The sequence below is a fragment of the Nonomuraea terrae genome (assembly GCF_044465245.1).
GTDB classification, from domain to species: domain Bacteria; phylum Actinomycetota; class Actinomycetes; order Streptosporangiales; family Streptosporangiaceae; genus Nonomuraea; species Nonomuraea terrae.
Genome location: NZ_JBITLL010000007.1, coordinates 336,219 through 393,365, shown reverse-complemented (window position 1 = coordinate 393,365; position 57,147 = coordinate 336,219). Strand labels below are relative to the sequence as shown.

Below are 57,147 nucleotides of genomic sequence, written 5' to 3'. Positions count from 1 at the left end.
GGCGTACCAGGATCTCGAACGCCGGCGGCTGGTCCTGACCGCCTGTGCTGGAACCCACTGCCGTGAGCAGGATCCGGCAAGGACCGAGTGAAAGCCTGGCCATGACGCTGGACGGCGAGGCACGGCCGGTGATCGCCTGGGTGGACGGCAACGAACGGGACGACTGGTCACTCAACGTCACCACGCTGCTCAACGTCGAAGACGTCGTCCCGACGGCACCACCACCGCAACGTTGACCGGGCCCGTCCGCATCACGATCGCCGCCTGCGACGAAAGCGCCCAACTGCTGTGCGGTTGAACCTTTGGCTTCGCGGTTCACGTACCTCCTGACGATTCGTCGTGACGTCATATCGGTCTTGACATGAGATCTCAACGGAGGGCCGGCGCGGGATACGCTGGCCTCGCTGACCGTGTGCGTCCTGCCGTTCGCGCTGGAGGCCCGCATGAGCCACCCCGATCCCCACCCTCAGGTGAGCGGGGATTTTTCCGGCATCGACCCCGGTCTGATGGCGCTGTTCGAGCCTGCACTCGGCCGTACGGGCTCCGCGATCGAGAGCAGCGAGCCACAGATCCGGCGCGTCTTAAACCGGTTCGATCTGAACGCCTCGCAGCTGACCGCGTTCAGGGAAGCGGCGAACTGGATCAGTGCCAAACGGCCGGAGTTACGCCGGCGCAAGGAGACCATCACCGCTGAGAAGTCGGAATGGGGCGCCCCTGGCCAGGCGGTCAACGGGATGGTCGCTTTCGATGAGGCGCTCTACAACAAGGCCTCCAACGACCCGGATGTCTACGCCGCCGCCAGCCATCTGAGCGCCGACGGCGAGATGAGCGAATCGGCTCTCGCCGCACTGGAGAAACGGGCGCAGGAACCGGAGTTCGCCACCAAGCTCATGCACGCCCTGGGCCCGGGGGCCTTTCTCACGCTCATCCGCAGGACGACTTCTGAGGAGGACAAGAATTCTCCGCGTCTGCAGACCGCCCTGAGCAAGGGGCTTGGGGCGGCGAGCAATCGCCTGGGGGCCGACTGGCGAAAGAAGTTGACGGCCGGCCTCGACCGGGAGCAGGCGTTCACGCTGGCGCGAGCGCTCAAGCACGGAACGTTCGACCATGGCTTCCTGCTGGACTTGGCCAGGAAAGTCGACGCTGCCTCGCGCGCCGAGAAGGACCCGTCGTTTGCGGGGCAGCACGTGAGGAGACCCCTGCCTGAGTCCTTCTACCAGCCGGCGATGCTAGACGTGTTCGAGGCGCTCAGCCGCCACCCGAAAGCGGCCCAGGAATTCTTCGCCTACGACGCGACGGCGCTGAAGTACTACGTGACGGAGAAGCCGCTGAAAGACGGCGGTGTGGCGCTGGGCGCGGCACTGGAGGCCGCCACGATGACGTACCGCGATCACGCCGGTACCCCGATGGATCTCTCTCGTGGCTACCTCTCGGCCAAGCTCGCCTCGGAATTCGTTCATCTCCAACATGAACGGCTCACGACGGACAAGAGCCCGAAGTCCCTGGTGGCACCCGACGCCGTCGGCCGAATCCTGGCGGCGTACATCTCCGACGTCAACCGCGTGGCATCCACGCCCGGCTTGGAACAACCCGGCGTGTTCCTCCAGGACTACCCGAACCTTCCAGGACAGGAGGACTGGGGCGCGCGATTCAACAAGACAGAGCTCCGCGCCGTGATGCAGGAGGCGTTCAAGGAGGACGGGAAGGCCTTCGGGGTAGTGACCACCGCCCAAACAGCGTGGGGAAAGCAACTCCTCGACCACAACGCCGGCGAGATGACCACCAAAAGCGGCATCGACAGCATGCGAAGCACCTCGTACGAGGTCGGAGCCGGTTTCGGTCTCATCACCAACGCGGCGGGGCTCGCCGACATCGAAAAAGGGCGCGAGCTCGACGAAAGCCAGAAGCTGACCATGAAGATCCTCATGGCCGCAGTCACCACCGGGCTGTCCTTCCCGCAAACAGGGGCATGGCCCATCGGAGCGGGCGTCGCGAGCTCGTGGACGGGCGTGATCGAAGAGAGCGTCAAGGGCGACGCGGAGAAGGACGCCATCTTCGCCGCCAACAACGCCTCCGAACAGATGCGGTTCTACCTCCATCAAGTTGGCGCTCAGGCCCTGTTCAATTATGGCTTTTTCGGCTCGGCCGAGCCTCCCGCACCATCTCATCCGTGGGCCTCACTCACCGGCCTCCAACCCGGCGGCGACCCACGCAGCTCGCCGAACAACTTCCTGCGGGACGACGGCAAGACGCTGATGACGCCCAAGGAGATGATCGCGGGCAACGGCGACCGCTACGACGCCTACCGGAATTGGCTCTACCACCGTGCCGAGGGCAACCCATGGAAAACACAGAACATCCAGATCAGCTTCGACGACGGCTTCGGCTTCGGCTTCGCCCCTTACCCCTGATCACGGCTGGGCGCGGAACAGCGCTTGCATGCACTCTGGTCATCGCTTCGGCCTGTACGGGAGGCGCCGGTGAGGTCGATAGAACCCCGCTGCCCACCGCGTACGGTCCGCCCTTCGTCTGTGGGCACGTACCCGAGATCGCCGTAGAGCGGATGACGGGAGTCACCGACCCCATCACCACCGGATCGCTCGGCCTTGAGGACAGCCCAGTCGTCGGTGCCTGCATCGCCTACGAGCCGACCGGCGAACGGTGGACAGTGCTTCGCATCGCGCTGGACACCAACGGCTCTCGCGGCCAGGTCGACAACCAGCTCAGCGACGGCGTCTCCAAGCAGTTGCCCGAGATCGTCCCGGGCGGTCATGGCTTCTATACGACCGACCCCAACGAGAAGACCCGGGCGGGCGCGATGTTGGTGAAAGGCAAGGCCCGGCTGTCGATAGAACTGGTGAAAGGCGTGGAGGGCCGTGACAACGCCGCCGACGTGGTGGCGCTGATGAAGCTCATCGCCCCCGAACTCATCACCGCCTCGAACACCGACGAGAACGGCTGACCCGATGCCCGCCATGGTGCCCAACCCGCTCTACGAAGCGTTACGCGAGGCCGAGCAGCAGATCACCCCGCTCATCCAAGACGCGACCCAGGCCATCGAACAGTCCTACAAGGAATTCCACTCCGGCAAGATCTGGGCCGGCCCGACAGCCAAGTTGTTCGACGTCCAGCTCGAACTTCACCGCTCCCGCGTCGTCCGCGCCGGCGAGAACATCCTCGAAGACCTGCGCGAGAAGATGGCTCGCCTGCCGCACGAAGTGGACGAAACGCAAGCCCTGGCACTGAGCAGGCAGTACGACTTGCCTTGACGCGCTCCCCGGCCGAAGGTCCCGAGCCCAAGCCGAAGACGCCGCATCACGAGGCCGGGGCACTCCAACCACCAGTGGCACCACGCCTTCCGGTGATCGAGACGCGATCGTCACGCGCGCCGGTCCCGATGGGGTTGGCGGGTCGCATGTTCAGGCTGGGGAGAGGCGATCGTGTGCTACGCCGTGTCGGGGGCTGAGCTCGTGCGGTCACGGGCCAGGCGGTTCGGATGGTGACATACTCCGGGCATGCGTGTGGGGGTCGCCCATCATTTCGGTTGGGCCGTGGCTGTCACGGCATCGGCCGACCACCGCGTTGTGGACCGCCGGCGCCTCGCGCTGATCGAGCCTGGCATGCCGATGGCGCCCATCCACCACGAAGGCAAGCCTCTCGACGACGCCGGGGCCGCTGAGCTGGTGGCCCGGGTGCGGGCGTCGGCGACCCGGGCGACGTCGGCCTCGCTGGACGGACTCGCCTCCGCGCTGCGCGAACCGATCGTCTCGATCTCGCTCCGCGCCTGGCCCCTCGACTTCCCGGAGGACATCGCCGTCCAGCGACGCGCGCCCTACGAAAGCCACGCGGACTCCGTCATGTACCGCCAGGTGCTGGCCGAGCTCGCACACGCACGCGGGTGGAGCATCCACGTTTATGACGCCAAGGACGTGGAGGACCAGGCGGCCGGAATCCTGGCCGATCGGGCTCACGAGATCCTGTACGGCCCACGCGCGGTGCTCGGGCCGCCCTGGACGAAGGACCATCGCACGGCGCTCGCCGCGACGATCGTCGCCGCCCGATGACGCGAGCCGCCGGGCAGAGCCCGACCTCCACGGCCGAGCCGATCACGAGGTGGTCGGACCGCGCGGTTGTCCGGAGTCGGTGGCGCGGAAGCCACGTCATACCCCGGTCGCACTTCTGTGCGCGGACTACGACGGCAGGGGCGGATCAGGTTCCTCAGCAGTGCCGATGGAAGCGCTCCGACGAGAGATGAGGATGTGAAGCGTTCTTGATCTCTCAAGGAGAGGACTGTGCCCATGCGTGTTCGGTGGAGAGCGGGACTGCTCGCGTGCCTGATGGCGGGCGTGCTGGGGGTGGCGGCGCCGTCCCAGGCCGGCGCGGTGTCGGCGGCGGTGACCGACCAGCGCGCTCTGGTCCAGGAGGCGCTGGACGCGATGGTGGCGGCCGGTGCTCCCGGCGTGCTGGCGCGCGTCGACGACCCGCACGGTCACTGGATCGCCACCAGCGGCGTCGCCGACCTCCGGACGGGCGAGGCCGTGCCGCGCAACGCGCGGTTCCGGGTGGCGAGCCTCACCAAGTCCGTGATCGCCACGATCGTGCTGCAACTCGCCGAAGAGGACCGGCTGAGCCTGGACCGGCCGGTGGGCGCGTGGCTGCCCGGCATCGTCGCGGGAGCCGACCGCATCACCGTACGGCAGTTGCTGAACCACACCAGCGGACTGGCGGACTACGTCGCCCACCCCGAGTTCAAGGACGCCATGGTGTACGGCGGGCGCACGTACCGGCCGGAGCAGCTCATCGGGTACGCCGAGGAACTGGGCCCGGTGAGCGAGCCGGGGCAGAGGTTCGCCTACTCCAACGCCGGTTACATCGTCCTCGGCCTCCTGGTGGAACGGGTCACCGGTGACCGCCTGGAAACCGAGATGTCCCGGCGGGTCCTGCGGCCCGCGGGGATGAGCCACTCGTACCTCCCGCTGACCGAGCCTGCCATCCGGGGGCCGCACGCCACCGGCTACTACCTGCCCGCCGGTGTCGATCCCGGCGCGCCCGGGGCGCTGCGGCCGATCACCGAGCTGAACCCGTCGTTCGCGTGGGCCGCGTACGGGCTGGTGTCCGACGCGCGGGACATCAACCGCTTCTACCACGCGCTGTTCGGCGGACAGCTGGTCGGCGAGGGTTCGCTGCGCCAGATGCGGGAGGGGGTGGGGACGCCGCAGGCGCCCGTCTTTCCGTACTACGGGCTCGGGCTGGAAGCCGCCGGGCTGACCTGCGGTGTGACGTGGGGAGGCACCGGCTCCATCCCCGGGTACCAGACGATGGCGTTCGCCGACCGGTCGGGCACGCGCCGGATGACGCTGTCGATGAACGTGCAGCGCCGTGACCCGGCGGTCGCCCCGCTCCTGATGGCCGGCGTCGACGCGCTCAACCGGTACTTCTGCGGCACCTCCTACTCGGTGCCCCGATGACGCGATCGGCGCCGGCGGCCATTGGGCGGCCAGGTGGTTCGACGCACGCGGCATGTCCGGGGGCGTGAGCTCGATCGTGCGCCTGCGTGGTCCATTTCGCCCCCGCCTGCGGGCCTTGATGATCTATGTTGGTGCCCTGGCAGAGGGACCGACGAGGAGGCTCCGATGGGCGAAGAACCCCAGGAGACAGACGCAGCGGCGCTGGTCGCACGGATCGACACCTCCGTCCCGCACCCGGCTCGGGTGTGGAACTACTGGCTGGGAGGCAAGGACAACTACGCGCCCGACCGCGAGGTCGGCGAAGAGATCGTGAAGGTCATGCCGGACCTGCCGGTCAACGCGCGCGCCGAGCGGGAGTTCATCGGCCGCGCCGTGCGTCACCTGGCCGCCGAATGCGGCATCGACCAGTTCCTGGACGTCGGCACGGGCATCCCGGCGGCCGACAACACCCACGAGGTGGCGCAGCGGGTCAACCCCGGGGCGCGGATCGTCTACGTCGACAACGACCCGATCGTGCTGGCCCACGCGCGGGCGCTGCTGACGAGCACACCCGAGGGGGCCAGCGACTACATCGACGCCGACCTGCGGGAGCCCGCCGCCATCGTGCGGGCGGCCGCGCGGACGCTGGACCTGTCCCGTCCGACCGCGTTGATGCTGATGGGGGTGCTGGAGTTCGTCCCCGGCGCCGAGCAGGCGCACTCCTGCGTGCGTACACTCCTGGACGCGTTGCCGTCCGGCAGCTACCTGGCGATCGCGCACAGCGTGCGGAGTCCTTCGATGGAGGACGCCGCCGCCCAGTGGAACGCCAGCGGCGCCACCCCGCTCACCTTGCGCACCTCCGAGCAGTTGGGGGCCTTCTTCGACGGGCTGGACCTGGTGGAGCCGGGTCTGGTGTCGCTGCCGCGGTGGCGGCCCGAGGCCGGCACCAGCTACCAGGACCGCGAGGTGTTCCAGTACGGCGCCGTGGGCCGCAAGCGGTAGCAGCCCGCGCGTCGGCAGCAGGTCGTCCGTTTTCCCGCCGGACGACCTTTGCAGTTTGTCGAACGGCGAGTCCGGATTTTTCAACATTCGTTCGATGACACTTCACCGCACCCTACCTACGCTCATCGAAACGATCAGAGCGCTTGTGGGTCGGAGGCATTGAATGAGGTTCTCCAGAACGGTCTCTGTCTTATCGGTCACCGCCGTGATAACAGCATTGGGAATGGGCACACCGTCGTCGGCGGAGGTGCAACCGGCCGGCATTTCGGTCGAGAACGGCGTGACGCAACCGGTGTACACCTACTCCGACGCGATTCAGGAAGTCGTCTACGTCGAAACTCCGATGGACAGCGACGGCGACGGAAGCAACGACCTGATCGCCATGGACATCATCCGGCCCCGCGAGACCGAGTCGGGCGTGAAGATCCCCACCATCATGGAGGCGAGCCCCTACTACGGCCGCTCGTCCCAGCCGCCGCCGGACCGCACACGCGGCTTCCCCGGCTGGTGGGACGAGTACTTCGTGCCGCGCGGGTACGCCGTCGCCCAGGTCGAGATGCAGGGCACGGGCCGGTCCTTCGGCTGCCCGACGACCGGCGGCCCCGAGGACACCATCAGCATCAAGGCCGCGGTCGACTGGCTCAACGGCCGGGCGCGCGGCTTCCACGCCGACGGCAGCGCGGCCGTCGCCGACTGGAGCACCGGGAACGTCGGCATGCAGGGCGTCTCCTACGTCGGCACCCTGCCCAACGCCGTCGCCACCGAAGGGGTCCCGGGCCTGCGCACCGTCGTGCCGATCGCGGCGATCTCCAACTGGTACAGCTACGCCAACGACCAGGGCATCGCCTGGGCCAGCTGGGGCACCCGGTACACCGAATACCTGGCCAACTACGTCTCGGTCGGCCGGAGCGCCCCCGGTTCGGCGTCGGCGGAGGCGTGCGAGGCGCGCATCGACGCGCTCGGCGACGCCGAGCAGGCCAGTGACAGCGACTTCACCCCGTTCTGGCAGGAACGCGACTACCTCCCCGCCGCGAACAAGATCAAGACCGGCGACACCTCCGTGTTCATGGTCCACGGCATGACGGACTACAACGTCAAGACCATGCACTTCGCGAACCTCTGGTACGAGGTCGCCAAGCGTCAGATGCCGCGCAAGATCTGGATCCACCGCGGCGCCCACTCCAACCCCACGAGCTTCCGCAACGCCGAATGGCAGAGCGTGATGCACCGGTGGATGGACCACTGGCTGTACGACATCGACAACGGCGTCATGGACGAGCCGATGGCGGACATCCAGCGCCCCGACGGCTCGTGGGAGACGCATTCGAGCTGGCCGGACGCGAGCACGTCCCCGGTGAGCCTGTCGTTCGGCCCGGCCACCGGCGAGGTCGCCGGCACCCTGTCGCCCGACGCGCCCGCCGGTAACCCGACGCAGAGCTTCGTCGACCAGATCGAGTCGCAGGCCGTCAAGGTCGGAGACCCGTCCGAGGCCCGTCCGGGCCGGCTGGTCTACGTCACCCCGCCGCTGACCGAGGAGCTGCGGCTGTCCGGCACACCGAGCCTCGACGTCCGGATGTCCACCAACGCGACGGGCTCGCTGCTGTCGGCGATGGTGGTCGACTACGGCGAGGGCACGTCCGTCACCGTGGCCGGCAAGGAGCCGCTGGAGCTGGTGCAGGAGCCGTGCCAGCCGGAGGACCTGGTCAACCTCACCGGCTGCGCGACGCCCATGGAGGTCACCGAGGCCATCACGCCGCAGCGGGTGCTCGCCTGGGGGCACGTGAACGTGCAGAACATGCCGGACCTGCGGCGGAGCGACGAGCTCACCCCCGGCAAGAAGTACCAGGTGCGGTGGAACACCCTGCCGACCGAGCACGTCATCCCCGCCGGTCACCGCATCGGGCTGGTGCTGACCGGTAACTACAACGCCGACCCGGGCCAGGTGCGCCCGGCCCGCGACCAGGTGTCGGTCGGTAGCGAGATCACGATCGACCTGCACGGCAGCAAGCTCAGCCTCCCCGTCGTCGACGGAACCGACGGCCTGCGCTTCTGACGGAGACGCCCCTGTGCCCCGGCGACCGCACCCGGCCGCCGGGGCCACCCCCTGTGACCGACCCGAAAGCCCTGACCCGCATCCGGACGGCCGCGCCGAAGCTCGCCGGAGACAGGCGCGTCACGGCAGGCCGCGGCGGCGCGGCGCGGAGCCGTCTGACACTCCAGGACCACTTTCGGTTAATAGAGGATTGACGTGCATACGGTATTGCGTATACGAGTGATCAAGCGCATCTCGTAGTCCGAGAATGCCGCTCCTGAGGTCGTTCGACAGAGAGGGAGCCCATGAGGCGCAAGGGCCGATTACTGCCCCTGACCGTCACCCTGCTCGTCCTGCTCGGTGTGAGCCCCGGCCAGGGGCTCGCCCAGCAGCAACCCGGCTCGCCGACCCCGTTCGGCAAACCGAACGCCGCCACCCCCAACCCCGGCGTCGACAACACCGCGGTGCCGGCCACCCGCCCGGTCGGTTACCTGGACCAGACCCGCTCCGAGGTGCTGGCCCGCAACGGCATCGCCGCCACCAGCAACCCGCTCGCCACCGCCGCCGCCGAACGCATCCTGCTCCAGGGCGGGAACGCGATCGACGCCGCCGTCGCCGCGTCGGCGACGCTGGGCGTCGTCGAGCCGATGAGCACGGGCATGGGCGGCGACCTCTTCGCGATCGTCTGGTCGGCGAAGGACAAGAAGCTCTACTCGCTCGCGTCGAGCGGATGGGCGCCCAAGGCCTGGACGGCCGAGTACTTCACCGAGACGCTCGGCGTCGACGAGGTGCCCGGCAGGGGCATCAACTCGGCGGTCGTGCCCGGCACCGTCTCAGGCTGGGACGCGCTGCTGAAGCGCTTCGGCAGCATGGGCTTCAAGGACGTGCTGGAGCCGGCCGCCACGTACGCGGAGCAGGGTTTCCCCATCCATGAGCGAATGCACGGGCAGTGGCGGTCGTCGGTCAACACGCTCCGGCAGGACGCGGACTCGGCGCGGACGTGGCTGCCCGGCGGGCAGGCGCCCGACCTCTACAGCGTCTTCCGCAACCCGGAGATGGCCCACACCCTGAACGTCCTGCGCAAGAAGGGCCGCGACGCCTTCTACAAGGGTGAGATCGCCGAGGCGATCGTGGCGAAGTCGCAGGCGGCCGGTGGCGTGATGGCCCGGGACGACCTGGCGGAGTACCGCTCGGAATGGGTGACGCCGCTGTCCACCGAGTACCACGGCTACGACGTGCACCAGCTGCCTCCGCCGGGTCAGGGGTTCGCGGCCCTGGAGATGCTGAACATCCTCGACGTGTGCGTGCCGCGGCTCGGGTTCGACCTGGCCGGGCTTGGGCCGCGTGACCCGCGGTACTGGCACCTGCTCATCGAGGCGAAGAAGCTCGCCTACTCCGACCTGCACACCCACAACGCCGACCCGAAGTTCGCCGCCCCGCCGCTGGACCGGCTGCTGTCGAAGGAGTACGCGGCGACGCTGTGCTCGAAGATCGACCCGGACCGGGCGACCCCGCTCGAGGTCAACGGCAGTGATCTGGGCGGCACGGTCTACTTCGCCACGGCGGACCGGTGGGGCAACATGGTCTCGCTGGTGAACAGCAACTACTCCGACTTCGGCTCCAAGGTGACCATCCCCCGCTACGGCTTCGTGCTGGCCAACCGCGGATCCGGCTTCACCCTCGACGCGGACCACCCGAACGTGGTGGCACCGCGCAAACGGCCGTTCATCACCATCATCGCCAGCTTCATCACCAAGGACGGCAAGCCGGTGATGGCGTTCGGCAACATGGGCGGCGGCACCCAGCCGCAGGCCCACGCGCAGCACATCATCAACATGATCGATCTCGGCATGAACGTCCAGGCCACGACCGACGTCGCCCGCTTCGACCACAGCCAGTCGAACGACGTCACCAGCTTGGACGCCTACCTGTTCGACCTCGTCGGGCCGCGGCTGCAGGAGATGGGCCACCAGCTCAACCGGGCCAACGGGCACGCGGGAGGCTACCAGGGGATCCTCTTCGAACCTGACCCGCGCCTGCCCGAGCCCATCCTGCCCAGCGGCAGGGGCGAGCGGCGCGGCGAAGCCTACGAACGCCCGGTGAACGGCGTCTACCGGGCCGGCTCCGACCCGCGCAAGGACGGCCACGCCGGAGGCTGGTAACCCGGACGCTACGGACGGCCTGCGCGCCAGGCCGTCCGTAGCGCCGGAAGTTGTCACCACGAGCGTCGGCCGTAGTCGCTCCAGTCGTAGTGACCCACGCGGCCCTCGCCGATACGGAACTTGTAGCCGTCGAAGCCGCCGCCGGCGCTGTAGCTGAACCGGAACTTGCCGTGCCCGCCGGTCACCAGACGGCGGCCCTGGTGCCAGCCGCGGTCGTCGTGGTACCAGAAGTCCACGTAGGTGTTCTCACGGTCGCGGTCACGGTCCCACACGTCCACGTCGAAGTAGTAGCGGCCGTTCGCGGCGTAGTAGAAGCCCTTGTAGTACGAACGGTGACCGCTCGACTCCCCGCGGCCGTAACCGGAGTAACCCTCGAACCAGTGCTTCGTGTACGACGACGCCGTCGTCGCACCGGCGGTGGCCGCCTGGGCGGGAGCAGCCGCGACACCGGCCACCACGGCGCCGGCCAGGACCGTACCGGCGAGAAGGCTACGAAGCTTCGACATGACAATCCATCCCTGGCTGTGAGGAGAACCCCCGGAGCGATCTCTCCGGACGACCCTCAATCTAGGGATGGACGATGTGCCGCTCTGCGTACAAACGCACAGACGGCACAACGACACAGAAGCCGCGGGTCAGCCGCCGCCGTACGGGACGGTGATGATCTCCAGGTTGTGGCCGTTGGGGTCGGACCAGTAGAGGCCGCGACCGCCGTCGTTGGTGTTGATCTGGCCGGGATTCTGGTGGTGCGGATCGGCCCAGTACGTCAGGCCGCGCTCCTTGATCCGCCCCCAGATCTGGTCGAACTCCTCCTCGCTGACCAGGAACGCGTAGTGCTGCGACGGCAGCGTCTCGCCCGCCTGGACGACGTCGAGCGAGACGCCGTTGGAGAGCGTGACGACGCGGAACGGCCCGTAGACCGGCGCGGGCTCCAGCCCGAGCACGTCGACCAGGAACGCGGCGGTTCCGTCTCTGTCCCTGGCCGGCACGATCGTGTGATTCAGCTCGACGGACATGCCTCCAGGCTACGTGAAGCGGCCCAGCCAGTCAGGGCGCCGGTCAGGGCGCCGGTCAGGGGTCGAGGCGGGCCTTGGCGGCGGCGGAGACCACCGCGTCCTTCTCGGCGGGGGTCATCAGGCCGGCGCCGACCCAGGTCTCCGCGGTGCGGGCCACGGTGGACCGGAACCGTCCCTGGTTCTCGAACGGCGCTTCGGCCCACACCACGTCGAGGAACGTCACCGAGTCCTCGCGCGCGCGGTTCGGCACCCCGGAGTCCGACTTCCCGAAGACGATCTTCGGTTCGACGCGGTGGAAGTAGGCGTGGTAGCGGTCGGTGTCGTTGATGTAGAGCGGGACCAGCGGCAGGCCGTGCGTCGTGAACGTCATGGGCCCCGTGGACGTGACCGCGTCCGCGAGGTCGCCCGACAGCGTGAAGTCCCGGTAGAAGGAGAACTCGCGGAAGGTGGTCTCGTCGCTCTTGGCGACCATCGGAACGGGCCCGTACGCGATGCTCTGGGTGGTCGGGATGTCGAGCGCCTTCTCAATCCGCAGCGAGAACGGCATCGCGATCGTGATCCGGTCGCCGCGGCGCCAGCTCCGGTCGAGCGTGACGTACGCACCGGGCTTGGCGTCGAGTTTCTGCACGTCCCCGTTGACGCGTACGGTGAAGCCCTTCTCCACCCAGTACGGCACGCGCAGTTTCACCACGAGCCGGCCGTCGCCGTCCACCGTGAGCGTCGTCTCCCCGGCGGGGTCGGCCGGATAGTCGGTGGACTGCGTGACGGTGAAGCCCTTCTCCGGCCAGCTCAGCTCCGAGGCCAGATAAAGGTTCACGTAGAGGGTCGAGTCGTCCGCGGACCGGAAATAGATCGAGTCCTGGAATTTGGTGTGACTTTCCAGGCCGGTGCCGCCGCAGCAGGTGCCCATGTTGCCGTAACTGCGCGAGGCGCCCGGCCGCATGGGGATGAAGTACGTCAGCAGCGGATTCGTGGTGCTGTCGGTGTTCCGGCGGGAGGCGAGAATCTGGCCGTAGAGCGCCCGCTCGTAATACTGCATGTATTTCGGGTCGGCGGTGTGGAAGAACAGGGCCCGGCTCAGCTTGAGCATGTTGTAGTTGCAGCACGTCTCGGCGTTGTTGGTGCCGAGCGTGCCCACGATCACGCCGCGTGCGCCGAAGAGCTCGCCGTTGTCGGTCGGGCCGGCCATGCCGCCGGTGACGAAGATGCGGTGCGGCACGACCATGTCCCAGAAATTCTTGGCCGCGGTGAAATAACGCCGTTCGCCGGTCCGCTCGTAGATGGACAGATAGCCGAAGAACTGGGGGATGTGCTGGTTGGCGTGTTTGCGGTCCAGCGTGTCCTGGTCGGCGGCGGTGGCGGTGAGGAGCGGCGTGTTGTCGAAGCATTTGGCCGCGGTGAGATATTCCTCCTTGCCGCTGATGGCGTGGAGCTCGGCCATCACGGCGTTCATGGCGTTGTACTCACCGGCGATGTAGATGCTCCACATGCGGTCGAGCTGGGCGCGCGGCAGTTTGCCCAGCCGGCTGTGGACCCAGTCGCCCATTTTCAGCACGATGTCGAGCGCCCGCTCGCTTTCCGCGTACTGGTAGGCGTCGAGCAGGCCTCGCATGATCATGTGGCAGGTGTAGTACGGCGCCCAGATGCCGGGATAGGTCGCGTACTCCTCCAGCCGGATGAACTGCGTCTCCGGGTAGGCGGCCAGGTAGCCGGGATGACTCGGGCCAGGCTGGCCGCTGGCCTCGGAGACCAGCCGGGCGTCCGCTCCCCTGCCCGAGGAGTCGGCCGCGCGCTCGCCGCTCTCCTCGTCGAACCGGTAGGACGCGATGTTGCCGCCGCCCGGGCCGTCCATCAGTGCGGCTATTTCCGCCCGGGTCAGCGCGCGGTCGTAGATCTGGAGATCGTCCACGGCGGCCTTCAGGTACGGGTCGCCGTACTGCGATCTGCCGATCCAGTTGTTGCCGGTCGGGCCGAGGCTGGACGGCTTGAGGGTCATGCCGGTGTTCGTGCCGGCCGGGGAGCCGTTGACGTAGAGCGTTCCCGTGCCGCCGGACAGGGTGACCGCGACGTGGGTCCATTGGTTCGCCGGCAATGGGCCGTCACCGTTGACGCGTTCCTCTCCGCTGCCTCCGCTGACGGTGATGGCGAATCTCGGCGCGGAGCCCGCGCTCACGGCCAGGAACATGTTCCGCGTGGTGCCGCTGCCGAAATCGAAGATCCTGGACCAGGCGCTGATCTCGGCCGGATTGAGCCACAGGGCGACGGTGACGTCGTCCAGGCCGCTCACGATGTCGGCGGGAAGTGACACGTACTGCGGCCCGTCGAGTTTCACCGCCCCGCCGAACCTCCCGGCCACCCTGGCGACCGGCGTCGGCGGTGGCGCGGGTTGTCCGACCCGCTCGGCGAGGGCGTCCTGGCATTCGCCGAGCGCGGTCACCATGTAGTCGACCTTGTCCTTGTAGAAGTCGTCGCCGGAGCCCGCGTACGCCAGGGCCAGGGCGCTGAGGAAATGGCCGGTGTAGTGGCCGCGCAGATTGCCGGTCGCGTCGTCCCATCCGCCGGGCGGCTGGGCGCCCAGCGTGTCCAGTCCGGCGTTGGCCCGGAAATTGGCCAGCATCCGGTCGGCGGGATAGGCCCTCAGGAGGTTGAGGACGCGGTCGCGGTTGGCGCTGAACAGGCTGTCGCCCAAAGCGACCTGAGCATTGGCGAACGGCCTCACCTGCCAGCCGTCGGGCATCGGCGGATCGTGCTGCGCCGGCGTACCGGCCTGAGCGGTTCCGGGGAGGAGGGCGAACGCCGGGGGCGTGGCGGCCGCCAGCGCGGCCAGCCGTAACACCTCGCGTCTGGGCATGATGTGCGTCATCTGTGCTCCTTGCGCACGAGCGTTTTCCAGGAAATGAGGAGCCGGACTGATAGCGCTAACACTTGGGCTGTCAAACAACGAGTTTTGATGAAGTCACAGCACTCGTCAATATCGCGCCGGACGGCGCAGGCGGCGGGCGGTGCCTACGCCGCCGGTCGCGAGCAGGACGGCGGCCGCCCGCGATCGGCGCCCAGTCCCCGAAGCGGACGTACGGGGTCGGCTCGCGGGACAGCGGCACGTCGATGACGAAGACGCCGCGGTAGCCGGGCCCGATCCAGGCCAGCGGCCGGCCGCGCGCGTCGAAGGCGGCCGAGGTGCCGCGCCAGGCCGGCGCCCGTCGCGAGGGCGACCACACACGCGCCGGACGGGCCGCCGGCCCGCCTGGCCGGGACCTGGTCGGCACACGGAGCCGCTACCCGCCATCAGGCCCGGCTCACGAACGACCCCGAAGGCCCGTCCAGGCCCGGCTCACGAACGACCCCGAAGGCCCGTCCAGGCCCGGCTCACGAACGACCCCGAAGGCCCGCCCGGACCCGGCTCACGAGCGACGCCGGGGCCGTCCGAGCGGGCGGTACGCTACGCCGGTGAAGAGGCTGATGGCCCGGGTCTGGCGCGGCATCCGCGGCTCGGCGCAGTGGCGGCTGCTCTACCTGTCGCAGGCGAAGTTCATGGTGGGGGTGACCGGCGTCGTCCGCGACCGCGACGGCAACGTGCTGCTGCTGCGCCACCGGTTCTGGCCCGAGGGCCGGCAGTGGGGGCTGCCGACGGGCGGCGCGAAGCGGGGTGAGACGTTCGAGCAGACGGTCGTCCGCGAGGTCAGGGAGGAGACCGGGCTGGAGGTGAGCGTGGGCGAGCTGGTGCACCTCAGGAGCGGGTTCCGGCTCCGGATCGAGGTGGCGTACGCCGCCGGGTACGCCGGTGGCGGCACGCTCCGGCTGAATCCGATGGAGATCCTGGAAGCCCGCTGGTGCTCCCCCGACGACCTGCCGGAGGGCCTGCTGGAGTCGCATCGCCTGCTGATCGCCTCAGGTGGGCGGGGCGGCCGTGGTGGTGAAGGCGGCGGTGAGGTGCGCGGTGTCGTTGTAGCGGCGCAGGACCCACCGGGCCTCGGTCAGCACCAGGTGTGACACCGACGCGTTGTCGGCCCCGAGGAACGCGAACGGCCGCGACCGCGTGGCGATCGCCAGCGCCTCGGCGATCACGCCACCGTGGGTGACCACGACCACCCGCTGGTCGGGGTGGGCGGCGGCCAGCTTGGCGAGCGCCTTGCGCACGCGCTCGGAGAACGCCGCGGCGGGCTCCGCGCCGGGGATCACGTCCCAGCGTTCCTCGGCCGACATCCGCTGCGCGATCGGGTGGCCCTGGGCGACCCGCTGCCGGAACAGGCCGCCCTCCCACTCGCCGAGGTGCACCTCGCGCAGGTCCGGCTCCACCATCGGCGTCAGCCCGAGCCGGACGGCGAGCGGCGCGGCGGTCTGGGACGTACGCCGCAGCGTGCTCACGTAGATGGCGTCGATGCGCTCGGCCGCGAGCCGCAGGCCCACCCGCTCGGCCTGCTCAAGGCCCTCGGGTGCGAGCCCCGGGTCGCCTTGGCCGTCCACCAGGGGGAACGGGTGACCGGGCCGCGCGGGCTCGGACTCGCCGTGCCGGACCAGCAGCAGCTCTGTGGCGCCAGGAGGCGTACGGAACCGACCCTGCCGGTATTCGACCGGCTTTTCGCTCTCAGATCCCACAATTTCCGAACGTTACTCTACTTTTCGCCAGCTGTCCGGGGCAGCCGGCTCACAGCCCCACGTCCCTGCGCAGCAGGTCGTCGATGTCCTCGCGGCGGACGACCAGCCGCGCCGTGCCGTCCAGGACCGCGACGACCGGCGGCCGGCCGGTCAGGTTGTAGCTGGAGGCCATCGAGTGGTGGTAGGCGCCCGTGGCCGGCACCGCGAGGACGTCACCCGGCCTGACGTCGGCCGGCAGGGGCACGTCCTCCGCGAGTACGTCGCCCGCCTCGCAGTGGTGGCCGACCAGGGTGACCGGGCGCGGGGGCGTGCCGGAGCGGCGGCCGACCAGGCGGGCGGTGTAGCGGGCGCCGTACAGGGACGGGCGGGGGTTGTCGCTCATCCCGCCGTCGACGGCGACGAACGTCCTGGTGAGGGCGCGTTTGACGGCGACGACCCGGTACAGCGTGAGACCGGCGGGGCCGCTGACCGACCGGCCCGGTTCCACGATCAGTGCGGGAACGGGCAGGCCGAGGGCCGCGGCGCGTTCCTCGACCGCCTTGACGACCCGCACGGCGAAGTCGGCGGGCGCCAGGCCGTGCTCGTCCTCCACATACGCGATGCCCTGGCCGCCGCCCAGGTCCAGCTCGGGCAGGACGATCCCGTACGTGTCGCGGATCCGCGCGAGCTGCTCCACCATGACGTGCGCCGCCTCCTCGTACGGCTCGGCCGTGCGGATCTGGGAGCCGAGGTGGCAGTGCAGCCCTGCCAGCTCCAGCTCCGGCTGGCGCAGCACCCGGGCCACGGCCGCGGCGGCGTCTCCGGTGGCGACGGACAGGCCGAACTTCTGCCCCTCGCCGCCGGTGCGGACGGCCGGGTGCGCCCCCGCCTCGACATCGGGGATGACGCGCAGCAGCACCTTCTGCCGCCCACCGGGCGGGACCAGCCCCGCGATCCTGGCGATCTCGGCGAGGTTGTCGACGACGACGCGCCCCACGCCGCACTCCACCGCCTGGCGCAGCTCGGCGGGCGACTTGGCGTTGCCGTGGAAGACGATGCGATCGGCGGGGAAGCCGACGGACCGCGCGATGGCCAGCTCGCCGCCGGAGCAGACGTCCAGGCCGAGCCCTTCCGCACGGATCCAGGCGGCCATCGCCCGGCAGAGGAAGGCCTTGGCGGCGTAGACGACGCGGGCGCCGGGAAGGGCCGACCGGTAGGCGCGGCAGCGCTGCCGCACGTCGGCCTCGTCCAGGACGTACACGGGGGTGCCGAAGCGCTCGGCGATGTCCGCGAGCGGGACGCCCCCGGTGGCGGCGACCGGCTCGAAGCGGGTGGTGGCCGACCATGGTCCGCCGGGCGACCGGGGCTCTGACATCTGCTTTCCTCCTCGGAGAGGTCGTACAGCAGACGCTAGAACCGCCCGGGCGGCATATCCGTTGATCGCTACGGGATTCGGACACCGATCCCGCGAATACTGACGCGGCCTTGACGGGCGGCCGTCAGGCGATGCCGCCGTTGGCGTAGATGACCTGGCCGTTGATCCAGCGGGCCGGGCCGGCCAGGAAGGACACCACGTCGGCGATGTCGGCCGGGGCGCCGAGGCGTTCGAGCGGGGGCTGCGCCATCAGGCGGTCGATCGTCGCCTGGTCCTTGCCCTCCAGGAACATGGCCGTCGCGGTGGGGCCGGGGGCCACCGCGTTGACGGTGACGTCGCGGCCGCGCATCTCACGGGCGAGCACGAGCGTCATGGCCTCGACGGCGGCCTTGCTCGCGGCGTACGCGCTGTAGCCGGGGAAGCCCATCTTGGTCTGCGACGTCGAGAACCCGATGATCGCGCCTCCGGCGCGCACCCGGCGGGCGGCCTGCTGCGCGACCACGAAGGCGCCGCGGATGTTCGTCCGGTGCATACGGTCGAGCACGTCGAGGTCGAACGTCGCCAGCGGGCTGAGCGCCAGGATGCCCGCGGTGTTGACGACGACGTCGATCCCGCCGAACACCGCCTCCATCGCGTCGAACACCGCCGCCGTCTCGTGTTCGTCGGCCACGTCTCCCGTCACCGTGATCGCGCGGCCGTCGGCGGCCTCGATGGCTTTGACGGCCGCGTCCGCCGCTTCCCTGTTACCGGCGTAGTGCACGCCGACGGCCATCCCGTCGGCGGCCAGCCGTTCCACGACGGTGCGGCCGATGCCGCCGGAGCCGCCCGTCACGAGTGCGACCCTGGTGGGGGTGGACATGCGTGCCTCCTTCTGCGATCCGGCACTATATGAACACCTCGACCATATATCTTTATGAACACAGCGTTCATATCTGCGCACGAAGGGACGCGCCAGTGGAGGCGTACGGAGAGCGGAAGCCGCCACGGCGAGGGCGCGGACGGCGGCCGGCGGCCGAGGTGCGCGCGGACATCCTCGCGGCCACCGGCGCGCTGCTGCTCGACGAGGGCATGGCCGGCGTCACGATCGAGCGGGTCGCCGAGCTGGCCGGGGCGAGCAAGACGACGATCTACAAGTGGTGGCCGTCCAAGGGCGCCCTGGCCCTGGACGGCTACTTCCACGCCGTCGAGCCGACGCTGGCCTTCGACGACACCGGCGACATCGAGGCCGACCTGACCGCCCAGCTCCGCGCGCTGGCCCGGCTCCTCAGCGACACGCCGGCCGGGCGGGTCATCGCCGGCATCATCGGCCAGGCGCAGACCGACCCCGACCTCGCCGACGCGCTGCTGCGGCACTATTCGGGGCCGCGGCGCGACCTCGCCGTGGCGGCGATGCGGCGCGCCCAGGCCCGCGGCCAGTTGCGCGCCGAGCTCGACCTCGACGCGGTGGCCGACCAGCTCTGGGGCCCCTTCTACCACCGCCTGCTGCTCTTCCCCAACCTGCCCGTCACCGAGGAGTTCGCCGTTTCCCTCGCCCGCAACCTGCTCGCCGGCATCCGGCCGTGACAGCGCCGGCGAGGATCAGGCGAGGAAGCTCTCGGGAGGCGCCGGGCCCCAGCGGTTGACCGTGTTGCCGCGGTCGCTCATCTCCCACCGCGGCGGCGTGTACGACGCCTCGTCGTGGATGTGCGCCATGTCGCTGTACAGCTCCAGCCGCAACCCGGACGACGGGTCGCGCACGTAGACGAAGAGGTTGTGGCCGGGGCCGTGCCGTCCAGGGCCGTACTCGACCTTGTAGCCCAGGTCGGCGAGGTGGTCGCAGATCATCCGGTAGCTGTCCCAGCCCGCCACCTCGAACGCCAGGTGGTGCACGTCGGGAACGTCGGACCCGCCGCGTACACCCATGTTGTGGTGTTCGCTGCCGACCCGGAAGAAGAACAGCCCCTCCCCGATCTGCTCCGACAGCTTGAGGTCGAGCAGCGCGGTGAGGGCCGCGGCCGTCGCGGGCGCGTCGGGCACCTTGACGTTGACGTGGCCGAGCCGCCGGGGCCGCAGCGGCGTCGCGGGCAGCGCCTCGATGACCGGCGCGCCCGGCGGACGGCAGACCAGCCGCAGCCCGCTCGGGCCGGTGACGGCGACGCCGGCGCCACCGCCGGCGTCGGCCGCCACCGGTTCGGTGGTCATCCCGTGCGCGGCGGCACGGCGTTCGAGCTCGCCGAACGCGTAACCGGCCGGCACGTCGAAGGTGACCTCCCGAAGCCGCGCCGCCTCACCCGGCAGGAGAGTGAGGTGGCGGCGGGGAACCGGCTGGGCGTATTCGCCGCCGGTGGTCGCGTCCAGGCCGCCGTCGGCCCGCGGCGTGACGTGGAAGCCCAGACCGTCGTGGAGGAAGGCGCCCGTCGCCGCCGGGTCGGGCACCGTCACGGTGACCGAGCCGAGCCGCAGCGGCAGGGTGCTCTCGTGGCTCATCATGTTCCTCTCAGAGCTCGATCGCGAGGTATTTGGTCTCCAGGTATTCGTCGATGCCTGTCGGGCCTCCCTCGCGGCCGAGCCCCGACTGCTTCACCCCGCCGAACGGCGCCGCCGCGTTGGAGACCACCCCCTGGTTCAGGCCGATCATGCCGGTCTCCAGGGCTTCCGCCGTGCGCAGGGCGCGGGCCAGGTCACGGGTGTAAACGTAGGCGACCAGGCCGTACTCCGTGGCGTTGGCCAGCCCGATCGCCTCCTCGTCGGTGTCGAACGGCAGCACCGGCGCCACCGGCCCGAAGATCTCCTCGGCCAGCAGGGCGGCGTCACCGGGCACGTCGGCGAGCACGGTCGGCGGGTAGAAGTAGCCCGCGCCGCCGAGCGGGGCGCCGCCGGTCAGCACGCGCGCGCCCTTGCCGACCGCGTCGTCCACCAGCGCGCCGACCTTGGCCCGGCCGGCTTCGTCGATCAGCGGGCCGATCTGGCTGCCGTCCTCCAGGCCGGGGGCGACCCGCATGTCGGCCATCCGGGCCGCGAGCCGCTCGGCGAACGCGTCCGCGACGCCGCGCTGGACGTAGAAGCGGTTGGCCGCGGTGCACGCCTCACCCATGTTGCGGAGTTTCGCCAGGATCGCGCCGTCGACCGCCGCGTCCAGGTCGGCGTCGTCGAAGACCAGGAAGGGCGCGTTGCCGCCCAGCTCCATCGACGTGCGCAGGACGGTCCCCGCGGCCTGCGCCAGCAGCAGCCGGCCCACCTCGGTGGAGCCGGTGAACGACAGCTTGCGCAGCCGCCCGTCGCTCAGGAGCGCGCCGACGGCCCCGGCCGGGTCGGACGTGGTGACCACGTTGACCACACCCGACGGGACGCCGCAGTACTCCAGGATGGTGGCCAGCGCGAGCGTGGTGAGCGGGGTCTGCTCGGCCGGCTTGACGACGACGGTGCAGCCGGCCGCCAGCGCCGGTCCGATCTTCCGCGTGGCCATGGCCAGCGGGAAGTTCCAGGGCGTGACGAGCAGGCTGGGCCCGACCGGCTGGCGCATGACGAGGATGCGGCCGCGGCCGTTCGGCGAGACCTTGTAGCCGCCGTCGATGCGCACCGCCTCCTCGGCGAACCAGCGGAAGAAGTCGGCGCCGTAGTCGATCTCGGCGTACGCGTCGGCCAGTGGCTTGCCCATCTCCAGCGTGATGAGCGCGGCCAGTTCGTCGCGCCGGTGGTGGATCTCCTCGTACGCGCGGCGCAGGATCTCGGCGCGCTCGCGCGGCGCGGTCGCCGCCCACCCGGCCTGCGCGGCCACCGCGGCGTCGAGCGCGGCGACGGCGTCAGCCGGGGAGGCGTCGGCGACCGCGAGCAGCTCGGCGCCGTCGGCGGGGTTGGTCACGGGGAACGTCCGCCCGCCGGCGGCCTCGCGCCAGCCGTCCCCGATCCGCAGCCGGACCGGCACATCGGCCAGGACTTTCTCGTACGTCATGACGGCGTCCTCTCCAAACTCGCGGCGAACGGCTTCAGCTCGCAGACCTCTCCCAGGTCACGGCCGGACCCGCGGGAGCGGGCCGCGTCCAGCAGGCTGCGGGCCAGTGCCAGATCCTGCAGCGCGGTGCCGACCGACTTGAAGACCAGCAGGTCGCGGCCGTCGGTGCGGCGTACCGCGGCCAGGTCGGCGGCGGCGCGGGCGGCGGGCACGATGCGGTCGGCGGGCAGCGCGCCGTGCTGCAGCGCGTCGATGACGTCGCCCGACTCCTGGCGCACCTGGCGGTCGTCGTCCACGAGCAGGGTGCCCGCACGGGCGAGCGTGGCCCGGTCGAGCTCACGCAGGTCAGGGCGGGTCGAGCCGATCGACAGCACGACGGCGCCCGGCGCGAGGTCCGCGCCGTCGATCACCGGCTCCTTCGACTTGGTGGCCAGCAGGACCAGCGGCGCGCCGGTGGCCTCCTTGGCCGTCTCCACGGCCCGCACGTCGATGGCGAGCTCCTCGCTCATCCGGTCGGCGAACCGCTCCCGCCGGCTCGCCGACCGGCTGTGGACGAGCACCTGCTCGACGGGCCAGCGCCGGGCCATCAGCCGCAGGTGGCCGGTCGCCTCGAAGCCCGAGCCCACCAGCCCGAGCACGGTGTGCCCGGCCGCGCCCAGCAGCTCCCCCGCCACCAGGGTGTACGCCGCGGTGCGCAGCCGGGTCAGCTCGTCGGCGTCGAACATGCCGAGCAGCCGCCCGGACGCCACGTCGTACAGCAGGACGAGGTAGCGCGTGCCGAGCCCCTCGGCGAGCGTCATGACCTTCAGGCCCATGACGTCGCCGAGCACGGCGGGCATGGCCCGGATGAAGCCGGAGCCGCTCGGCACGTCGATGCGCGGCGGCAGCTCGGCCCGCCCGTGCGACTCCGTGTCGAGCACGGAGCGGGCCGCCTCCAGCACCACCTCATCGGTGGCCAGCTCCCGGATTTCGGCCCCGGACAAATGCAGCGTCATTCGTTTCTTTCCCGTGTCAGGCCGGGTTGCGCCCGGCGAAGAAGCCGTCGTCGCCGTCCGGCAGGTCGAATCCGGAGGCGGCCAGGCCGGCGCGCAGCGACCTCATCTGGCCGGGGTTCAGCCGCATCTGCGGCATGCGCAGCAGCCCTCCGTTGAACCCCTGCAGCCAGCCGAGGTACTTCCAGCCCACCCGGTGGATCAGCCCGGCGCCCTTGAAGCTCGCGTGGAAGTCGCCCTTGGCGGCGCGGGCCGGCTGGTAGCTCCAGAACACGTCCATGGCCTCGTCCCACTTGCCGGCCGTGGCCAGCTCGTGGACGCGCGGGACACGGTCGCCGAACGACTCGTACGCGCTGGTGCCGAACCACTGCGTGCCGAACCGGTCGACCAGCGCGGGCAGGTGCTGCTCCATCGGGTTCTCCACGAGCACGTGCTCGGAGACGCGGCGGTGGACGTCGGCCAGCCCGGTCAGCGAGGCGGCGCCGCCCGCCTCGTACTTGAGCGCGGCGGCGGTGTCGATCCTGGCCATCTCCTCGAGCGCGTCCGGCGGGAAGCCGGACGGGTGCAGCGGGGTGAAGCCCCACGTCATCACCGCGAACAGGATCAGCGCGAGGTCGGTGTGCTCGGCGACGTACCGGGTGTGCTCGACGATGTCGGCGGCCGAACGGGGCCGGAAGGACGGCGGATACGACAGGAGCGCGGCCTCGAAGCCGAGCCCCTCGGCGGCCTTCGCGGCGGCCAGCTCCTCCTCCACGGTGGAGAAGCTGAGGTGGGCGACGAGCCGGAACCCCTCGGGCGCCGACTCGGCGGCGATCTCCATGAAGCGGATGTACTCCTCCAGGGTGGTGCCGCTCTCGGAGGCGACGAGCGTGCCCCAGAAGCCGTAGCGGGCGGCCAGGCGTACGTCGTGGGCGATGCCGGCGGGGTTGAGGCCGCTGAAGTCGGCGGTGAAGGACGGCAGGGTCACGTTGCACAGTCCGCGCCACTCGGCACGGGCCCGGTCCTTCACCTCGGCCCGCGTGTAGGGGAGGCTCACTGGTGGTCCTTTCGATCGGTGGGCACGCCGACCCCGGCGTCGCCGGTGGCGTGGATGGCGCGGTACAGCCAGCGTCCTGAGCGGCCGAACCAGTCGTGCGCGGCGAGCGCCGCACGGCGGGGCGTGTCACGGGCCGCGGCCCGCTCAGGGGAGTCCATGACGGAGGGGTCGCGCAGCTCGTGCAGCGCGAGATGGGTCCAGGCCGGGCCCTCGAAGCCGGGGCGTACGGTGTAGCGGCGCACGCGCAGCCAGCCGTCGGCCTTCATGAGCAGCGGCACGTGCTCGTCGCCGTACCAGGCGTCGAAATCGGCGCGGAAGGCGTCGGGCACGCTGAAGGCGACAACCGAGAGATATCCCGATTTTTCGTCGCTCGGCCCGGTATCGGAGATCTGCTCGCCCAGGTAGCGGGTGAAGCCGCGCACGCGGGCGAGCATCCGGGCGGTCCGCTCCCCCGGGTCGCTCTTGAGCTTGCGGTAGCCGGGCGTCTCCAGCGCGGTCAGGTCGTCGACGTGGTAACAGGCGAGGAAACGCGGTTCGCCCTCGATCGCCTCGTAGCGCACGGCCGCGGCGAACCCGGGCAACGCCATGCGCACCGCGATGTGTTCGGTCTCGTACCAGTCGTGGAAGTCCTCCTCCTCCCCGGGAGGCGGCTCCATCTGCGAGAACAGCAGGCCCTTCACGGTGGTGTCCTTTCTGCTTTACGGGAGCGGCTGGGGCGCGCCCGCCGTCACACGGGCCGGGCGCCGAGCGGGCGGGGTGTTGCGGCTCCTGACGAAGCGCACCTCGCCCTGGGTGACCACCGCGGAGACCGCCGGCAGGTCGCCCACCTCCAGCGCGCCGCGCCAGTCGGCGGCCCGCGAGCCCAGCGGGGCGTCCAGGACGACGAAGTCGGCCGGCCTGCCCACCGCGACGCGGCCCGCGTCCAGGCCGTAGGTGTCGGCGACGTTGCCGGTGGCGGCGGCGATCGCCTGCGCCGGGTCGAGCGGCCCCAGCGAGACCAGCTCGGCCATGGTCCGCAGCAGCGCGAGCGGGATCACGCCGGTGCCGGTGGGCGTGTCGGAGGCGATCAGCAGCCGGTGCGCGGCGCCGTTCTCCAGGGCCAGCTCGGTGATGTGCAGGGCCGACTTGAGGTTGCCCGCCTGGACGAGCTGGAGTGCCATGTCGTGGCCGTGCGCGACCAGCTCGGCGTTCTCCTCGGGCGACAGCGAGGTGGGGCCGCCGTTGACGTGGCCGAGCACGTTGGGCCGCATCTCCAGCAGCGCCCGCGCGTCGATGAGCTCCAGGCTGCCGCGGATCGATCCGCCGCCGGTGTGGACCATGACGACGAGGCCCGCCTCGCGGGCGGCCCGGACCACGGGCGCGTAGTCGCGCGGCCCGGCGAAGGCCCCGAAACCGCCCTTGGCCAGCCGCACCCCGGCGGCGTACAGCTCGGCGAAGTCGTCGGCGGTCAGGCCCGGCTCCAGGATCACCGACCCGGCGTGCACGGTGACGCCGCCCGGCCGGTAGTCGAGGAAGCACCGCTGCGCGGCGATCGCCAGGGCCTTGACGCCGACGACGTCGGTCGGCCTGCCCGGCACGTGCACCTCGCTGGCGCTGATCGCCCGGGTCATGCCGCCGTGCAGGTAGCTCTCCAGGAAGCCGACGGTGCGCTGGCGCGGTGTGTAGTCGCCGAACGTCACGTGCACGTGGGAGTCGATCAGCCCGGGCACGACGGCGGCGCCGCCCGCGTCGAGGACGGTGGTGCAGCCGCCGAGGTCGGCCTGCTCGGCCGGGCCGATCCAGGAGATCACCCCGTCCTCGCAGATGATCGCGTCGCCGCCGATCGGCGAGCCGGCCAGGTCGCCGGCGTGGGAGTCGCCGATGCCGACGATCGCCGTACGCCGGGCGTCCGTCGCCTGGGGCTCGGGGGCGCTCATCGCAGCCCGTCCCCCTTCGCGTCGGCCTTGGCCAGGCCGCCGAGACGGCTGTGCACCCGGCCCCGGGAGGCCATGGCCACGATCACGGCGATCTCGTCCGGCCGCGGCCCGTCGGGGACCGTGACGGTGACGCTGTCGTAGAACTCGCGGACGAACAGCGCCTGCTTGTAGGCCAGCGGGATGTCGATCGCGGCGCCGGCGGCGGCGACCTTGGTGTTGGAGGTGACCCACGTGGTGCCGCCGATGCCGTCGCGCAGCGCGTCGCCGAACGGCGTGGTCAGGCAGGCCACGCCGTGCTCCTGCTCGCCCGCCACGCCGACGATCGCGCCCTTGCCGCAGCTCTCCGCCTCGGCGCCGAGCGCCGTGCGGCAGCGGGTGACCAGCTCGGCGGCCAGCGCTCCGGACGGCTCGACCAGGTCCGCCAGATCCTCCGACCAGCGGCCGGCGTACGGATTCCTGATCACCGCGACGACGGCCGCCTTGCGCAGCGGCGGATCCACGCGCGGCCCCCCGTCGTGGGTGATCTCCTCGACCGTGGTCAGCCACTTGCGGACCTGCAGTTCCATGGGTGTTTTCCTCCTCAAAGTGGAAACTGTATTCAGTTAATGTACTGGAGCGGCCGAGGCGGACGCCGCGGGGGCCCGCTTCACCCTCCAGGCCAGCACCGCGGCCAGGGCCGTGCACGCCCCGCAGACCAGAAACGAGACGGTGTAGGCGCCGCTCGCCGGGATCTGGGTGCCGGGCAGCGGATTCGCGGCGAAGAGCACGCCGACGACCGTGCTGCCGAGCGAGTTGCCGACCGCGTACACGATGGCCGTCACGCCGAGCGCCACGCCCGACTGCGACGGCGGCACGGCCTGCATCACGATGATCTGGGCGGCCGCCAGCCCCATCGTGTTGCCGAGCGCGTAGACGGCCAGGCTGACCAACATCGGCGCCGGGAAGCTGTGCGTGGCGGCCAGGCCGAAGTAGGCGACACTGCAGCACAGGACGCTGACCGCGGCGGCCCCGCCGAAGCCGATCCGCCTGCCGATCGGCTGGAGCGTCCAGGCCGCGAGCAGCCCGCCGATCGCCACCGGGACGGCGAACAGGCAGGCGTGCAGCGGCGTCCAGCCGAAGCCGTAGCCCGCCACGGCCGGGTCGGTCTGCGCGAAGCGGGTGACCGCCGAGATGGCGCCGTAGATGCCGAACGCGATCAGGAACACGACCAGCGTGGGCAGCCGGGTCGCCGCCTTGGTCATCACGGAGAGGTCGACGAGCGGATGCGACGAGCGCCGCTCGACCGCCAGCCAGACGCCGGCCAGCACCAGACCGCCGATGATCAGGCCGAGCACCTCGGGCGAGCCCCACCCCCAGACGGGGCCCTTGCTCGTGCCGAGCAGGAAGGTCACCAGGCTCAGCGCGAGCAGCACCGCGCCGGGCAGGTCGAAACCGCCGCTCGCCCGGTACGGCGACTCGCGGACGGCCAGCAGCGTGCCGAGCAGGCCCAGCGCCAGGGTCACGGCGGCCATCCAGAAGTACAGGTGGTAGTCGCCCCCGGCGGCGCCGACCAGGCCGCCGGCCAGCAGCCCCGCCGCCACGCCGACGCTGTTGCCCGCGTGGATCATCGTGACCGTGCGGCGGGCCCGGCGCGGGGCCATCGTGTCGTTCGCCACCGCCTCGGGCAGGGCCAGCATGGGGGCCTGGGCGCCCATCAGTGCCCGGCCGACGAACAGCAGGGTGATGTCGCGCGTGAGCGCGCCGATCAGCGCGCCCACCAAGGCGACGGACAGGCAGACGATCATGATGCGGCGCTTGCCGTACAGGTCGGCGAGCCTGGTGAGCACGGCGAGCCCGACGGCGCCGGCCAGCAGCTCGGCCGTGAGCAGCCACGCTACGTCGCCGGGGGCGAGGCCGAGCTGCTTGCCGATGCCCGGCAGCAGGGGGACGATGCCGACTTGGAGCAGCAGGACGGTGAAGCCGAGATAGGACAGCACCCCCACCGCCACGCCGCCGTTCGTGTCGGGGGCCGGGGAGGACGAAGGGGTGCCGGGCTTGGAGGCCATCGTGGCCATGGGCCCTCCTCAGGGGGAATTGAATGCTGAAAACTGTAGCCACTTTTATCGTCGCGTCAATGACCTGCGGCTTCCCGCCGGCCTCTCCCGTCAGGGCATCAGGAGTCCGCCGTTGACCTGGACGACCTGGCCGGTCATATAGCGGCTGGCGTCGGCGAGCAGGAAGAGCACCGGGCCCACGACGTCGTCGGGCAGGCCGACCCGGCCCATCGGGATCGCCCGCGCCCGGTCGGCGGCGCGGTCGTGGTAGTCGGGGAAGCCGGTGAGCATCGGCGTCTCCACCGGGCCCGGCGCGACGGCGTTCACCCGTACGCCCGTGGCGGCGGCCTCCAGGGCGGCCGACTTCACCAGAGCCTCCACGCCCGCCTTGGCGGCGGCGTAGTGGGCGCCGTTCGGGTAACCCTTGGTCGCCCAGCCGGTGGACATGGCCACGATGCCGCCCCGACCGCGGGCGGTCATGCGCGGGAGCACGGCGCGGACCGCGTGGAACGTTCCGTACAGCGAGATCTCGACGACGCGCCGGAACTCGGCCGGGTCGAGCTCGGCCAGCGGCGCCTCGGAGACCACGCCGGCAGCGCAGACGAGGTGCCGGACCGGGCCGAGGTCCTCTTCCACGCGCGCCACCGCCGCCTCGACGGCCGCCGCGTCGCGTACGTCGCAGCCGATCTCCAGCGCGGCGCCCGTCACGGGGTCGTCTCCCGACCCGGCGACCGGGTCGAGCACCGCGGTGGGCACGCCCTGCGCGCCCAGCGCCGCCACCACCGCCCGGCCGATGCCGCCGCAACCGCCTGTGACGACGGCCGTGCCGCCGCCGACACCGAGATCCATCATGGGAAACCTCATTTCTGCCGGAGTAAGGTGTATACACTAGCCAGGTGCCGAAAAAGAAGACCGTCCTCCCTCTGCCTGTGAGCGAAGAGCTCCAACAGCGCCGGACGGCGCCCGACTACATCGTCAGCGTGCTCCGCGAGGCCATCTACGAAGGCTCGCTGGCCGACGGCGCGATCCTCAACCAGGTAGCCGTGGCCGAGCACTTCGGGGTCTCCCGGGTGCCGGTGCGCGAGGCGATGCGGCAGCTCCAGGCCGAAGGCCTGCTGAGCGCCGAGGCACACCGCCGTCCCGTGGTGCGCGGCCTGACGCTGGAGCGCGTCCTCGAGATCTTCGACCTGCGCGCGATGGTCGAGGGCTACCTGGTGGAGAAGGCCACCCCGCACATCGACGACCAGCTCATCGCCCGGCTCGAAGAGCTCGTCGAGCGCATGCACGAGCCGCTCGACCACGGGCGCTGGCTCGCACTCAACGCCGAGTTCCACCAGACGCTCTACGAGCCGTCCGACGCGGTGACGGCGCTGGAGCTGGCCGGCCAGATGCGCGGGCGGGCCGAGCGCTACCTGCGCCTGTGGAGCGCGGGCCGGGGCGTCGACCGCAACGCGGAGGCCACCCGCGAGCACGAGCGGATACTCGACTACGTCCGCAACCGTGACGCGGCCGCCGCCCGCCGCGAGGTCGAGCAGCACATCCTGCACACCCGCGACGAGGTCGTCCGGATGTACCGCAACCGCCCCAAGCCCGCCCCCGCCACCTCCGCCTGACCCTTCTCCCTCCGGTGCCCTGCCCCCCGTCGGGGGGCAGGGCACTTTCACATGGGCGCCCGTCCGAGGGGTGACCGGACCATTGCCAATTCCGAATAATTCTGTATACAGTTTCCAGTCATGCAATCCGTAGTGGTGGTGGGCGGGTCGCTCGCCGGCCTCCGTACCGTCGAGGCGCTACGCCGCGAGGGGTACTCGGGACGGATCGACCTGATCGGCGCGGAGCCGCACCCGCCGTACGACCGCCCGCCGCTGTCCAAAGGCGTGCTCACAGGACAGGCCGCCCCCGAGACGGTGGCCCTGCGGCAGCAGCCCGACCTCGGCGTCGACTGGCATCTCGGCGAGCGCGCCGTCGCCCTCGACCCCGCCGGCCGCGAGGTCGTGGTGGCGAGCGGGCGGCGCTTCCGTTACGACGGCCTCGTCGTCGCCACAGGGGCCACGCCGCGCCGGGTCCCCTCGATCCCGTACGACCTCGCCGGCGTCATCTCGCTGCGCACCTTGGAGGACGCGCTGGCACTGCGGCGGGAGCTGTCCGGCCGCCCCTCCGTCGTGATCGTCGGCGGCGGCTTCATCGGCACCGAGGTGGCGTCGAGCTGCCGGACGCTCGGTCTCGACGTCACCCTGGTCACCCTCGACCCCGTGCTGGCCCGCGCCCTCGGCCCGCTGGCGGCGAGCGCGGCGGCGCGTGCGGCCGACCACGGCGTCAAGGTCCTGCACCCGGCGGCCGTCACGGCGGTCAAGGGCGACCGGCGGGTGGCCGAGGTCGTCCTCGCCGACGGCCGCGTGCTGCCGGCCGACGTGCTCGTCGTCGCCGTGGGCGCCGTCCCCGAGACGCGATGGCTGCGGGACTCGGGGGCCGTGCTGGACGACGGGGTGGTGTGCGACGCCGGTCTGGGCGTCGCCGGCCTGCCCGGCGTGGTGGCCGCCGGCGACGTGGTGCGCTGGCCGCACCCCATGCTCGGCGGCGGGCTGCTGCGGCTGGAGCACTGGACGAACGCCGCCGAGACGGCGGTGTCGGCGGCGCGGCGGCTGCTGCACGGGCCGGGCGCGGGGTCGTGCGCCCCGATGCCGTCGTTCTGGAGCGACCAGTTCGGTGTCCGCATCCAGGGCGTCGGCCTGCCGGCTCTGGCCGACGAGACGCGCGTGGTCGACGGCGACCCGGTGAGCGGCCGGTTCGTGGCCGAATACCACCGCGCGGGCGAGCTGGTCGGGGCGGTGACCGGGGGATCGGCCAAGGCGCTGCTCCCCTACCGGCGCCTGCTCACGGCGTCGCCGCATCCGGCCGCGGTCCGCTGACGTTGGTAAAAGAATCCTCGGAGCAGGAAATTGTCTGATATACACCGAAATATCACGAGTGGGAGCGATTGACATGGATACTCTCACGGAGACCGTTGAGCGCCTCCACAAAAGCGTGCTGCCGGAGGAAGGACTGATCCCGGCGTACGTCCACACCGACCCCGACGTCTACCAGCTGGAGATGCGGCGGCTGTTCGGGCGCAGCTGGCTGTTCGTCGCGCACGAGTCCGAGATCCCCCGGCCCGGCGACTTCGTCGTGCGCGACATGGGCGAGGCCAACGTGATCGTCTCGCGGGGCGACGACGGGCACGTGCGGGTGTTCCTCAACTCCTGCCGGCACCGCGGCATGAAGCTGGCCTGCGAGGACATGGGCAACGGCCCCTCGTGGCGGTGCCCGTACCACGGGTTCACCTTCCGCAACGACGGCTCGTTCCTGGGGGCGCCGTACCAGCGGTTCGCCTACACCGAGGGGCTCGACCGGGAGGCGCTGCGGCTGGTCGAGGCGCGCTGCGAGGCGTACAAGGGGCTGATCTTCGCCACGTGGGACCGCGGGGCCGAGCCGCTCACCGACTTCCTCGGCGCCATGACCTGGTATCTCGACATCTTGGTCGGCCGGGCCGAATTCGAGGTCGTGGGCACGCCGCAGCGCTGGATCGTTCCAACGGCCTGGAAGCTGCCCGCCGAGAACTTCGCCTCCGACGCCTACCACACCGCCACCACGCACGCCTTCCTCGCCCAGCTCGGGCTGGTCAGCGGGGTCGACTTCGGCCGCCTCGGCTACCACGTCGACGCCGGCAACGGCCACGGGCTCGGCATCGGCGTGCAGGACGAGGGCCCGTGGTATCCGCCCGAGCTGCGCGCCGAGTACGAGCGCAACCTCTCCCCTGACCAGCTCGCCCTGCTCGACCGGATCAAGAACTTCCACGGCAACGTCTTCCCGAACCTGTCCTTCCTCATCCCCAACGTCATCGAGTTCGGCGGCCGCCGGGTCACCGGCATGACGCTGCGGCAGTGGCAGCCGGTCGGGCCCGGCAGCATCCAGGCGTGGTCGTGGCACCTGGTCGAGAAGGACGCCCCGGACTGGTGGAAGGAGCTGGGGCGCAAGGCGTACATCCAGACGTTCGGCACCTCCGGCATGCTGGAGCAGGACGACACGGAGAACTGGGAGGCGCAGACCCGAAACTCCCAGATCGCCCTCACGCTCGACGAGCCGGTGGTGCTCCACTACGGCATGGGCCTCGGCCGCGAGCCGCTGACCGACTTCCCCGGCCTCGGCACCGTGTACGACGGCAAGTTCAACGAAGCCGCGGCCCGCTCGTTCTACCGCCGCTGGCTCGACCTGGTGGCAGGTGAGACGCGATGACCGTGACCTTCGACCCCGGCCTGCTGGCCTCCTTCGTCCCCGCGGGGCCGGTCCCCCTGGGGCTGCGGATTGTCGTCCAGGACTTCCTGGTGGACGAGGCCGAGCTGCTCGACTCGCGCCGCTTCGACGAGTGGCTGGCGCAGTTCACCGACGACACCGAGTACCGCGTGCCGGTGCGGATCACCCGGCGGCTCGGCAACCCTGACGTGGTGGACGACATCTTCCACTTCGACGAGAACAAGGCCAGCCTCGGCCTGCGCGTGCGCCGGCTGGGCACCAACGTCGCCTGGGCGGAGGACCCGCCGTCGTTCACCCGGCGGTTCGTCACCAACGTGAAGGTCGCCTGGGGCGAGCGGGACAACGAGTTCGCCGTACGCAGCTACCTGCTGCTCTACCGCAGCCGCGGCGACCGCGGCACCCACGACCTGCTGTCCGGTGAGCGGCAGGACCTCCTGCGGCTGGAGGACGACCGGCTCCGGATCGCCCGCCGCCGCGTCGTCCTCGACCAGGCCACCCTCGGCACCAAAAACCTCGCGATCTTCCTCTGAGCGCCGATCCGGAAGGAACCCCGTAAGATGCGCGTCATTCTCGACCCCCAGAGCTGCCAGGCGTACGGCAACTGCCTGCTGACCGCGCCGGACGTCTTCGACCTCGACGAGGAGACGGGCGTCGCCATCATCCTCCAGGAACGCCCGCCGGCGGAGCTGCACGCCGCCGTCGAGGAAGCCGTCCGCAGCTGCCCCGTCCAGGCCCTCACGCTGGAGGACTGACCCGCTCGAGAAAGCGCCGACGAGCTGCCCACCTCGCCCGTGCAGGCCATGATTCATCCCGTACGATCCCAGCGGAAAGGGGACAAGCGGATGGCGCTGGAGGTCGAGAGCCGGGGGTCGGACTCGCCGTTCATCGAGCGGGTGTGGCGGAGCCGGAGTCACGGGGTCGGGCGGATGACGTCGGTGGCGGCGGCCACGTGGGACCTGGTCTTCTGGGAGCAGGGCGGCAAGGTCAGCGTGGCCGTGCAGGGGCCGGAGTCGAAGGCGAGCCCGGCGCCCGTCCCTGACGAGGCGACGTTCTTCGGGATCAGTTTCGCGCTCGGCACGTCGATGCCGCACCTTCCGATCCTGGTCGACGTCTCGACCGAGATTCCCGGCGCGACGCGCAGGTCGTTCCACCTGAAGGGGTCGTCCTGGCACCTGCCCGGCTACGACGACGCCGAGGAGTTCGTACGGCGGCTCGTCCGCGAGGACGTCATCGACCGTGACCCGGTGGTGACCGCGGTGCTGAACGGCGCGCCGCCTGAGGTGTCGGAGCGGACCGTCCAGCGGCGGTTCCTGGCGGCGACCGGGCTCACCCAGGGCGCCGTCCGGCAGATCGGCCGCGCCCGGCGGGCCGCGGAGCTCGTCCGCGAGGGCGTGCCGGTCCACGACGTGGTCCACCGGCTCGGCTACTTCGACCAGCCCCATCTGGCGCGCTCGCTGTCCCGGTACGTCGGACGGACCGCCACGCAGCTGACCGCCCCCGACCCGGCCGAGCCGCTGTCGCTGTTCTGAACGAGACCGGCCGTTCCGGCTTCTGGACACGTCTGAATGCAACAGGGCTGTTCCGGCTTGTGGACACGTCTGGATGGGACCGGCCCGTTCCGGCTTCTGGGCGCGCGGAACGAGCCGGTGCTCGTGAGGCGGGGGTCAGACGGCGAGCTCGACGCGGTACTCGCGCAGCCACGTGTCGAGCTGCAGGAACCGCTCCAGCGCCGCCCTGATCGGCGAGGCGCCCGGCAGGCCGACGGGCCCGTCGACGATCGCGCGGACCTTGTCCCAGTCGATCAGCTGGGCGGCCGGTGAGTCGCCGTCGCGCAGCAGCGCCCCGGCGTGCTCACGCAGGACCCGGTCGTACGAGGGGTCCTGCGTGGCCGGGTACGGGCTCTTGACGCGCCGCAGGATCGACTCGGGCAGCAGGTCGGCGGAGGCTCCGCGCAGCAGGCTCTTCTCCCGCCCGTCGTACGTCTTGTGCGCCCACGGCGCGTTGAAGACGTACTCCACCAGGCGGTGGTCGCAGAACGGCACCCGGACCTCCAGCCCGACGCGCATGCTCATGCGGTCCTTGCGGTCGAGCAGGATCTGCACGAACCGGGTCAGGTGCAGGTAGCTGACCTCCCGCATGCGCCGCTCGTGCCCGGTCTCGCCGGGCAGCCGCGGCACCTCGTCGAGCGCCTGGCGATAGCGCTCGGCCCGGTAGCGCTCCAGGTCGATGCGGCGGGCCAGGTCGTCCTTGAGCAGCCGCTCGGATCCCGTGTGGTCGTCGAAGCCGCCGGCGAGCCACGGGAAGGTGTCGGACTCCACCGCCTCGCGGTCGTGGAACCACCGGTAGCCGCCGAACACCTCGTCGGCCGACTCCCCCGACAGCGCCACCGTGGAGTGCCCGCGGATGGCCTTGAACAGCAGGTAGAGCGAGGAGTCCATGTCGCCGATGCCCATCGGCAGGTCACGGGCGCGCAGCACCTCGGATCGTACGGCCGGGTCCATCAGCTCGGCCGAGTTGAGCACGATGTCGGTGTGGTCGGAGCCGACGTGCTCGGCCAGCGCGTGCACGTACGGCGTGTCGGGCGTCGAGCGGGTGAGGTCCGGGTGGAAGTTCTCGGCGTACCCCACGAAGTCGACGGCGAACGAGCGCACCGTGCCGAGGCCCTGCTCGCGCAGGTCCTTGGCGGCCAGCGCGGTCACCATGCTGGAGTCCAAGCCGCCCGACAGCAGCGTGCACAGGGGCACGTCGCTGATGAGCTGGCGGGACATGATGTCGTCCAGCAGGCCGCGGACGTTCTTGACGGTCGAGTCGACGTCGTCCGGGTGCTCGTACGACTCCAGCTGCCAGTAGCGGCGCTTGCGGATGCCGTCCCGGTTCACCCGCACGATCTGGCCGGGGCGCACTTCGTACATGCCCTGGAAGATGCCGTGCTCGGGTGTCTTGACGAACGCCAGCAGCTCGCACAGCCCCTCGGCGTCGAGCACGCGCCGGGCGAGCGGGTTGGCGAGGATGGCCTTCGGCTCGGAGCCGAACAGCACCCCGTGCGGCGTCGGGTAGAAGTACAGCGGTTTGATGCCCATGCGGTCGCGGACGAGGAGCAACTCCTCGGTACTGGCGTCCCAGACGGCGAAGGCGAACATGCCGTTGAGGTGCTCGGCGACGTCCTGGCCCCATTCCAGGTACGCGCGCAGCAGGACCTCGGTGTCGCTGTGGGTGCGGAAGCGATGGCCGCGGGCGGACAACTCCGAGCGAAGCTCCAGGAAGTTGTACACCTCTCCGCTGTAGGTGAGCACGGCGGGCTCGCGGTCCTGGTCGGCGGCGACCATGGGCTGACGGCCGCCGGCGAGGTCGATGATGGCGAGCCTGCGGTGTCCGATGGCGGCGTGCGGCGCCAGCCACAGCCCCTGGTCGTCGGGACCGCGGCACGCCATCGTGTCCGTCATCGCCTGTGCGGTCTCCCGGGCCCCCCGCAGGTCCCGTTCGAAATCGACCCATCCACAAATGCCACACATTCTGGATCCCCCCAGATTCCGGAGGTTCCAAGCCATGCCCGATTTTGGGCTGTTTGTCCCAAAAAAGAATGAAATGTGACATATATCGCGTTATTGGGGCGACCGGCGCCAGGCCGCGAACCTGCGTACGTACTCCCGACCGGCCAGGACGAACGCCAGCGACTCCTGCCCCAGCAGCAGCCCGGTGCAGAGCAGCGCCCACCAGAACTGCCAGGCCAGCGGCCCCAGGGCGACCCCCGCCACCGCCCATTCCAGCACCACCACGACCACCGGCAGCAGGAAGAACGCGAACCAGGCGAGCACGCCCAGCGACCCGGCCAGCCACACCCAGCGGAACCACCGCGCGGCCCGGACGTCGGCCGGCGAGGCCGCGTCCAGCTCGGCGGCCTGCTCCGGCGTCAGCCGCCCGAACGCCCGGCGCAGCATGAGCGACTTGACCTCCCAGAGGTTCCGGCAGCCCAGCGCGTTGACCATGACGGCGTACAGGTCGGTGCGCAGGAAGATCATGCACTGCCACAGGAACCCGGCCAGCTTGACGAACACCCACACGGCGAGCGTCGCGTCCACCGTCTCCGGCGGCGACCACACCCCGGTGTGGATCAGCAGCCGCAGGCCGACCAGCACGGCGAGCACCACGGCGTCGATCGCCATGCCGCCGAGCAGCGGCCCGTACCGCTGCCGGCGCGGCACCGCCCACACCTGCGTGAGGTCGGTCTCGAAGACGAGCAGCATGAGCCTGCGGTCGACGCCGAACCGCGACCGGATGCCGATCGCCCGCGCCGCCAGCCAGTGCCCGCACTCGTGCAGGGCCATGGAAATCATGGAGAACGGCATCAGCAGCACGGCGCTCAGCCCGATGTCGCCGAACGCGAACGCGTCCTCGGCCGGCCGGGGGAACAGCTCGGGCCGCGTGACGAAGACGGCGACGCTGAAGACGGCGCACGCGGCGTAGACGGCCCAGGCCACGGGGCCGAAGAACGGCCGGATGACCTCCTGCCGCACGCCGGCCAGCCACCGCCGCGCCTGGATGGGCGCGGTCCGCACGGCCTCGGGCTCCGCGGAGCCGCCATCGGGCGCTCCTTCGTCCACGAAGCCGAGCTCGCGCAGGGTCTCCACGAACGACGGGATGTCGACCGGCTCCCCCGCGAACGCCTCCGCCTCCGCGGCGGTCTCCTCCAGCGTCGCTCCCCGCAGCAGAGCGTTGATCACGACCCCGCCCACGGCCGGGATGGTGATGAAGACCCCGGTCTCCGGGTCGCCGACCAGGACCTCGTCGTCGTTCTCCTCGACCACGCTGAGCGGGCGCAGCCGTACGGTCGTCGCCTCGGGGATGCTCACGCCGGCCTCACCGGGGCCAGCGCGCACGCCGGGCACTCGGGGTCGCGCGGGAACGGCTCCCAGACCGGCACCAGCCCTGTCCGCAGGTCGAGCATCACGCGCGCCCCAGCGGCCCGTGGCGGCTCGAAGGCGGTCAGGTAACGCAGCGCCTCGTACGCGATGAGCGATCCCATCTGCATGGCGATCGGCCCGATGAGGGCGTTGTTGAGTCGCATCTCGCGGGTGAGCCGCTGGGCCACGCCCGCCGAGGTCGGCTCGCCGGGGTCGGGCCGGTCGGACTCGTCGCACAGCAGGCACGCGCTCCTGCCGGGGTCGACGGAGCAGTACATCAGCTGGGTGCGTTGCATGCCGCCGCTCACGAGGGGCACGCCGGCCCGCAGCGCCGCCTCGTTCACCCACAGGTGGGCCTGGGGCTCGCCGTCGAGGCCGCCCGCGATCAGGTCGACGTCGGCGGTCAGGTCCTTCAGGTCCTCGGGGCCGGCGATCCAGCGGTCGACGGCGCGGACCTCGATCGTCGGGTCGTACTCGCGCACCCATTCGGCGGCGCGGTCGACCTTCGAGCGGCCGATGTCCTGGTGCCGGTAGAGGAACTGGCGGGCGAAGTTGCGCGGCGCCACGTCGTCGCGGTCCACCAGGGTCATGGCGCCGACGCCGAGCCCCGCCAGGCACTGCACGATGGAGGAGCCGGCCCCTCCCGCACCGAGGACGAGCACGTGCGACTCACGCAGCCGCCGCACGTAGCCGGCCCGCGAGCGGCCGAGGCCGGCGAAGCTGCCGAAGAAGGTGAGGGTGGAGAAGTGGCGCTCGTCGGCGACGGGGTCGCCGAGACGGCGCTCGCCGGCCTCCTCGACCAGCCCGAGCGAGTCGAGCCCGGCCAGCCCTTCCGCCACGTCGGCCTCGCTCACGTCGAACCCGCGCGCGGCCAGGGCGGATGCGAGCTCCGCGGCCGTACAAGGCCCGGCGGAGAGCTCGGTCAGGAACGCCGCGATCTGCCCGTCGGGGTCGGCCAGCGTGAGCGCCTCGCGAGGGTCGTAGATCACGATCAGGTTGTCGCCGAGCGGTTCCCAGGCGCATTCCTTCAAGACGACACGCATCGGGGTCTCCCAATCGAAGGTGCGGGGGCGGCGGTCGCCGCCCCCGCCATGAGGACTGCTTGACTACGCGTCCCTCACGGTGGCCTTGACGGCCTCGACCTTGCGGACCTCGATCTTCATGACAATCCTCCTCTCACCCGAGCAGCGGAGCACTGCGACCATGGTGCGCGCAGGCGCCACACAACCCCTACACATCCGCCATATGGTCGATCTGAGGCGAGGGGCAGCCTCCTGAAACATCGCCGTGATAGACCGGTCGTGATGCCAGCGATCTTGCGTCGGCGGGCGCGGACCTCGGCGCCCGCAGAGCCCGCCGCGTGCCCGGGCGCGCCGCGGGAAGTCACCGCGGTGCGCGACCGAACTCAGGAGGTTCCGCGGTGACCGATCTGCCCCGTCCGGACTTCTCGATTCTCGGGCCGATCCAGGTGCGCGGGAAAAGCGGCCCCGTACGGCTCAGCGGCAAGTCCCGCGCACTGCTCGGCGTGCTCCTGCTGCACCTCAACACGCCGATCTCCCGAGACCGGCTGATCGCCGCCTTATGGGACGAACCGCCCTCGTCGGCCGTGGCGAACCTCCAGACGTACGTCTCGCAGTTACGCCGCTCCCTGTCGGGCATCGCCTCCTTGCACACCCAGGGGTCGAGCTACCTCCTCCCCCTCGAACCCGACCGGCTGGACCTGCTGGTCTTCGACGACGCCGTGCGGCGGGCCCGCCGCGAGGCCAGGAGCGGCGACCTGGCCGCCGCCGACCGCTGGTTCGGCCGGGCGCTCTCGCTGTGGCGCGGCAGGCCGGCCGAGGACGCCCCACTCGGCAGCACCATGACCGCGCGCCTCACCGAGCTGGAGGAGAAGCTGGCACAGGCGCGGGCCGACTGGTTCGACGTCCGCCTCGCCCTGGGAGACCACGACCGGCTGACCGGCGAGCTGCGCACCGTCGTCGCGGCCCATCCCCTGTGGGAGCGGGCCAGGGGCCAGCTCATGCTGGCGCTCTACCGGGCCGGACGCCGGGCGGAGGCGCTCGACGTCTACCGCGGGGCGCGTTCGGTGCTCGTGGCCGAGCTGGGCATCGAACCCGGCCCCGAGCTGACCGAGCTGCACGCCGCGATCCTGCGCGACGACCCGTCGCTCAACCGGCCCGCCGTGCGTGAGCCGGTCCGCTGGACGCCGGTCTGCCAGCTTCCGCCGGACATCGGCGACTTCGTGGGCAGGGACCGTGAGCTGGAGTCGCTGAGCGCGGTCATGCTCGGCGACCGCTCCGGCGCACCGGTCATCGCGACCGTCCACGGCACCCCGGGCGTCGGCAAGAGCACCCTCGCCGTGCACCTCGCCCACCGGCTGCGGCCGCACTTCCCCGACGGGCAGCTGTTCCTGCGGCTGGCGGGCGCCTCCCCGGCGCCTCGCGACCCGAGTGACCTGCTGGCGGAGCTGCTGCGCGCACTGCACGTCGACGGCGCGTCCATCCCCGAGTCGTGCGACGAGCGCGCCGCGCTCTACCGCTCGCGGCTGGCCGACCGCGCGGTCCTGCTGCTCCTCGACGACGCGGCCGACGAGGCCCAGGTACGTCCCCTGCTCCCCGGCACCTCGCGCAGCGCCGTCCTGGTCACCTCGCGCACCCGTCTCATGCTGGAGGGGGCCGCCGCCGTCTCGCTCGAACCGCCGCCGGGAACACACGCCCGCGAGCTGCTCGCCCGGATGGCCGGACGCTCCCGGCTCGACGACGACCCGGAGGCCGCCCAGGCGATCCTGCGGGCCTGCGGACGGCTGCCGCTGGCCATCAGGATCGCCGGCGCCCGGCTCGCCGCCCGCCCGTCGTGGCCGCTGCGCGACCTCGCCGCCCGCCTGGAGGACACCAGGAAGCGCCTGGACGAGCTGGCACTCGGCCAGCTGAGCGTGCGGGCGAACTTCGCGGTCGGCTACGCGGCGCTCCCGCCGGCCGCCCAGCGGGCCTTCCGGCTGCTCGGCCTGGCCGGTTTCGAGAGCGCGGCCGAGTGGGCGGTGGCGGCGCTGCTGGGTGAGCCCGCGGGCAACGCCGACGCGGCGATCGAGGCCCTCGTCATGGCCGGGCTGCTCACGCCGCGCGAGACCGACGCGGCCGGTCAGCTCAGGTACGGCATGCACGACCTGCTGCGCGTGTACGCCCGCGACCGCGCCGAGGCCGAGGAGAGCGAGCAGCAGCGCCACGCGGCGCTTTCCGGGCTGGTCGCCGAGTGCCTGGCGCGGACCAGGGCCGCGGTGTGCGACCTGCCCCAGCCGTTCGCGCCGCCGCCGCCGTCCGCGCCCGCCCAGCGGAAGACCGGGTACGAGTGGCTCGCCGCCGAGCGCCGCAACCTCGTCGCCACCGTGGCGCTGGCGGCCGAGCTGTCGTGCACGGCGGACGCGGCGCGGCTCGCCTACCACCTCACGGCGTACCTCGCCGCCCACCACTACGACGACGACGTCGTACGCGTCCAGCGGGCCGTCATGACGCTCGGCGACCCGCAGGAGGTGATGAGGGCCCGGCTCATCCTGGCCAACACCGACGTCGACCGCGGCCGCTTCCACACGGCGCTGGCCGAGTTCGAGGAGCTGCACCGCCACTTCACGCGGACCGGGGACCGGCACGCGGCGACGTACGCGATGACCGGTCGCGGCGTGTGCCGGCACGTGCTGAGCGACCACCGGGCGGCGCTCGCCGACCTGACCACGGCGGTGCGGCTCTTCCGCGAGCTGGGCGACGACGGCGGGGCCCTGCACGCGCTGCTCGACCTGTCCGCCGTCTACCAGGAGGTCGGCCGGTACGACGACGCGATCGACGTCTGCCATCGCGGGCTGGAGCTGACCTCCGGCGGCCGCAACAGCCTCGACCGCTCCCGCCTGCTGCGCGGCCTCGGCATCGCCTGCTACGAGAAGGGCCGGGTGGAGGAGGCCGTCCGCTACTACGAGGAGAGCCTGCGCCTGACCCGCGAGCTCGACTACGACGGCGGCGAGCCGAAGACGCTGCGCCGGCTCGCGGAGGCGTACGGGGCACTGGGCAGGTACGCCGAGGCCACCCGCGTGCTGGAGCAGTGCCTGAAGGAGTTCGCACGCTCGGGGAACGCGCTCGGCGAGGCCCTGACGACCTATGCCTTCGGCGAGCTCTGCCACCGGCAGGGCCGGATCCGGGAGGCGTTGTGCCACTTCACCCGCAGCGGTGAGCTGATCGGCAGGCTGGGGGCGTCGTTGTGGCGGGCGCGGGTGCTGCGCGAGATCGGCCGCGCGCACGCCGACCTGGGCGACCGGGACGCCGCCACGGCCGCCTGGAAGGAGGCGCTCGACCTGTTCGCCGGCCTGGGATCGGCGGAGGCCGTACAGGTGAGGGAGCTTCTCGAAAGAAGCAGCCCGGCAGCCGCTCGTGTACCCGCCCGGACCGGGCGGCTGCATCGCGGGCAGCGAGGCGGGTGAACCCTGACCTTTTCCGCCAGCCCGGACGTCATGCGATATTCCGCCTTCTCCCTACTGCGGGTAATACTTGGCGAGTACACTCCGGGTATGCCCATGGAGAAGACCTCGATCAGCATGGAAGCCTGGATCCTCAAGGCCGCGCGGGAGCACGCCGAGGCACGCGGCATCAGCCTCTCGGCGTTCCTCGCGCGCGGCGCCCTTCGCGAGATCGCCGCCGCCCACTCCCCCGCCGCCAGGGCCGCGGTCTACGGCGCCGGCGCCGGCCAGGAGGCCGACGAGCGGATCGTCGCCGAGGACGTCGCCCGCGCCTCCGACGAGCACCACGGCGAGGCCGCGTGAACCACCGCTTCGGCGAGCTGTGGTCCGTCGAGCTCGGCGATCGCGACGAGGTCCGCCTGGTCGTGTCCGGCGACTTCTACCACACCCTGTACGGCGACAACGTGCTCACCGCCCACGTGGAGCCCGCCGACATGGCGCGCGCCCTGACCGCGTTCGCGATCGACGTCGGCGAGGGCCGCGCCGCCATGGTCGACCGCATCAGCACCGTGGCCGCCACCCGGCTCAAGTCCAAGGTCGGCGACCTCTCCGACGACCGGCTCGCCGCCGTGCGCGGCATGATCGCCACCATCTTCGGCACCGCGGGCTGATCCCGCCCACCCGCCGGTCGACGCTCAGGACAGGTGTCCGAGCGCGTACAGCACGCTCTGACCCACGTTGATCGCGCCGTGGACGACGAGGATCGGCCACATCATGCGGTAGTTGCTCCACAGGTAGCCGAGGAAGAGTCCCTGGACCCCCTGGTTGACGAAGACGGAGGCGAGGTCGAGGGTGAGGTCGCCGGTGCCCATGATCCCGACGTGCCAGGCGGCGAAGGCCGGCGAGGCCAGCAAGATCGCGGGCCACCGGCCGAGGATCCGCTCCCACCGGGTCTGCAGCCAGCGCCGGTAGAAGACCTCTTCCAGCAGCGCGTTGACGGCGAACACGACGACGACGCCGGCCAGTACATAGGCCGGGCTCGCGCCGGCCCAGGAGGAACTGGGCGGCACGGCCGCCGGGCCGACGTGCGAGAGCAGCAGCCAGACGGCCACCGGCGCGACCGGCCCGTACCGACGCCAGGTCGCGGGGTCCGGCGCCCCGACCCGCACCGCGCGGGTCAGCCGGAACAGCACCAGCGGCACCGCGAGCAGCAGAAGGAGCTTCAGCAGGGTGTGCGCCGGCTCACCCCCGCCCACCAGCCGGAGCGTCACGGCGAAGAGCACGCCCGCGGTCAACAGAACGCCTGCCTGAACACCAAGCGCCCGCTCCGGCGGCTCGTACGTCTCGGGAGGAGTCCTGGGCGGCACCAACCGGGCGACGAGCAGGCCGGCGGCGACGGGGATCCAGCGCTCCCACATCGGGATGGTGCCGTCGTGGTCGGCGGAGTGCCGGATGCCGGTGGCGTCGTTCAGCACCAGCCAGACCGCCGACCCGGCGATGAGGAGTAACCCGCCCAGCGTGATCGCTTCTGATTTATTTCGCACAACTGTACTTTAAAGGAGACCGTACAGATGTGCTGTAATAGTTTTCGTGCCGAAGATCGTGGACCATGAGCGGCGGCGGGAGGAGCTCGCCCGCGTCGTGTGGGAGGTCGTCAGCCGGGAGGGCATCGAGGGCGCCACGGTGCGCAAGGTGGCCGAGGCGGCGGGGGTGTCGGTCGGCGGGCTGCGCCACTACTTCGACAGCCAGCGCGGCCTGCTCGTCTTCGCGGCGCACGCGGTCGGCAGGAGCGTCGGGCGGCGCGTCGCCGCCCTGGTGGAGGCCGAGCTGCCAGGTGAGGAGCGGGCGCGGCGGCTGCTCGAAGAGCTGCTCCCCCTCGATGACGAACGCCGCGTCGAGGTGGAGGTCTGGCTGGCCTGCCTGGTGCGGTCGCAGGTGGACGAGTCGCTGGCCGAGCTGCGCGGCGCGGCGTGGACGGCCGAGCGGCACATCTGCCGCGCCGCCGTCGCCTCGCGCCTCGGCCTGCCGCTGCCCGAGCGCCTGGGTGAGGAGCTGCCGGAGGCCGAGCTGGAACGCCGGGCCGCCCGGCTCCACGTGTTCATGGACGGCCTCACGCTGCAGACGGCGACGTACCCGGAGAGATTCACCCCGGACGCCGTCCGCGCGGCCGTCCGCGACGGGCTCGAGACACTGGCCGGGTCGCGTTAGTGGGTCGTGCTGATCCTCTGCGCGCCGGGCGGCGACAACCGCCCCGGCGCGGCGCCCGCGGACGCTCCGAAGGCGATGCGTTACTCCGAGATCTCCCGGCTCCTGGCCGGGGTCAGCCAGAGGATGCCGACCCAGACGCTACGCTCGCTGGAGCGCGACGGCCCGCTCACCCGCACCATTACGCCGGCCCTCCCCGTCACCGTCACCTACGAGCTGACCGACCTCCGTCTCTCGCTCCACCACATGACGCGCGGACTCACGGAATGGGCGCGGACGCACATGGCCGAGGTCCTCGAAAACCGCGAGAGCTACGACGCTCGCACCCCCTGACATCCAGCCGTCCCACAAGAGAGGCGAGTGCTTCCATGTACGTCGAACCGGCCGGCCCCCAGCCCGAGATCCCGCTCGCCGGCGGTGACGTCACCGAGGGGGTCGTGCGCGTCGGCGACACCGTGCGGCGCCCCGTCGGGCCCAACGCGCCGCTCGTCCATGCGCTGCTGCGGCACCTGGAGGATGTCGGGTTCGCGGGCGCGCCGCGGTTCCTCGGGATCGACGCGGCCGGGCGGCCGCGGCCGGAGTGGCTCGCCGACGAGGGGCGGCTGGCCTCCGTCGGGCGCCTCGTCCGCGCCTACGACGACGCCGTGGCCGGGTTCGTCATGCCCGAGGGCGTCCGTCCCGACCTGGGGTTCTCCCCGCCGCCGGGCATGCCGCCGGAGCCGCCGTACCCGGCCGAGGTGGTCGGGCACATGGACTACACGCCGGACAACATCGTCTTCCGCGACGGCGTGGCGGCGGCGCTGATCGACTTCGACGTCGCCAAGTCGGTGACCAGGGTGGACGAGGTGTACAACGCGATGCTCTACTGGGCGCCGCTGAGCGACCCCGCCGACGCCGACCCGACGCTGCGCGACGTGGACGTCCCCCGCCGCTGCCGCATCCTCGCCGACGCGTACGACATGTCGGACGTCGACCGTTCCCGGCTCGTCGAGGTGGCCGTGCTGCGGACGCGGCGTTCGTGGTTCTCGATGCGGCGGCTCGCCGAGGAGCGCGGCGGCGGCTGGGCGCGGATGTGGCAGGAGGGCGTCGGCGACCTGATCAAGCGCCGCGAGGCCTGGCTCGACCGCAACGGCCCGTCCGTCCACGCCGCCCTGACCGCCCCGTAACCCCGGATCACCCGGCGGGCGACCGCATCGCCGACACGGTCGTCTCGCCCACCAGGTAGAGCAGGTCTCCGGCCGACCGGAGGGAGAACGTCAGGGGCACCCGCTGCTCACGGATGATCCTGCCGGAGCCGACGTCGATCGAGACCACGGTGTTCACGCCCTTGACATGCACGGCTCCCCGCGTGGCCACCGGCCACCGGTTGATCTGCTTCTCCACGCTCCTGCGCCAGTGAACCTCTCCGGTCCCCTGGTCCATGGCCAGCAGCTGCCCGGCGTGGTCGTACATGAGCATCCGTCCGGAGACCACGAGCGGCGTGAGCCCGTACAGGTCGAGAAGATCCCGCGCCGGCCTGGTGATGGCGATCTCCTGCTTCCAGGCGCGATCCCCGGTGGAGCCGTCGAAGGCGTAGACGGTTCCGTCACGGTCGTGGAGGAGCACCTGCGACCCGACGACCACGGGCCTGGCCATGAGCGGCAGTTCCCCGTCGACCGTCGCGCGCCACCGCACGGACCCGTCGGAGCCGTCGATGGCGTGAATCCGCTCCTCGCCCACGATGTACGCGCTCCCGCTCGCCGCCACGACCGGGCGGTTGAGGGCGAAGCCCTCCACGGGACGCGTCCACCGCGTACGACCGTCGCGCGGGTCCAGCCCCAGGACCACGCGGCTGCCGCGTTCCGACGCCGCGACGCAGAGGATCTGTCCGCTCACCGCGGGGGTGCCTCCTGGGCCGCTGAGCGACCGGGCCCAGCGCCGCTGCCCGGTGGCCGCGTCGAATGCGACGACCTCGTCAGCGGTCACGGCGACGATCACGTTCGCCGCGGCCGTCACGACCTCCTCCCGCAGGGAGCCCCGCGGCCTGCCCGTCCAGCGGACCTCGCCCGTCCGGAGATCGCGAGCCTCGACGGTCTGGGCGTCGCAGACGTAAGCCATGCCGTCCCGGACGAGTGGGGCGAACCGGGCGGTGTCCGGTCGCAGCGGAGCCTGCCACAATGACTCCCCGGACACGCCGTCGAGGGCGTGTACGCCGCTTTCCCCCGCCGCCACGAACACGACGCCCTCCGCGACGGAGACGGCTTCGATCCGGCCGACGGGCAGCTCACGCCGCCACGAGGTGACGGCGGGCGAAGGAGCGTGGGTGACGGGCGGCGTGGGACCGGCCGTAGTGGTGGTACGCGCCCACCGGACCAAGGTCACCCCCAGGACGGCGGCGGCGATGCCGGCCAGACCCGACCCGGCGACGAAGAGAACCGCCCGGCGGGACGGAGAAGCGGCCGGTTCTGGTGGAAGGGGAGGGACGACGATCCGGCCGGCGATGTCGGCGGAGAACGTCTCCGGCAGCCAGTCCGTCCCGAGCAGCATCTCTGGCGCGGGCGCCAGCGGGGCCAGCTCGGCCAGGATCCTGTCCGGCGTCGGTCGCCGTTCCGGGTCCTTGGTCAGGCAGCGCTCAACGAGCCGGCGCAGATTCGCGTCCGCGATCGCCGCGAGGTCGGGCTCGCCCCGCAGCACCCGGTAGAGCAGCACCTCGGCGGGACCCCGCCCGAAGGGGTTGACGCCGGTGGCGGCGTAGCCGAGCACCGCGCCCAGGGCGAAGACGTCCGTCGCGGGCGTGGAGCTCGCCGAACCCCTGCCGGACAGCTGCTCGGGGGCCATGTAGCCCGGCGATCCCACGGCCGACCCCGTGGCGGTGAGCGGGGCCCCGTCGGCGGCGCGGGCGATGCCGAAGTCGATGACGCGCGGCCCCTCCGGGGTGAGCATCACGTTGGACGGCTTGAGGTCGCGGTGCACCACGCCGGCGTCATGGATGGCGACGAGCGCCTCGGCGAGACCGGCCGCCAGGGCGATCACGCTGGACAGAGGCAGTGGCCCGTGCTGGGCCACGGCGTGGTGCAGGGACAGCCCCCGCAGGTAGACGGTGGCCAGCCAGGGAACGGGGGCGTCGGGGTCGGCTCCGACGACGGGCGCGGTGAACGCCCCGCTGACGGCGCGGGCCGTGGTCACCTCGCGGCGGAACCGCGCACGGAACTCCGGATCGCCGGCCAGCGCCGGATGGACGAGCTTGAGCGCCACCTCCCGGCCTGCCCGCGACCTGGCCAGGAACACCTGCCCCATCCCGCCCGCGCCGAGCCGGGCCAGCACCTGGTAGTCGCCGACGTGCCGGGGGTCGCCGGGCTGCAGCCGCTCCACCGCGCGCTACTTCGCCAGCGCCGCGGCGGCGTCGGACGCCACGAGCGTGGCCGCCGCCCACGCGGCCTCCTCGGGAACGTCGGCGCAGTACGTGATCTCGGTGAGCGAGTGCCGCAGCCGGAAGTAGATCACGGCGCATTGGGCCGAGCCTCCGGCGTCCATCTGTGAGTAGGCCGTGTAGGTGGAGACGAAGGCCTCGTCTCCCAGCCCGGAGAGGGTGCGGAACCTGAGGCTGGGCCGGTCGAGTGTGTCGACGTCCATGCCTTCCCTGGCGTGGTGGTAGCGCTCCAGGTACGCACGGTGCGCGAGCGTGGCGGCGTCACTGCCGACCTCGGCGTTCATCACGCCGGTCCTGATCTGCAGTCGCGGCATGCCGTCGCGCAGGCAGATGCTGCCCGCGGCGCCGTCCGCGACGTCGGAAACCCCGATGGGGAGCGGTTCGGAGCGCACCGCCAGCCGTTCGAGCGTGGCCGGCGCGGCGAAGGTGCAGGGGTCGCGCGGCCCAGCCGGTGTCACCGGCGTCCCGGCCGGCGCTCCGATCCCGACCTCGCCCACCGCCCCGCCGACGGCCGCCACCACGTCCCGCGCAGCCCGCAGCGCCCCTTCGACGGCAGGTTGTTCGTCGAGTTTGTCCGTGCTGTAGATGGCTCCGGGTCCCTTGGGCTTCAGGTCCCCCGAGTAGCCGACGGTGATGAGCACGGCGCCGACCCGCGCCAGGAGCACGGCGCCGATTCCCTCGTCCTCGAAGTCGACCAGAGCCTCTTCACCCAGCCCCGTGACCTCCTCCCAGGATGCGTTCGTGTCCTCGCGCGCGAGGCTCATCAGGCTGATCGCCTCGGCGGCGGACGGGGTGGCGTCACCCCGCAGGTCCTCCACGGACTGGAACGTGACGTACAGACCGCCGAGCAGGAGCTTCCTGCGCCCCCACTCACTCATGGGGATGTCGCTGCGCCACCGGCAGCCCGGCAGCGTCCCGCTCGGCTCGCTCTGGCCGGCCCGGGGCACCAGGTCCTCGAGGGTGCCGGGCTTGACCCCGCACGCTTCGGGCGGCTCTGTCAGCTGGACCGGCTTCGGGTGGGGGTCGGCGACCGCCGGGAAGACCGGCTTGACCCCGGCGAGGTCGGGCGCGGCCGTCGACGTCCGCCCGGCCGGCTCCTCGTCCAGGAGCACGAACGCGGTCACGCCCAACCCGGCAAGGAACGCGGTCGCGGCGGCCGCGACGAGCAGGGCATGCCGGCCCAGGCCGCGCTTGCCGGCCGGTGGCTTCACGTCTGCCGGACCCTCCACGCGGGGGACCCGCGCAGTGGGCCCGTCATCCGGCTGGCGCATCGCTCGAACCCCGTCCAGGAGGGCGGTACGGACACGTGCATGGTCGCCCATGAGGATCTTCGGCGCAACCGTATGGGGCCTCCGTCAGGCGCTGCCGAGCAGCGACGTGGCGCGGTGGAGCATGGCACGCCTGCCGCTCGCGGGAGAGCTGGCGCTCCGGGCTTGCGCGGCCGTGTCAGGGGGGTCGGCAAGGGGAACGAAGATTTTCATGACGTCCCCCGTACCCGAGACAGGGCATGTGCCACTGAAGCGGGCGATCGGCCCGAAGCTTCTCATTCTCTTCATCGTCGGTGACATCCTCGGCACCGGCGTCTACGCGCTCACCGGGTCCGTGGCGGGTCAGGTCGGCGGCGCCCTGTGGTTGCCGTTCCTGATCGGATTCGTGATCGCCGGGCTGACCGCGATGTCCTACGTCGAGCTTGTCACGAAATATCCGAAGGCGGCGGGCGCGGCGTTGTACACGCAGCGTGCCTTCAAAAAACCGTTCTTCACCTTCATGGTGGCGTTCACGGTGATGTGCTCCGGGCTCACCTCGGCCAGCGCGGCCGCCCGGGCCATCGGCGGCGACTACCTGGAGGCGTTCGTCTCGGTGCCCGGCCTGGTGGTCGGCATCATCTTCATCGTCGCCGTCGCGGCGCTGAACTACCGGGGCGTCTCCGAGTCGGTCAAGACCAACATCGTGTTCACCCTGATCGAGCTCACCGGCCTGCTGGTGATCATCGCGATCGGCGTCTACGCCGTGTTCACCGGGGCCGGGGAGCCGTCCCGGCTCGTCGAGATCGACGTCGAGGGGGCGGGCGGCCTGATGTACGCCCTGCTCGGCAGCACGGCGCTGGCCTTCTTCGCCTTCGTCGGGTTCGAGGACTCGGTGAACATGGCCGAGGAGACCCAGGACCCCTCGCGCAACTTCCCCCGCGCGATCTTCCTGGGCGTGGCGATCACCAGCACCGTCTACATCCTCGTGGCCATCACCTCCTCGCTCCTGGTCCCGACGCACGTGCTGGAGGGGTCGTCGGGCCCGTTGCTCGAAGTGGTGAAGGCGGGCGGGCTCAACTTCCCGCCGCAGCTGTTCGCCGCGATCGCCATGTTCGCCGTGGCCAACTCCGCGCTGATCAACATGATGATGGCCTCCCGGCTCGTGTACGGCCTGGCCAACGAGCGGGTCGTGCCGAGCGGCCTCGGCTGGGTGGATCCGCGCCGCCGTACGCCGGTGGTCGGCATCCTGTTCACCACGGCGCTCGCCATCGCGCTGATCTCGACCGGCGAGATCCGGGGGCTCGGCGACACCACGGCGTTCCTGCTGCTGTGCGTGTTCACGGTGGTCAACGTGGCCGTGCTCGTGCTGCGCAAGGACGAGGTGGACCACGCCCACTACCGGACGCCCACGGTGTTCCCGGTGGTCGGCGCGGTGCTGGCGTTCGTGCTGGCCAGCCCGCTGACCGGGCGTCCCGCCGAGGTGTACATCCGCGCCGGGGTGCTGCTGCTCATCGGGCTGGCGCTGTGGGGGATCAACTGGCTGGTGCTGCGCTACCAGACGCGCAGGGCCACTCCGGCCCGGTGATCAGGGCGCGCCGATCGCGGTCAGGGCTTCGCGGCAGCGCTTCACCAGGTCCTCGTCCGCGGTGACCTGGTCGCTGCTGTAGGAGCCCTCCCGGGCGTTGTGGCGGCGGGCCCTGGCCAGCTCGTCCGCCAGCAGGGTGCCCGCGCCGGCGGCGGCCGGGCCGGCCTCGGCCCAGAGGGTGGCGACCTCGCGCCGGGTGTGGGCGTTGGTCTCCCACGCCCGTTCCAGCACCGGGAGCAGCGGCTCGGGGTCGCCGGTGACGCGCCACAGCGCCCGGGCGGCCGACAGGACGAGCCAGCAGTGCGGATCCTTGCGGCGGGTCAGCCGGCGCAGGCGCGTCAGCTGCGGTTTCGTGGCCTGGCCGACGACGGCCAGGAGCTCGGCTGCATCGCGCCAGGCGAACCGGTCGTCGCCGTCGAGGTGCCGGCCGGCGACGGCGAGCGCCGGCTCGGCGTCCCCGGCGGCCTCCCAGAGCGCGCGTGCGGCGGTCACCGCGGTCCTCCGGTCATCGGCGCCGGCCGCCCCGCGCAGGGCGTCCGTGATGTCTCCCGCCGTGCCCGCGACCTTGGCGAGCGCCCTGATCACGGCCTGGGTGTGGGGACCGGCGAGCAGGGCGGGCAGGGCTTCGGCGGCGGCGGGGCCGATGGCGGCCAGCGCGTACGCGACGTCGTCGCGGCGGTCGTCGAACCGGTCGTCGGCGGGCAGGTCACGCAGTCGAGCGACCAGCAGGGGCACCAGCGGCGCGGCCCGCGTCGCCAGGGAGACCACGCACGAGGCCGCGTGGTTCGGCATCGGCTCGTGGTCGAGCGCCCAGGCCACCATCGGCAGCGCGCGCGGGTCGCCCGCGCGCGCGAGCACCCGCACACCGGGAGAGACGCTCGGCGGGCCGCTCGCCCACTCGATCACCCACGGCAGGTCCGCGCCGTCCGCCTCCGGGTGCGGCACGGCACGCCGGGGCGTGCTCTCCAGGGCCTCGGCCAGCGCGTCGACCGCCGGGAGCGCCAGCTCGCCCAGGTCCTCCAGCGCGCGGACCGCCGCCGGGCGCGTGCGGGGATGCCCGTCGCGGATGCGGTCGCCGACCAGGGCGACCAGCTCGCGATAGTCGCCGCGCCACCCGGAGACGAGGTGGTCCGCCACCGGAAGGGCGTCGACGTGGCACTCCCACTCCGGCGACCGCAGCAGGCCCGTCAGCAGGCGTACGCGCTCGGCCACCCGGTCCCCGTAGGACCTGCTCACGCCGCGTACGAGATCGGCCGCCTCCGGCGCGCGCCTGCCCTGCGCGGCCTGCTCGCGTAAGCGGCGCACGGCACCGACCAGGGTGGCGGTCTCGAAACCGGCGGTCTCGAAACCGGCGGGTTCGGTGACGGCCGTGCCCGTCCGGTAGACGGCGGCGAGCAGGTCGAGGGCGTCGTCCGCGCCGAGCTCGGTCAGCGCCACCAGGCGCAGCCGTACGTCGGGCTCCGCGGCGGCGACGCCCGCCAGCCAGTCGCTCGGCTCGGGGCCGGCGTCGTCCTCGGCGCGGGCCAGCGTGCCGACCGTGCGGACGATGGCGATCCGGACGGACGCGTCGCTCTCGTGCGGCAGGCGGGCGGTCAGGAGAGTGAGCGCCGCGCGCCCGCGGCGCGTGCAGGCGGGCAGCACTTCGGTGACGGCCTCGCGCACCCGCGGGTCGGCGTCCTCCAGCAGCTTCTCCCACAGCGGGTACGCCTCCGCGACCGCCTGGTTGGCCTTCCGGTACGCCCCCGCCAGCTCGGTGGGATCCTCGGCCGAGCCGATCCCCGCCAGCAGCCGCACGACCTCGGCGCGGCCCGGCACGCCGGGGCCGGCCGCGAGGCGCAGCAGGAACGGGATCGCCGCGACCGTGCACGGGTAGACGTCGCCCTGGTGGTGCACGGCGCCGTACATGCCGTCGAGCGCGTTCTCGCGGACGGCCGGGTCGGGGTCGGCGAGGCCGCGCAGCAGGGCGGGCACGTCGGCGGCCGGCCCGTAGGCATGGCGCATGCGCGCCCAGCGGATGTCGTCCAGACCGGCGAAGATCTCCTCTGCCATGGGCCGACATCCTGCCAGAGGTCAGCGGCCGAGCAGCTCGTCGATCTGGCGCAGCTGGGTCTCGTCGAGCGGGCCGTGCTGGAGCGCGCCGGCGTTCTGCTCGGCCTGGGCGACCGTCCGGATGCCGGGGATCGGCACCGTGCGCTCGCTGCGGGCCAGCAGCCAGCCCAGCGCTCCCTGGGCGAGGGTGCGGCCGCCGGAGGTGAGCACGTCGCGGATCGCGTCCAGCTTGACGAGGAACTCGGGGGCCGGGCGGCCGTCCGCGAAGTACCTCATCCACGGCGGGGAGTCGCCGCGCACGTCGTCCATCGGCAGGCGCGTGTCCGGGCCGTACTTGCCCGACAGCAGGCCCATCGCCAGCGGCCCGCGATTGACCGAGGCGAGGTCGTGGGCGTCGCAGGCGGCCAGCATCTCCGGGGCGTCGTTCAGGACGTTGAGCTGGTGCTGCACGGCGGCGCAGTGCGGCCCCCTCGCGAACGCGGCCGCCCGCGCGGGGTCGTCGGTGCTCCAGCCGTACGAGCGGATCAGGCCCTCGGCGACGAGGTCCTCCAGCGCGGCGATCATGTCGTCCACCTGCTCCAGAGGCGCGTCGCCGATGTGCAGCTGGTAGAGGTCGATGCGGTCGGTGCCGAGCCGCTCCAGCGAGGCCCGGCACGCCTGCCGGATGTACGCGGCCGAGACGTCGCGGCCGATGACGGTGCGGGTGGCGGGGTCGAAGACGTTGCCGAACTTGGTGGCGATCACCACCTCGTCGCGCCGTCCGGCGAGCGCCCGGCTGAGCACCCGCTCGCTGCGGCCGGTGCCGTACACGTCGGCGGTGTCGAAAAAGGTGACGCCCAGGTCGAGGGCGCGGTGCACGGCGGCGACGGACTCGTCGTCGTCCACCTCGCCCCAGCCCGCCGGCTTGCCGCCGGAGACGAACGGTCCCCCGATCGCCCACGCGCCGAACCCGATCGGGCTCACGCGGATCCCACTACGACCCAGAGTTCGACTACTCATTGCGCATCTCCTTCATATGTCGGACGGGAAGACCCTTTCAGCTGGAGCGGACTCCAGGTCAAGGTGCTGTTGCGCTGGCGCGTTGGTGAGGCGAACGTGGCCTGACACCCCCTGCCCAAGGACCGTGACTCACCGTAATCATGTGCATGCGGATCGCTGACAAACAGGAGGGCGATGTGCACCTGACACCGCACGAGCAGGAACGGCTGCTGATCCACGTGGCCGCAGAGGTCGCCGCGAAACGCCGGGCGCGCGGACTGCCACTCAACTACCCGGAGGCCGTCGCGTTGCTGACCGCGCACATCCTGGAGGGAGCCAGGGACGGCAGGACCGTCAAGGAGCTGATGGATTCCGGGCACGGCGTGCTCACCCGCGACGAGGTGATGGACGGCGTACCGGAGATGATCGACATGATCCAGGTCGAGGCGACCTTCCCCGACGGCACCAAGCTGGTGACCGTCACCGACCCCATCCCGCCGCGCGACCACGTCGTCCGCCCTGGGCAGATCGAGCACCCGGACGACCGGCCGGTGTACGTCAACGAGGGCCTGCCGGTGGCCCTGGTCGAGGTCCGCAACGTCGGCGACCGCGCCGTCCAGGTCGGCTCCCACTACCACTTCTACGAGGTCAACCCCGCTCTGGAGATCAGACCGGGCCCCGGTGGCGAACCCGACCGCAAGTGCGCCTACGGCATGCGCCTGAACATCCCGGCCGGCAAGTCGCAGCGGTTCGAGCCGAACGACCCGGTCGACGTCGAGCTGGTGCCGCTGCAGGGCGACCGCGAGGTCTGGGGCCTGCGCGGCGAGGTCGGGGGGCCGCTGTGAGAGAACCGCTCGCGCTGACCCGCGCCGACTACGCCGACCTGTACGGCCCCACCGCCGGCGACCGCGTCCGGCTCGCCGACACCGACCTGCGCATCGAGATCACCGAGGACTGGGCGGGCGGCCCCGGCCACAGCGGTGACGAGATGGTCTTCGGCGGCGGCAAGGTCATCCGCGAGTCGATGGGCCAGTCCCGCGTGAGCCGCGCGAACGGTGCCCCCGACACGGTGATCACCGGCGTGGTGGTCCTCGATCACTGGGGCGTCGTCAAGGCCGACGTCGCGCTGCGCGAGGGCCGCATCGTGGGGATCGGCCGGGCATACAACCCCGAGACCATGCCGGAACGGCACGGCACCGACGCCGTCGCCGGGGTGTCCGGCCGGCCGGCGCCCGTCGACATCGTCGTCGGCCCCGACACCGAGGTCATCGCCGGCAACGGCAAGATCCTGACCGCCGGCGGCGTCGACACCCACGTCCACTTCATCTGCCCCGAGCAGATCGACGAGGCGCTCGCCTCGGGGGTGACGACGCTGATCGGCGGCGGCACCGGCCCGGCCGAGGGCAGCAAGGCCACCACCGTCACCTCCGGCTCCTGGCACGTCGCGGCGATGTTCGAGGCGCTCGACGCCTCCCCGGTCAACGTCGGGCTGCTCGGCCAGGGCGCCACCACGTCACTCGACTCGATGCGCGACCAGCTCGTCGCGGGTGTCATGGGCTTCAAGGTGCACGAGGACTGGGGCGCCACCCCGGCCGTGCTGGACGCGTGCCTGCGGGTGTGCGACGAGTCGGGCGTGCAGCTGGCCATCCACGCCGACACCCTGAACGAGGCCGGTTTCCTTGAGAGCACCCTGCAGGCCATCGGCGGGCGCTGCATCCACGCCTTCCACGTCGAGGGCGCGGGCGGCGGGCACGCGCCCGACATCATCGCGCTGGCCTCCCATCCGCACGTGCTGCCCGCCTCCACCAACCCGACCCGGCCGCTGACGGTCAACACCGTCACCGAGCACATCGACATGGTGATGGTCTGTCACCATCTGAACCGGCTGGTGCCGGAGGACCTGGCGTTCGCCGAGTCGCGCATCCGGCCCTCCACCATGGCGGCCGAGGACGTGCTGCACGACATGGGGGCCATCTCGATCATGTCGTCCGACGCCCAGGCGATGGGCCGCATCGGCGAGATGATCACTCGTACGTGGCAGACGGCGCACGTGATGAAACGCCTGCGCGGCAGCCTCGACGGCGACGGACCGGCCGACAACCTCCGCGCCCGCCGCTACGTCGCCAAATACACCGTCAACCCCGCGATCGCGCACGGCATCGACCACGTGGTCGGCTCGATCCGCCCCGGCCTGCTGGCGGACCTGGTGCTGTGGGAGCCCCGGTTCTTCGGCGTCAAGCCGCACATGGTGCTCAAAGGCGGGCAGATCGCGTACGCGCAGATCGGCGACGCCAACGCCTCCATCCCGACGCCGCAGCCGATCCTGCCCCGCCGCATGTTCGGCGCGCTCGGCCACGCGCCGGGCGGCAACTCGGTCAACTTCGTCTCGGGCAGCTTCGGCGGGCTGGACGGGGTGCGCAAGGCGTTCGAGACGATCACCGACACCCGCGGGCTGACCAAGTCCGACATGCGGGAGAACGATGCCACCCCGGCCATCGAGGTCGACCCGGACAGCTTCGCCGTCACCGTCCCGGGCAGCGGCGGCACCACCCGTCCCGACGACCGGACACCCGACGTGAAGGTGTCGGTGGGCGACGACACGATCGTCCCCGAATACCGCACCGAGCTCCCCATGGCCCAGCGCTACTTCCTCTTCTGACCCCCACCTCCCGCCGGCCCTGGCCGACCACACACCGACGAGGCCGGGCCGGCGGCCGATCCCCCTTCTTCCTTCGGGGCCGAACAGCCGTCCCGACGGTTACCTGTTGAGGAGCGACGATGAGTCACGCGGCGCTGTTGCTGCTCAGCGACGGCCGGTTCCCCTCCGGCGGGCATGCCCACAGCGGAGGGGCGGAGGCGGCCGTCGCGGCCGGCCTCGTCCGCGACACGGCCACGCTGGAGTGCTTCTGCCGCGGCCGGCTGCACACCTCCGGGCTGGTCGCCGCGGCACTCGCCGCCGCAGCGGCCTGCGGCTGCGACCCGCTCCTGCTGGACGCCGCCGCCGACGCCCGTACCCCCTCCCCGGCCCTGCGCCGGACCTCCCGCAAGCTCGGCCGCCAGCTGTCGCGCGCCGTACGCGTCACGTGGCCTGGCCCGCTCTGGGACGAGCTGGCCACCGCGTGTCCCGGCGGGGCGCATCAGCCGGTCGTGCTGGGACTGGCCGCCCGCGCGGCGGGGCTCACCCCGCTGGACGCCGCGCGGTCGGCCGCCTACGACAGCGTCTGCGGCCCGGTCAACGCCGTGGTACGCCTGCTGGGCCTCGACCCGTTCCGCGCGAACGGCGTCGTGGCCGCTCTCGCCGACGACATCGACGAGGTGGCTGACCGGGCCGCGCGCCACGCGGAACGGGCCGCGGCGGAAGGCGTCGACACCCTGCCCGCCGCCTCCGCACCGCTCCTGGACATCACCGCCGAACAGCACGCCACCTGGTCGGTACGCCTCTTCGCCAGCTGAACGATCCAGGTCCGCACCTCACACCATGAGCCGACGAACCGCGAACCCGACGACCCGCATCCACCCACACCAGACCCCGCCCCTGAGCAACCAACTCACCCCCGGCTTCAGCCCATCACCCGATGAGCCGAATCCACCCGCAAACCCCTCGAACCGCACCCCGGAGGCGCCATGCATCTGCACCACACCGAACCCCCGCTCTTCGACACGGCCACGGGAGGCGGCGGCGCGGCGGCCCACGACGGCCGGCGTGCCCTGCGCATCGGCCTGGGCGGCCCCGTCGGCTCGGGGAAAACGGCCACGGTCGCCGCCCTGTGCCGCGAACTGCGTGACGCGCTGTCCATCGCCGTCGTGACCAACGACATCTACACCAGGGAGGACGCCGAGGCCCTGCTGCGGCAGGCCGTGCTGCCCCCCGAGCGGATCACGGCCGTCGAGACCGGGGCCTGCCCGCACACCGCCATCCGCGACGACATCTCCGCCAACCTGGAGGCCGTCGAAGACCTCCAGACCCGCCTCGACCCCCTCGACCTGGTCCTGATCGAGTCCGGCGGCGACAACCTGACCGCCACCTTCTCCCAGGGCCTCGTCGACCACCAGATCTTCATCATCGACGTGGCGGGCGGCGACGACATCCCCCGCAAGGGCGGCCCCGGCCTGACCTCGGCCGACCTGCTCGTGGTCAACAAAACCGACCTGGCCCCGTACGTCGGCGCCGACCTCGCCGCCATGGAACGCGACGCCCGCGCCGCACGCGGCACGCTCCCCGTGATCCTCACCAGCGTCAGAGCCGAGGGCGGCATCCACCCCGTGGCCGCCTGGGTACGCCGCCGCCTCGCCGAACGCCCCACCCAGCACATCCCCCGCCCCACCACGACCCCGGCATGACGATCACCCCAGCCCCGGGAGTGACGGCGTGTCGTGTGCCGGATCCGCGCCCGGCGGGGCACGACGCCCACGGGCTGCGGGCCACAGCGCGGCTCACCGCGGCCGTCGAGGAGGGGGCGACCTGTCTGCCTCTCCTGTCCGGCGACGGCCCGTTCGATCTGCGCCGCCTGAGGTCTCGCGGTGGGCA

53 protein-coding genes (2 of these 53 running past the window's edge) are annotated in these 57,147 nt (G+C 71.6%); 30 read left to right on the top strand and 23 right to left on the bottom strand.

The window, feature by feature from the left end:
• From ACIBP6_RS35875 to ggt, 10 genes are all read left to right on the top strand, one after another.
• Positions 1-38: the end of a hypothetical protein gene (locus ACIBP6_RS35875; protein WP_397058253.1), read on the top strand. The gene continues 241 nt to the left of window position 1, outside the view; the window shows 38 of its 279 coding nt (coding positions 242-279); its start codon lies off the left edge, out of view; its stop codon occupies positions 36-38.
• A 63-nt stretch (positions 39-101) separates the two neighbouring features.
• Positions 102-236: a hypothetical protein gene (locus ACIBP6_RS35870; RefSeq protein ID WP_397058252.1), complete on the top strand. Its 135-nt coding sequence runs from the start codon at positions 102-104 to the stop codon at positions 234-236.
• Positions 237-443: 207 nt separating this feature from the next.
• Positions 444-2,411: a hypothetical protein gene (locus ACIBP6_RS35865; protein WP_397058251.1), complete on the top strand. Its 1,968-nt coding sequence runs from the start codon at positions 444-446 to the stop codon at positions 2,409-2,411.
• Between the two features lie 152 nt (positions 2,412-2,563).
• Positions 2,564-2,962, top strand: coding sequence for a hypothetical protein (locus tag ACIBP6_RS35860; RefSeq protein ID WP_397058250.1), 399 nt, complete (start codon positions 2,564-2,566; stop codon positions 2,960-2,962).
• Positions 2,963-2,975: 13 nt separating this feature from the next.
• A complete protein-coding gene (locus tag ACIBP6_RS35855) occupies positions 2,976-3,269 on the top strand; it encodes a hypothetical protein (RefSeq protein WP_397058249.1) in 294 nt (97 codons plus the stop codon).
• A 282-nt stretch (positions 3,270-3,551) separates the two neighbouring features.
• Complete coding sequence (locus tag ACIBP6_RS35850) at positions 3,552-4,064, top strand: hypothetical protein (RefSeq protein ID WP_397058248.1); 513 nt, start codon at positions 3,552-3,554, stop codon at positions 4,062-4,064.
• A 234-nt stretch (positions 4,065-4,298) separates the two neighbouring features.
• A complete protein-coding gene (locus ACIBP6_RS35845) occupies positions 4,299-5,468 on the top strand; it encodes a serine hydrolase domain-containing protein (RefSeq protein ID WP_397058247.1) in 1,170 nt (389 codons plus the stop codon).
• 165 nt (positions 5,469-5,633) lie between these two features.
• Positions 5,634-6,449, top strand: coding sequence for an SAM-dependent methyltransferase (locus ACIBP6_RS35840; RefSeq protein ID WP_397058246.1), 816 nt, complete (start codon positions 5,634-5,636; stop codon positions 6,447-6,449).
• Between the two features lie 280 nt (positions 6,450-6,729).
• Positions 6,730-8,502, top strand: coding sequence for a CocE/NonD family hydrolase (locus ACIBP6_RS35835; RefSeq protein ID WP_397058245.1), 1,773 nt, complete (start codon positions 6,730-6,732; stop codon positions 8,500-8,502).
• 284 nt (positions 8,503-8,786) lie between these two features.
• Positions 8,787-10,643, top strand: coding sequence for a gamma-glutamyltransferase (ggt, locus tag ACIBP6_RS35830; RefSeq protein WP_397058244.1), 1,857 nt, complete (start codon positions 8,787-8,789; stop codon positions 10,641-10,643).
• A gap of 53 nt (positions 10,644-10,696) precedes the next feature.
• On the opposite strand, the gene ACIBP6_RS35825 is transcribed toward ggt, so the two are convergent.
• From ACIBP6_RS35825 to ACIBP6_RS35815, 3 genes are all read right to left on the bottom strand, one after another.
• Entirely contained in the window at positions 10,697-11,149 is a 453-nt protein-coding gene (locus tag ACIBP6_RS35825; protein WP_397058243.1) for a hypothetical protein, read from the bottom strand.
• A 129-nt stretch (positions 11,150-11,278) separates the two neighbouring features.
• Positions 11,279-11,659, bottom strand: coding sequence for a VOC family protein (locus tag ACIBP6_RS35820; RefSeq protein WP_397058242.1), 381 nt, complete (start codon positions 11,657-11,659; stop codon positions 11,279-11,281).
• A gap of 55 nt (positions 11,660-11,714) precedes the next feature.
• Entirely contained in the window at positions 11,715-14,522 is a 2,808-nt protein-coding gene (locus ACIBP6_RS35815; protein ID WP_397058241.1) for a beta-L-arabinofuranosidase domain-containing protein, read from the bottom strand.
• A 584-nt stretch (positions 14,523-15,106) separates the two neighbouring features.
• Between ACIBP6_RS35815 and ACIBP6_RS35810 the strand changes: the two genes are divergently transcribed.
• Positions 15,107-15,649 carry an NUDIX hydrolase gene (locus ACIBP6_RS35810; protein ID WP_132620335.1) on the top strand — a complete coding sequence of 181 codons (543 nt, stop codon included), beginning with the start codon at positions 15,107-15,109 and terminating at the stop codon, positions 15,647-15,649.
• Here ACIBP6_RS35810 and ACIBP6_RS35805 read toward each other — a convergent pair.
• The 3 genes from ACIBP6_RS35805 to ACIBP6_RS35795 form a co-directional block, all read right to left on the bottom strand.
• Positions 15,548-16,255 (bottom strand): histidine phosphatase family protein, encoded by a 708-nt coding sequence (locus ACIBP6_RS35805; RefSeq protein WP_397058240.1) that lies wholly within the window; start codon positions 16,253-16,255, stop codon positions 15,548-15,550. The genes ACIBP6_RS35810 and ACIBP6_RS35805 overlap by 102 nt on opposite strands.
• A gap of 49 nt (positions 16,256-16,304) precedes the next feature.
• Entirely contained in the window at positions 16,305-17,609 is a 1,305-nt protein-coding gene (lysA, locus tag ACIBP6_RS35800; RefSeq protein ID WP_397058239.1) for a diaminopimelate decarboxylase, read from the bottom strand.
• A gap of 124 nt (positions 17,610-17,733) precedes the next feature.
• A complete protein-coding gene (locus ACIBP6_RS35795) occupies positions 17,734-18,468 on the bottom strand; it encodes an SDR family oxidoreductase (RefSeq protein WP_397058238.1) in 735 nt (244 codons plus the stop codon).
• A 95-nt stretch (positions 18,469-18,563) separates the two neighbouring features.
• Here ACIBP6_RS35795 and ACIBP6_RS35790 point away from each other — a divergent pair, with 95 nt between their 5' ends.
• Positions 18,564-19,172, top strand: coding sequence for a TetR/AcrR family transcriptional regulator (locus tag ACIBP6_RS35790; protein ID WP_397058237.1), 609 nt, complete (start codon positions 18,564-18,566; stop codon positions 19,170-19,172).
• A gap of 15 nt (positions 19,173-19,187) precedes the next feature.
• Here ACIBP6_RS35790 and ACIBP6_RS35785 read toward each other — a convergent pair whose 3' ends face one another.
• From ACIBP6_RS35785 to ACIBP6_RS35745, 9 genes are all read right to left on the bottom strand, one after another.
• Positions 19,188-20,075: a VOC family protein gene (locus ACIBP6_RS35785; RefSeq protein ID WP_397058236.1), complete on the bottom strand. Its 888-nt coding sequence runs from the start codon at positions 20,073-20,075 to the stop codon at positions 19,188-19,190.
• Between the two features lie 10 nt (positions 20,076-20,085).
• The gene (locus tag ACIBP6_RS35780) at positions 20,086-21,540 is read right to left on the bottom strand and encodes an NAD-dependent succinate-semialdehyde dehydrogenase (RefSeq protein ID WP_397058235.1); all 1,455 of its coding nucleotides are present in this window, start codon (positions 21,538-21,540) and stop codon (positions 20,086-20,088) included.
• On the bottom strand, positions 21,537-22,535 hold the full coding sequence (locus ACIBP6_RS35775) for an ornithine cyclodeaminase family protein (RefSeq protein WP_397058234.1): 999 nt from the start codon (positions 22,533-22,535) through the stop codon (positions 21,537-21,539). Before ACIBP6_RS35775 ends, ACIBP6_RS35780 begins: the two co-directional genes overlap by 4 nt.
• Before the next feature lie 16 nt (positions 22,536-22,551).
• Positions 22,552-23,568, bottom strand: coding sequence for a dihydrodipicolinate synthase family protein (locus tag ACIBP6_RS35770; RefSeq protein WP_397058233.1), 1,017 nt, complete (start codon positions 23,566-23,568; stop codon positions 22,552-22,554).
• Complete coding sequence (locus tag ACIBP6_RS35765) at positions 23,565-24,248, bottom strand: hypothetical protein (protein ID WP_397058232.1); 684 nt, start codon at positions 24,246-24,248, stop codon at positions 23,565-23,567. Before ACIBP6_RS35765 ends, ACIBP6_RS35770 begins: the two co-directional genes overlap by 4 nt.
• A gap of 18 nt (positions 24,249-24,266) precedes the next feature.
• Entirely contained in the window at positions 24,267-25,484 is a 1,218-nt protein-coding gene (locus tag ACIBP6_RS35760) for an amidohydrolase family protein (protein WP_397058231.1), read from the bottom strand.
• Positions 25,481-26,050 carry an amino acid synthesis family protein gene (locus ACIBP6_RS35755; RefSeq protein ID WP_397058230.1) on the bottom strand — a complete coding sequence of 190 codons (570 nt, stop codon included), beginning with the start codon at positions 26,048-26,050 and terminating at the stop codon, positions 25,481-25,483. Before ACIBP6_RS35755 ends, ACIBP6_RS35760 begins: the two co-directional genes overlap by 4 nt.
• A gap of 36 nt (positions 26,051-26,086) precedes the next feature.
• Complete coding sequence (locus tag ACIBP6_RS35750) at positions 26,087-27,538, bottom strand: MFS transporter (RefSeq protein ID WP_397058229.1); 1,452 nt, start codon at positions 27,536-27,538, stop codon at positions 26,087-26,089.
• A 90-nt stretch (positions 27,539-27,628) separates the two neighbouring features.
• Positions 27,629-28,369, bottom strand: a complete 741-nt coding sequence (locus tag ACIBP6_RS35745) for an SDR family NAD(P)-dependent oxidoreductase (protein ID WP_397058228.1) — start codon at positions 28,367-28,369, stop codon at positions 27,629-27,631.
• Positions 28,370-28,446: 77 nt separating this feature from the next.
• On the opposite strand from ACIBP6_RS35745, the gene ACIBP6_RS35740 reads away from it, so the two are divergent.
• The 6 genes from ACIBP6_RS35740 (at position 28,447) to ACIBP6_RS35715 (ending at position 33,336) form a co-directional block, all read left to right on the top strand.
• On the top strand, positions 28,447-29,130 hold the full coding sequence (locus tag ACIBP6_RS35740) for a GntR family transcriptional regulator (protein WP_397058227.1): 684 nt from the start codon (positions 28,447-28,449) through the stop codon (positions 29,128-29,130).
• 120 nt (positions 29,131-29,250) lie between these two features.
• Complete coding sequence (locus ACIBP6_RS35735) at positions 29,251-30,426, top strand: NAD(P)/FAD-dependent oxidoreductase (protein WP_397058226.1); 1,176 nt, start codon at positions 29,251-29,253, stop codon at positions 30,424-30,426.
• A 73-nt stretch (positions 30,427-30,499) separates the two neighbouring features.
• Complete coding sequence (locus ACIBP6_RS35730; protein WP_397058225.1) at positions 30,500-31,789, top strand: aromatic ring-hydroxylating dioxygenase subunit alpha; 1,290 nt, start codon at positions 30,500-30,502, stop codon at positions 31,787-31,789.
• Positions 31,786-32,337, top strand: coding sequence for an aromatic-ring-hydroxylating dioxygenase subunit beta (locus tag ACIBP6_RS35725; protein WP_397058224.1), 552 nt, complete (start codon positions 31,786-31,788; stop codon positions 32,335-32,337). The genes ACIBP6_RS35730 and ACIBP6_RS35725 overlap by 4 nt, the downstream gene beginning before the upstream one ends.
• Before the next feature lie 27 nt (positions 32,338-32,364).
• Positions 32,365-32,559, top strand: coding sequence for a ferredoxin (locus tag ACIBP6_RS35720; RefSeq protein ID WP_397058223.1), 195 nt, complete (start codon positions 32,365-32,367; stop codon positions 32,557-32,559).
• A 90-nt stretch (positions 32,560-32,649) separates the two neighbouring features.
• Entirely contained in the window at positions 32,650-33,336 is a 687-nt protein-coding gene (locus ACIBP6_RS35715) for a helix-turn-helix domain-containing protein (RefSeq protein WP_397058222.1), read from the top strand.
• A 135-nt stretch (positions 33,337-33,471) separates the two neighbouring features.
• Here the strand turns inward: ACIBP6_RS35715 and asnB are convergent, their stop codons facing one another.
• From asnB to ACIBP6_RS35700, 3 genes are all read right to left on the bottom strand, one after another.
• Complete coding sequence (asnB, locus tag ACIBP6_RS35710; protein ID WP_397058221.1) at positions 33,472-35,319, bottom strand: asparagine synthase (glutamine-hydrolyzing); 1,848 nt, start codon at positions 35,317-35,319, stop codon at positions 33,472-33,474.
• 90 nt (positions 35,320-35,409) lie between these two features.
• Positions 35,410-36,657 (bottom strand): hypothetical protein, encoded by a 1,248-nt coding sequence (locus tag ACIBP6_RS35705; protein WP_397058220.1) that lies wholly within the window; start codon positions 36,655-36,657, stop codon positions 35,410-35,412.
• Positions 36,654-37,751 carry a HesA/MoeB/ThiF family protein gene (locus tag ACIBP6_RS35700; protein WP_397058219.1) on the bottom strand — a complete coding sequence of 366 codons (1,098 nt, stop codon included), beginning with the start codon at positions 37,749-37,751 and terminating at the stop codon, positions 36,654-36,656. The genes ACIBP6_RS35705 and ACIBP6_RS35700 overlap by 4 nt, the downstream gene beginning before the upstream one ends.
• A gap of 377 nt (positions 37,752-38,128) precedes the next feature.
• Here ACIBP6_RS35700 and ACIBP6_RS35695 point away from each other — a divergent pair, with 377 nt between their 5' ends.
• From ACIBP6_RS35695 to ACIBP6_RS35685, 3 genes are all read left to right on the top strand, one after another.
• On the top strand, positions 38,129-41,170 hold the full coding sequence (locus ACIBP6_RS35695) for an AfsR/SARP family transcriptional regulator (RefSeq protein WP_397058218.1): 3,042 nt from the start codon (positions 38,129-38,131) through the stop codon (positions 41,168-41,170).
• Between the two features lie 87 nt (positions 41,171-41,257).
• Positions 41,258-41,509 carry a hypothetical protein gene (locus ACIBP6_RS35690; RefSeq protein WP_132619726.1) on the top strand — a complete coding sequence of 84 codons (252 nt, stop codon included), beginning with the start codon at positions 41,258-41,260 and terminating at the stop codon, positions 41,507-41,509.
• Entirely contained in the window at positions 41,506-41,817 is a 312-nt protein-coding gene (locus ACIBP6_RS35685; RefSeq protein ID WP_132619728.1) for a type II toxin-antitoxin system PemK/MazF family toxin, read from the top strand. The genes ACIBP6_RS35690 and ACIBP6_RS35685 overlap by 4 nt, the downstream gene beginning before the upstream one ends.
• Positions 41,818-41,841: 24 nt before the next feature.
• Here ACIBP6_RS35685 and ACIBP6_RS35680 read toward each other — a convergent pair whose 3' ends face one another.
• A complete protein-coding gene (locus ACIBP6_RS35680; RefSeq protein WP_397058217.1) occupies positions 41,842-42,690 on the bottom strand; it encodes a lysostaphin resistance A-like protein in 849 nt (282 codons plus the stop codon).
• A 46-nt stretch (positions 42,691-42,736) separates the two neighbouring features.
• Here ACIBP6_RS35680 and ACIBP6_RS35675 point away from each other — a divergent pair, with 46 nt between their 5' ends.
• Genes ACIBP6_RS35675 through ACIBP6_RS35665 form a run of 3 tightly spaced genes read left to right on the top strand, consistent with a single transcriptional unit; the run spans position 42,737 to position 44,517 of the window.
• A complete protein-coding gene (locus tag ACIBP6_RS35675; RefSeq protein WP_397058216.1) occupies positions 42,737-43,354 on the top strand; it encodes a TetR/AcrR family transcriptional regulator in 618 nt (205 codons plus the stop codon).
• Positions 43,355-43,360: 6 nt separating this feature from the next.
• Complete coding sequence (locus ACIBP6_RS35670; RefSeq protein WP_397058215.1) at positions 43,361-43,684, top strand: winged helix-turn-helix transcriptional regulator; 324 nt, start codon at positions 43,361-43,363, stop codon at positions 43,682-43,684.
• A gap of 35 nt (positions 43,685-43,719) precedes the next feature.
• Positions 43,720-44,517: an aminoglycoside phosphotransferase family protein gene (locus tag ACIBP6_RS35665; RefSeq protein WP_397058214.1), complete on the top strand. Its 798-nt coding sequence runs from the start codon at positions 43,720-43,722 to the stop codon at positions 44,515-44,517.
• A 7-nt stretch (positions 44,518-44,524) separates the two neighbouring features.
• On the opposite strand, the gene ACIBP6_RS35660 is transcribed toward ACIBP6_RS35665, so the two are convergent.
• Both ACIBP6_RS35660 and ACIBP6_RS35655 read right to left on the bottom strand, forming a co-directional pair.
• Complete coding sequence (locus ACIBP6_RS35660; RefSeq protein WP_397058213.1) at positions 44,525-46,702, bottom strand: outer membrane protein assembly factor BamB family protein; 2,178 nt, start codon at positions 46,700-46,702, stop codon at positions 44,525-44,527.
• Positions 46,703-46,708: 6 nt separating this feature from the next.
• Positions 46,709-47,971, bottom strand: coding sequence for a hypothetical protein (locus ACIBP6_RS35655; protein ID WP_397058212.1), 1,263 nt, complete (start codon positions 47,969-47,971; stop codon positions 46,709-46,711).
• A gap of 268 nt (positions 47,972-48,239) precedes the next feature.
• Here ACIBP6_RS35655 and ACIBP6_RS35650 point away from each other — a divergent pair, with 268 nt between their 5' ends.
• On the top strand, positions 48,240-49,592 hold the full coding sequence (locus tag ACIBP6_RS35650) for an APC family permease (RefSeq protein ID WP_397058211.1): 1,353 nt from the start codon (positions 48,240-48,242) through the stop codon (positions 49,590-49,592).
• On the opposite strand, the gene ACIBP6_RS35645 is transcribed toward ACIBP6_RS35650, so the two are convergent.
• Positions 49,593-51,641, bottom strand: a complete 2,049-nt coding sequence (locus tag ACIBP6_RS35645) for a HEAT repeat domain-containing protein (protein ID WP_397058210.1) — start codon at positions 51,639-51,641, stop codon at positions 49,593-49,595. It lies immediately after the preceding gene.
• Between the two features lie 21 nt (positions 51,642-51,662).
• Entirely contained in the window at positions 51,663-52,640 is a 978-nt protein-coding gene (locus tag ACIBP6_RS35640; RefSeq protein ID WP_397058209.1) for an aldo/keto reductase, read from the bottom strand.
• Between the two features lie 146 nt (positions 52,641-52,786).
• Here ACIBP6_RS35640 and ACIBP6_RS35635 point away from each other — a divergent pair, with 146 nt between their 5' ends.
• The 5 genes from ACIBP6_RS35635 to ACIBP6_RS35615 all read left to right on the top strand — a co-directional run.
• On the top strand, positions 52,787-53,464 hold the full coding sequence (locus ACIBP6_RS35635) for an urease subunit gamma (RefSeq protein ID WP_397058208.1): 678 nt from the start codon (positions 52,787-52,789) through the stop codon (positions 53,462-53,464).
• The gene (locus tag ACIBP6_RS35630; protein WP_397058207.1) at positions 53,461-55,278 is read left to right on the top strand and encodes an urease subunit alpha; all 1,818 of its coding nucleotides are present in this window, start codon (positions 53,461-53,463) and stop codon (positions 55,276-55,278) included. The genes ACIBP6_RS35635 and ACIBP6_RS35630 overlap by 4 nt, the downstream gene beginning before the upstream one ends.
• Positions 55,279-55,397: 119 nt before the next feature.
• Entirely contained in the window at positions 55,398-56,072 is a 675-nt protein-coding gene (locus ACIBP6_RS35625; protein WP_397058206.1) for an urease accessory protein UreF, read from the top strand.
• Between the two features lie 171 nt (positions 56,073-56,243).
• Positions 56,244-56,960 carry an urease accessory protein UreG gene (gene ureG, locus ACIBP6_RS35620; protein WP_397058205.1) on the top strand — a complete coding sequence of 239 codons (717 nt, stop codon included), beginning with the start codon at positions 56,244-56,246 and terminating at the stop codon, positions 56,958-56,960.
• Positions 56,957-57,147, top strand: partial view of an urease accessory protein UreD gene (locus ACIBP6_RS35615; RefSeq protein ID WP_397058204.1) — the start only. It continues 646 nt past the right edge of the window; 191 of the gene's 837 nt are visible here — the first part of the coding sequence; the start codon lies at positions 56,957-56,959; its stop codon lies off the right edge, out of view. Before ureG ends, ACIBP6_RS35615 begins: the two co-directional genes overlap by 4 nt.

Coding starts and splice junctions, on each gene's coding strand:
- ACIBP6_RS35825 (WP_397058243.1), bottom strand. CDS start 11,149: ATGTCGAAGCTTCGTAGCCTTCTCGCCGGTACGGTCCTGGCCGGCGCC.
- ACIBP6_RS35700 (WP_397058219.1), bottom strand. CDS start 37,751: ATGCGTGTCGTCTTGAAGGAATGCGCCTGGGAACCGCTCGGCGACAAC.
- ACIBP6_RS35640 (WP_397058209.1), bottom strand. CDS start 52,640: ATGAGTAGTCGAACTCTGGGTCGTAGTGGGATCCGCGTGAGCCCGATC.
- ACIBP6_RS35845 (WP_397058247.1), top strand. CDS start 4,299: ATGCGTGTTCGGTGGAGAGCGGGACTGCTCGCGTGCCTGATGGCGGGC.
- ACIBP6_RS35785 (WP_397058236.1), bottom strand. CDS start 20,075: ATGAGCCACGAGAGCACCCTGCCGCTGCGGCTCGGCTCGGTCACCGTG.
- ACIBP6_RS35870 (WP_397058252.1), top strand. CDS start 102: ATGACGCTGGACGGCGAGGCACGGCCGGTGATCGCCTGGGTGGACGGC.
- ACIBP6_RS35735 (WP_397058226.1), top strand. CDS start 29,251: ATGCAATCCGTAGTGGTGGTGGGCGGGTCGCTCGCCGGCCTCCGTACC.
- ACIBP6_RS35645 (WP_397058210.1), bottom strand. CDS start 51,641: ATGGCAGAGGAGATCTTCGCCGGTCTGGACGACATCCGCTGGGCGCGC.
- ACIBP6_RS35865 (WP_397058251.1), top strand. CDS start 444: ATGAGCCACCCCGATCCCCACCCTCAGGTGAGCGGGGATTTTTCCGGC.
- ACIBP6_RS35725 (WP_397058224.1), top strand. CDS start 31,786: ATGACCGTGACCTTCGACCCCGGCCTGCTGGCCTCCTTCGTCCCCGCG.
- ACIBP6_RS35750 (WP_397058229.1), bottom strand. CDS start 27,538: ATGGCCACGATGGCCTCCAAGCCCGGCACCCCTTCGTCCTCCCCGGCC.
- ureG (WP_397058205.1), top strand. CDS start 56,244: ATGCATCTGCACCACACCGAACCCCCGCTCTTCGACACGGCCACGGGA.
- ACIBP6_RS35840 (WP_397058246.1), top strand. CDS start 5,634: ATGGGCGAAGAACCCCAGGAGACAGACGCAGCGGCGCTGGTCGCACGG.
- ACIBP6_RS35860 (WP_397058250.1), top strand. CDS start 2,564: ATGACGGGAGTCACCGACCCCATCACCACCGGATCGCTCGGCCTTGAG.
- ACIBP6_RS35755 (WP_397058230.1), bottom strand. CDS start 26,050: ATGGAACTGCAGGTCCGCAAGTGGCTGACCACGGTCGAGGAGATCACC.
- ACIBP6_RS35665 (WP_397058214.1), top strand. CDS start 43,720: ATGTACGTCGAACCGGCCGGCCCCCAGCCCGAGATCCCGCTCGCCGGC.
- ACIBP6_RS35820 (WP_397058242.1), bottom strand. CDS start 11,659: ATGTCCGTCGAGCTGAATCACACGATCGTGCCGGCCAGGGACAGAGAC.
- ACIBP6_RS35775 (WP_397058234.1), bottom strand. CDS start 22,535: ATGACGCTGCATTTGTCCGGGGCCGAAATCCGGGAGCTGGCCACCGAT.
- ACIBP6_RS35795 (WP_397058238.1), bottom strand. CDS start 18,468: ATGTCCACCCCCACCAGGGTCGCACTCGTGACGGGCGGCTCCGGCGGC.
- ACIBP6_RS35730 (WP_397058225.1), top strand. CDS start 30,500: ATGGATACTCTCACGGAGACCGTTGAGCGCCTCCACAAAAGCGTGCTG.
- ACIBP6_RS35720 (WP_397058223.1), top strand. CDS start 32,365: ATGCGCGTCATTCTCGACCCCCAGAGCTGCCAGGCGTACGGCAACTGC.
- ACIBP6_RS35815 (WP_397058241.1), bottom strand. CDS start 14,522: ATGACGCACATCATGCCCAGACGCGAGGTGTTACGGCTGGCCGCGCTG.
- ACIBP6_RS35650 (WP_397058211.1), top strand. CDS start 48,240: ATGACGTCCCCCGTACCCGAGACAGGGCATGTGCCACTGAAGCGGGCG.
- ACIBP6_RS35745 (WP_397058228.1), bottom strand. CDS start 28,369: ATGATGGATCTCGGTGTCGGCGGCGGCACGGCCGTCGTCACAGGCGGT.
- ACIBP6_RS35715 (WP_397058222.1), top strand. CDS start 32,650: ATGGCGCTGGAGGTCGAGAGCCGGGGGTCGGACTCGCCGTTCATCGAG.
- ACIBP6_RS35855 (WP_397058249.1), top strand. CDS start 2,976: ATGGTGCCCAACCCGCTCTACGAAGCGTTACGCGAGGCCGAGCAGCAG.
- lysA (WP_397058239.1), bottom strand. CDS start 17,609: ATGTCAGAGCCCCGGTCGCCCGGCGGACCATGGTCGGCCACCACCCGC.
- ACIBP6_RS35690 (WP_132619726.1), top strand. CDS start 41,258: ATGCCCATGGAGAAGACCTCGATCAGCATGGAAGCCTGGATCCTCAAG.
- asnB (WP_397058221.1), bottom strand. CDS start 35,319: ATGTGTGGCATTTGTGGATGGGTCGATTTCGAACGGGACCTGCGGGGG.
- ACIBP6_RS35635 (WP_397058208.1), top strand. CDS start 52,787: ATGCGGATCGCTGACAAACAGGAGGGCGATGTGCACCTGACACCGCAC.
- ggt (WP_397058244.1), top strand. CDS start 8,787: ATGAGGCGCAAGGGCCGATTACTGCCCCTGACCGTCACCCTGCTCGTC.
- ACIBP6_RS35625 (WP_397058206.1), top strand. CDS start 55,398: ATGAGTCACGCGGCGCTGTTGCTGCTCAGCGACGGCCGGTTCCCCTCC.
- ACIBP6_RS35760 (WP_397058231.1), bottom strand. CDS start 25,484: ATGAGCGCCCCCGAGCCCCAGGCGACGGACGCCCGGCGTACGGCGATC.
- ACIBP6_RS35780 (WP_397058235.1), bottom strand. CDS start 21,540: ATGACGTACGAGAAAGTCCTGGCCGATGTGCCGGTCCGGCTGCGGATC.